Here is a 55912-nt window from a genome sequence, read left to right on the forward strand (position 1 = left end):
GGGTCTGGGCAACTCGGGTGCCGACATCGCCTGTGACGCGGCGGCGTCCGCGTCGGAGACGTTCGTCAGTGTCCGCCGCGGGTATCACGTGATCCCGAAACACATCTTCGGAACCCCGACCGACGTGTTCGCCGAGAAGGGGCCGCGGCTGCCGATCGCACTCGAGCGCCCGCTGCTCACCGGGGTGCTGCGCCTGATCCAGGGTGATCTGACCCGGTTGGGACTGCCGCGGCCCGACCACAAGCTCCTCGAATCGCACCCGCTGCTCAACAGCCAACTGGTGCACCACCTTCAGCACGGTGACGTCGCGATCGTCCCCGACGTCGCGCGGTTCGCCGGGCCCCGGGTGGAGTTCACCGACGGATCCAGTCGGGAGGTCGACCTGGTGCTGTACGCCACCGGCTACGACTGGACGATCCCGCACGTCCGGGAATCGTGCTTCGACTGGCATGCGGGGCGACCACGGCTCTATCTCACGGCGTTCAATCCGAAGCACCGGAATCTGTTCGGCGCCGGCTACCTGGAGACCAACTCGAGCGCATACACCCTGTTCGACCAGGTGACGAACATCCTGGCCCAGTACCTGCACGACCAGGAGCACAATCCGTCGCGTGCGGCCGTGTTCGATCGCAGGATGGCGACGGACCGGCCCGACCTGAGCGGCGGAATCTCGTTCATCGGCACCGACCGCCACAGCGCGTACGTCGATTCGCACGCCTTCCGGGACTACCTGGCCCGCGTGCGCGGCGAGTTCGGCTGGACCGATCTGACGCCCGGCATGTTCGACCGTGTCCGGGTGGCGGCATGACCCGCGCCGTGGTCACCGGGGCGGCCGGTGCGATCGGGGCGTCGATCTGCCGCGGACTGGCGGCTCGGGGATACGACGTCGTCGCGGTGGACGTCGACGCTCGAGGATTGACGGCGATATCCGACGGCGTAGCCGGGCAGATCACGCCACACCCCTGCGATCTGACCGTCTCGTCGGACGTGCAGGCGCTGGTGGAGTCCGCGGCGGGGGAGTGCGATCTGCTCGTCCACGTGGCGGGCGTCGTCGTCACCACGCCGTTCGAGCACGTCACTGCCGAGGAAGTGGACCGCGAGCTCGGCGTCAACCTGCTGGCACCGGTGCAGCTGACACGCGCGCTGTACCCGACATTGCAGGCATCACGCGGGCACGTCGTGGCGATCGTGTCCATCGGCGGGATGCTGCCGCTCGCCGAGAGCCCGGGGTACAGCGCATCGAAGTTCGGGCTGCGCGGCTTCCTGTTGGCGCTGGCCGCGCGGACGCGTGAGACCGGTGTCCGCGTCAGCATCGTCAACCCCGGCTCGGTCGACACCCCGATGCTGCGTCACGAGGCGGCCACCGGCGGGTCGGCACTCAACTTTCTGGGGACACCACTGCCGCCGCAACGCATCGCCGATCGCGTGCTCGCATTGGTGGACCGTCCGCGCGTCGAGACCAATCTGCCGCGATCCGACGGTTGGATGGTGAAGACCGGCATGCTGGCCCCGGGTCCGATGCTGCGCGTGCTGCCCTGGATCGCCCGGCTCGCGAGCGGCAACCTGCGGCGCTACCGGGAGCGCCACGGAATCGGGGCGATTGTCGACTGAGCCGATGTCCGGGCCGGATCGGGTCCATACTGGTCCCGTGGATGCCGTGCAGCGGTTCCGGTGGTCGCAGCTTCCGGCTGCGGCGTGGGCGTACGTGCGCCGCGCGCCCGGTACGTTCATATGGCTCGCGATTCTGTTGGTGACCACGATCGTGATGCATCAGCTTTCGCCCGAGGCATTGCATCATGTTCTCGGCAGCCGCTCGACCAATCTGCATCATCTTCGTGAGGACCCGTTCCACGTTCTCATCTCCAGTGCATTCTGGCTCGCCGGCGGTGGATGGTTCGGGTATTTCGTGCTCTTCAATCTCTTTCACGTTCCCGTCGAACGGTGGCTGGGAACGTGGCGGTGGCTGACGGTCGCGGTGGTCGCTCATGTCGGCGCGACGTATCTCAGCGAGGGCGTCCTCTATCTGGCGATTCGGCACGGCGAGGCGCCGGAGTCGGCGGTGAACACCCTCGATGTGGGCGTCAGCTATGCGTTGGCCGGCGTCACGGCGGTGCTCGCCTACCGGATCGCGCCGCCGTGGCGGTATCTCTATGTGGTCGGTGTGCTGCTGGTCTACGGGCTGCCGTTGCTCGGCACACTGACGTTCACCGACATCGGACACTTCACCGCGGTCCTCATCGGTTTCGCGTGCTACCCGCTCACCCGGGCTCGGCCGGAAACCTGGGATCCGGAGGAGTGGGCGAGTTCGATCCGTGCACGTGTCGTAGCTCACCGGTAGCGTGCCGCCCATGACCGAACCGGTGAAGGGTCCCGCGTCCTACTTTCCGTCGATCGAGAAGAAGTACGGGAAGCCGATCAGCGAGTGGAAGGACCTCATTCGCGGCTCCGACCTGACCAAGCACATGGAACTGGTCAACTGGCTCAAGTCCGAACACGGGCTGGGCCACGGTCACGCCAATGCGCTTGTCGCACACACGCTGCAGGAGGGCGCCGGCAGCTGATGACTAGGCGCGCTGCGCGACGCAGTTGCCCGCGTAGTGAGCGGCCGGCTCGCCGTCGAGATCGCCCGCACCACCGAGGCCGTCTGACCAGGGAAGACGACACGTCCCCTTGCTCACCGATGCGGAAGCAGAACGGGCGAAACGGCGTCAGGCCGAGTCAGGCGAGCAGTGGAGCCATACGGGGGTCGGTGACCCAGCGATCGCCGAGGATGCCGTGGCCGCACCAGAGCGCGAGAGCGGGCGCGGCAGGCCCGACCAGCCTCAGCGGTGCAGCGTTCTCGAAGGCGAGAGTCAGTGACCAACCGTGCAGGTCGGGGTGGAACTCGCTGACCGAGTTGAAGTAGAAGCTGAGCCAGCCCTTCGCCGCGGTGTGGCACCACACGCGGTGGTTGGTGATGAGGAACCGACTCTGCTGGTGCTCCCGCCACATGAGCGTGCTGTTGCGTTGGGCGGCATGCTTGGCCCGGCTATTGGCGATCATGCTGCCCGCGATACTGCCGACGACGAAAGCCGGGCTACCGATCGCGAACGACGAGGTCCGGCGGTAGGTGCCGTCACCGGCCCAAAACCGCGAATACTCGGCAGTCCCTTCGACAATGGCCTGTTCTCCGCGGCCCATCACGAGGCCGTGAACAGCCAACGCCGGTGGCGGTGATCCGGCCCGGACCTGTCGCCCGCACTCGACGGCGTATGTCCACCACTGATTGCCCTGCTCTGCGTGTGCGGCCTTCTGCTGCGCGAGCCCCCGCGCCTTACTCCCCATGCGGCCGAAGCTAGCAAAGACGACCGACCCGCGAACGGCCAGATCGCTCACGACCCCACCGCGCCGTAGCGTTTGGCGTTGCCCCGAGCTTGCCGCCCGATCACCTCAGATGGTCGATCCCAACTGGCGGCCACTACCGAACCTACCCACGATCACCGAGCCTGCAACCCGCGCAAACTGGGCTCTGAACTGCACGTGTTCTGGTTTCTGGCGGGATTGCCCAGGTCCCTGGGGAGTGATGGGACCTGCCGCCGCGGCCCTACTGCACGATGAACCGGTGCCCGCCGAGCCGGCGCCAGATCGACCGTACGGTGGTCGGCCAGAGCACTCCCACGACGGCATAGACGAGAACCACTAGCCCGCCCGCGAGAAGGCCCATCGAGATCGTCGCCGCGATCGCAATGGCACAGAACGTGATCAGGATCGTCTCGCTCCTCGCACGGGTGCGGAACCAGTCTTTCACTGCCGACTCGCTGGTGAAGTTCGATAGGCCGGCGATGCGATGCGATGCGATGAGGATGGTGGTCGAAACGAACATGGTGTCCTCCTGTGGTTGTAGTCGCGACGATGATCGGACACGGGCTCTCCACCCTCCGGATCTCGCGGGCCTCGGACACGCGAGGGGCGTGTTATCAATGCTGGTCAACACGTGTTTCTCGCGGCACGAGGATGGGGAAACGTGCCGGGTGGGCGTGTGACGTCGGCCGGCACGGTAGGAAGAAGGCATGGCGACGAGATACGAGTGCGACGGGTGCGGGGTGGCGGCGTGCGACCTACCGGACGGCGTGGACCCGGACGAGGTGTTCCTGGAGGTGCCGGAGGGCCGGGTGCTGTGTCAGGGCTGCGTGATGGCCGTCGAGCAGGGCTCGGGGACCGGGAGCGCGCCGGTGCGGGGCGATCTGCCGCCGTATCACGATTGGGAGGGTGACCCGCTCGTTGTCGGGGAGCGCCCGAAGACGGCCGCGGACTATTGGCGCGACGCGCAGGCCGGAGCGCCGGCCGAGCGGGACTCGGCGCCGGCGGGGGGGAATCCTCGGGTTCTCGTCCGAGCCTTTCGTCCAAGAGTATCGACCCGAGCAGTGGAAGCTCAGGGGACATGTCATCACCGCAGGTAAACGCCGAAATTAGGCGCTAGAGGGGAGGTCTCGATGGGTGGCGATCAGCCAGTGAGCCCGCAGGAGTCCTGGTACTGGCACCACATCCGCATGTCGATCGCCGACCTGATGGTCGACCGCGACCAGACCGTCGACCCATCTGATGCCTACACCTGGATCGAGGACAAGTCGATTCGCCAAGCACTCGATACGCTCCGCCGAGGCAACAGCGGAGAGTGGCCGGCCCCAGTAGACGTCGCCAAAGCGGCGATTGCCGTCGAGTACCCACCCCCGACGCCGTACGAGTGGGTCATCGCGGCCAACGCATAGCGGTGAGTGGGCTACGCGCTGATGGCCGCATCGAGTGAGTGATGATCGGTCATCCCACCGCGATAGCCTGTGCGGCGGGAAATCACGACAACTTCGAGATAGGGGCTTCGATGGCTGGTCCGTTCGGGCACAGGGTGAGCAGTGATGGACAGTTCCTCGACCTCGAGGAGTTCGTCAAGACGATCGACAATCCCGGCGATGTCTACGGGATGGTGGAAGAGATGTCGGGGATGATCTGGCATCTGGCCAACCGGGTCGCTCAGGTGACCGGTGAAGATTTCGCCGCGATCGTCGAGGGCGCGCGGAAGCAGTTCGAGGACGGCTTCGAGTGAGCCCCGGTCGTTGGGGTCGCTTCGACACGGAGGTCGACGACTGACGTCACTACGCGCGCCTGGCGCCGCAAGTGATGGCCAGGGCACTGCACCGGTACTGGGTGCGGGGCCTTTTGCAAAACACCGCTTGACACTGACCGAGGGCCGGGGCGCGGTCTTCTGTTGTGAGTAGCCGCGCGCCGTGACCCCTCTGTCTCCACAGCCCCTGCATCCTTTCCGGTGTGGGGGCTATCTTGTGCCGTGACCTGGACGGATGGCCCGTCCCGTGCGGGTTCAGGGGCCGCCGGGGGTGGGCGGGGAATCCCGGCTACGATATGAAAATCGATAGGAAACTTACCGGCCGGTAATGTGGCTGGTGTATCTGGAGGGGAATTCTTGATGTCTCGTATTCGCATGATCGCTGCTGCTCTGATTCCTGCTGCTGCGGCGGCAGGGCTGATGGTCGGTGCGGCCGGCACCGCGTCGGCCGCTTACCTGCGCTCGGGGGAGGGCTATCAGGGGATCTCGTTCGACCCGAACGAGACTCGGATTCTGCGTGATTTGGGCGCGGGCAACGCGATCGACGCTGTCGTGCCCCGGGGCCAGGTCGCCATCTACCTCGGTGACGGGTCGATCTACGACACGCATCCGACGTTGGTGTTCGCCAGTACTCAGCAGTTGATCGACGAGGCTGTCGCTCGTGGGGGATACATCCAGTTCGACGTGAACGATCCCGCGATCTGGGGCGACCGCTTCGACTTCTACCAGGAGTGGTGATCTGCTGATCTGAGCTGTTCGCTGCCCCTGCACCCAGTCTGGGTGTGGGGGCAGTTTTGGTGGGAAAGGCGGGTGAGTTGTGGGGGTAGTGATGGCCGTCGCAGTGATTGCTGCGTTCGTCGTGGACAGAATCATCCGGGACTGCTGCACGATCAGGTGACAGATTGACCTGCCCTACTACTTGGTTTCCAGTCTCGGTGATGAGTCTCAGGCGGGGATGGGGTTCTTCTCGGAGAGTAGTTCGTGTTCGATCGGGGTGCGGTAATCGAGTGGGGAATGCCGTCGTTGACGGGTGTAGAGGATCTCGATGTAGTCGAAGATCGCGTTCGCGAGCTCGAGGCGGGTCTTCCACTTCTTGCGGTTGAGCAACTCGATCTGCATCGACGACCAGAACGATTCCATCATCGCGTTGTCCAGGCCGTCGCCGACATTTCCGAAGGACGGCATGAGGCCGGCAGAGCGGATGTTGTCGCCGAAAGCCCATGAGGTGAACTGGACTGAAGTGATCGGCATGCACGATGCCGCCAGGCTCCGGACGTCTGTTCCGGATGGCCATGTCGAGCGCGTTGATGACGAGTGTGGAGTCCTGCCGCGAATCGATTGACCAACCGATGATCCGCCTGCTGAAGGCATCCATCACCGCGGCGCAGAACACCTTCCCCTCCCGTGTTGGGTGCTCGGTGGGGGTACCTCCCTGCACGAAGTGCTTGGGGGAATATCGGTGACCCACAACTCATTTGGATGCAGACGGTGAAACTTGCGGTTGACCAGGTCGCCGGCAGTGACGACCCGCGTAGTCGTTTGACGCGCACCGGCCCTGGAAGTCCGTAGATTCCGGCGTGGGTCATCAGCACCGAGATCAGCCGTGAGCTGCACGCGATGCCCATCGCCATGGTCAGCTCGGCGTGAATGCGCCGGTAGCCGTAAGTGCCGCGGGAGGCGACGTGGATCTCCCGGATCAACCCGGTCAGCCACTGGCGACGCAGCTGCGTCGCCGACGTCGGTCGTCGCTTGTATCGGTAGTAGCCCTGCCGGGACACCCCGAGCACTCTGCAATACACGTCGATGGGGGTCCCGGCGTCGGCCAATCGGTCGATCACCGGGTGGATCCTTTTGGGTGAGGTTTGTCCTCGCCCAGGAACTTCGACGCCTGCCGGATGATCGTTAACTCGGTTTCGAGCTCCCGGATTCGCTTGCGCGCAGCCCGCAACTCTGCAGATTCCGCAGTGGTGTTGCCAGGGATCTCACCGCGATCGATGCGGTCCTGCTTGAGCCACGTGTGCAGACATCCGGCGCTGATGCCCAGTTCGTAGGCGGTTTGCTTGACCTGTTTGCCGGATCGGACCAACGCGATGGCACGGGCACGAAACTCGGGAGGATAGGGGCGAGGCACGGTCGGAGCCTTTCAGCAAGGCCCTCGACTAATCACCGGATTTGGAAACCTACCCGTAGGGCAGGTCAAGATGTCACCTATCCGTGCAGCAGTCCCAACTGACTCCATGTCGCCGGGGCTGGATCTTGCGCGTGTGGATCTGGGGGACGCGCTCGCAGCCCTGTCCGACGCGGGGTTCACCGGTGTCGAGCGGGAAGGGATCACGGTCCGCCCCGTCGAGCATGCTGCGGCGGCGCTGTTGTTCCACCCGATCTGACGCAGGAGGGACCGGCCCGTCGATAGCGGGCCGGTCCCGTTTGTCAGTGTCGTTGATCGTGTTCGTGCGGTGCATATCGGCCCCTGCGCCTGTTTCGGGCATGGGGGCCTTTCAACGTCCTGACCAGGTAATATGACACGTCCCACCGAGTGTCTGTAGGGGGCAGTCGTGATTGGACTACTACCGGATCTGTACTACGTGAATCCGCTGGAATCGGGTGTGTGGCCGGGGATTCTCGAGTGGAATCTCTTCGTCAACTGGTGGAACCCGCTCTGAGGAGTGATGGTGCGGGTCGGCGGCTGCTTCGTATTGGAGGTGTCGGTGCGATGGACTTTCCGCCGATCTGGTGGCTCTTGCCCTACGGGTTCATCCCTGACGACGTGTGGGTCGGGATCCTGTACAACGCCCCGTGCTGGTTGGGTGGGTACTGCCCGTAAATGAGCTAGCGTCGCTCGTTTCTTCGGTGGCACCTGAGGCGACAGCGAGGGGCCGGGGTTGCTGCAGACGCGGGAGGTGTTGCCTTGTGTATCCACGTGACTGGCTAGGTCAGGGTTGGATGTGGACCTTTCCTGGAGGTCGTCGTGATCGACTTCGTTCGCCGATCGGTTGTGTGTGCTGCGATTGTGGCGGGTTCGGTCCTGGTGCCGGCGGCTGTCGCTTCCGCTGCGGTCACTGTTCCGTTCCAGATCAACCCGGCGCCGTTCGGGAACCCGAACGGCAGCTTCGACGCTCCCCGGGTCCGCTGTGAGGCCGTGGTCGGGGAGCAGCCTGGGACGGTGACGATCACCGGCCCGACGGAAGGCGGTCGCGAGGTGACCGGCGAGCCTGGAGCTGGTCACTGCCAAATCCTGGGCGACGTGCACTGGCTGAACCTGTCGAGCGGAGCTGCCGGCTCCGCCCGGATGTCGGTCGCCCAGTACGGCTACCCGGCGGCAATCCTGCCGACCGGAACCGGGCAGGTCGTCGTCACCGTCATACCCGAACCTGGCACGACCACACCGGGATTCGCAACAGTCTACGTTCCGTAGGCGACGGCCCCGCGGTTCGGGAGGGCGCGCGGGTCTCTCGCTCACCAGGCCCCGAGTGAGCTCAGTTCTCGATCCCGACAGGCAATGGTCGAGGCCTTCTGAAATGGATCAGTGGGTGCCGGCGTCGGCGGTGCGGCCGTGCCGGTGAGGCCCCGCTCAACGCCTCGAGCAGCTCCAGCCGGTCCGAGGGGCGGCAGGCGAGTCGGTCAGGGGACCGTCCAGACACCGGCGCCGGGCGTGATGACGAATATCCGAGAGTTGATCCCGTCGACCCCACCGGGCGCCGTGGCCACGGCGACGACCGTCCCGGAACCTGTCTCGACCGATGTGCCGCCGGGGTGGTCGAGGTATGCGACACCCGCTGCACCGGTGGAGATGTTCCGCCAGTGGACGTGGACACCGGCGTACGGCAGCCCCAGGCGGGTCACTCCTGGAGTGTCTGGGTCGGTGGTGGCGGTCGGGTAGGAGTAGCCCGAGCTCGGGAGTCCGGTCGTGCTGACGCTGATCCCGGCGATGGGAATGGGGAAGACGGTGTCGGTCGGTGCGGCGTCGGCCGGCTGTGCCCCGAGGACCAGTGCTAGGCCGGTGCCGACGACGATGGATGCTCGGCGCAGACGGTGGCGTTGTCTCATCGACGGACCTCCCTACCTGGTGGCCCGCTCCTGGTCACGAACACCGGCGCTGGCCGAAGGATGCTGTCAGCCTACGTCCACGACTGGTGACCCCGACCGTGAATCACCTGTTCGGGGCCATCCGGGATCGACGAGTGTAGCTGCAATAGCTCCGCCACTTTCGTCCGTCAGAACCGCGCCACTTATCGCTGAAAGTCACAACCGGTTTCAGTCGTCCGTGGGTCGGCGAAACGCGACCAACGCTGGCGAATGACCGAGTCGTCCCCTCCGGCATGTTGGTCCGGCATAGGTCGTTGCATAGGAAGGGCGGGTCGACTTGGCCTGTCAGCGGCTCGCGCTACGGTCGGTTCGGCGGCGAGGAGTGGGCCGCTACTCAACACGACATGGCTCGGGGCTCGACCGAACCCCGGCCCGAATCCGGAGGCACGGTCTTCGGATTTGGAGTAGCGCCCGCTCATCGGCCGCGGACCTCACACCCGCGATCACGCGACTGACACCGACGCATGTCGGCCCTGTGTCACCGAGCGAAGAAGCGTTGCAGCAGTTGACCGAGAGAACCTTCATTGAGGCGGGGGAGGATGTCCATCCACACGCGCACTGGTGACCGCCCAATCATGGGTACGTCGACGAACACGAGGTCGCGCTGCGGCGAGGACCAGTGCTTATCGAGTGTGGCGCACCCGGGCGGCGTTTCGTAGCCGCTCACGCAGTACACCGTTTCCCCGGGGCGGATCGGAGTCAGTACACGGGTTCCGCGGACTTCGGGGTTCCAGAAGCCGGGGTCCTGCGGGACGAGCACGTCGTTGACGGCCGCGAGGCCGCCGCGAGGAATCGACGGGCTGGCGGGCTCGGCGCCGGCGGGTGACGAGCCGAGCACAATCGCGGCGCAGGCCATCGCGAGAACGACACCGGTACGCCGTCCGGAGAGAGTCGGCAGGGCCATGTCGGGACTCCTTGATCAGGTGAATGTGTTCTTGCGTAACCGTTATGTCCATATCGAGAGTTCTCATCGAGTGTTACTGCACACCGAAAAGGCCGGGCTTGCTGATGGAAGCCCGGCCTCGGTGTTTATGCGGCCGTGGAGTTGTCTCTTCACAGCCGTGCGCGTTCGGTCGGTGTCGTTCCGCCCCAGATGCCGAACCGCTCGGGCCCGTGGAGTGCGTGTGATCGGCACGGTGTGAGTACCGGGCAGGTCATGCAGATGCTGACCCCTGCACCGACTTCTTCCTCTCCGTGGCCTCTGGGAAGAACAGGTCCGGATTCGTCCTGCACAGTCCGCGATCGCGCCAGTTCGGTCCTGCGTTGGCCCCCACTGTCACTACTGCCCTTTCGTTCATGCGCTCCCCCTCCGAAGCTGCTCGTCAGTACGTCAACAGCGCCACGAGCTGCCAGATCGTTCGTGCCGTGCCGACTGCGTCCTGATGGTCGCGCCGGGCCGATCGGCGACGATGGTCCAGCCCGCGCCGGACTGCCTCATCACCCGGATGTATTCGCCCAGTTGGGTGTTGACGACCGTAGACAGTAGGTCCTGGCCACCGCCGAAGCACCACCGCAGATCCCCGTCGTCGATCGCCTCGGTCGCATCGAGGCTATCGACGTCCGCGTCGTATGCGGGCCGCCGGGACGGCGCGATCGATGGCCACAGCGCCGAGGGTACGGGGGACCACCGTCAGTGCTGGCCCGGAAGGTCGACCTCGTCGGGGATTTTGTCGCCGCACAGGCCCTTCCAGCTGGGGTGCCTCAGGCTGCCCCCGGTGTAAACCGGTGGACGGTTGATATTCGATTCTCGCGCTGTTCCTTGGATACTGGTGAATATTTGGCTGGGCCGCTGTCCAAACCTGGACGATGCGCAGGTATTTGAGCATCCCGCGACGTAGTCCGCTTCGGGCACTCAATCCGTCCCATGCCGGCCTCGCGCTCGGTAGAGGTGGGTGCTGCTGGCGCTTTGAGTAGTTCGGCCCGTCGGTGACAGTGAAGTCGGCGCCCGGAGAGGACGCAGCGACAAGTTCGATACGGGCCCACTTCGATTGCTCACGGCGTTGACCACGTCGGTGCCCACAACGCCGAAATGCGGCAGCGGTGCAGTGCGCTGCACTTGAACCCAATCGCCAGGGATTGATTCTGCATACCGCCTGACCGGTTAGTTTCTCGATTCGTGATACAGGGCGTCCGGCTTGTCGGTAGCGTCCGCGTTCAGGCGCTTGCTCGGTCGTGTGGCGGCGCGTCGTGGAGCTTTCCTGGCGCGATCGGATCCACCGGAACGGGCGCAGGGGACTGTCCAGTCGAGATCGATCAGGGGTCGAGAAATGAACGTCAGCAAAGTCCGGGCGAGGGTGATTCCGACGGGGGCCTTGGCCGCGGCAATCTCGGTGATCGGCGGCGGTATCGCCTTCGCGCAGGACGGAGGCTCATCGGGAAGCGATGGGTCGTCACGCTCACTCGGCAGCCTCGGCACCGGATCCCTCGGTAGCACCGATACTGGGTCACTGGGCTCCTCCGGCGCCCAGGAAGGCACTCCCCTCACCTTCGACGGCTGGGGCACCTGCCCCGTTGAGGACCCAGCAGTTAGTACCTGCGCCACGGTGGTGGTCCGGGGCGGCGACATGAGGATCGGCGGGTTGAAGGTACCTATCCCTGACGGAGGCCTGAAGATCGCTGGCGGCGTCAAGTACGGAACGCCTGACCCCGACGGTAACTTTGAGGAGATCTTCGTTCCTCAGATGGGTACCAGTGGGGTCTTCTCCAACCCGATCTCCATTCCCGGGGGCGCGCTCGGCATCGACACCCCGCTCAATCTCACCCAGATCGCGGCCACGGTCGAGCCGGTTGGTATCCCGTCTGTCGACGTGCTCGACCTCAAGGTGTCGATGCCCGTCCGCCTGAAGCTCGAGAACCCGCTTCTCGGTGGCAGTTGCTACCTCGGCTCGGAATCTAATCCCGTAATACTGAATCTGGCTACGACCGGCAACCCTCCATCGCGGCCGATCGGTGGCGCATACCAGGGGGCTGTGTTCCCGAACGTGTCGCACACCGACGACACCTTTGCCGTTCCCGCCGCCAGCGGGTGCGGACCGCTCGGGGCGCTGAACTGGGCGGTGAACCTGCGCGCCGGCACTCCCTCTGTAGCCGGCAGCAACGAACTCGCCACGACCAGCGACGTTTACACCGTCCCCGCCCGGAGAGTCCGTCCCCCGGCCTGAGTAACGCTCGTGCAGGCGAAGCTGCCCGCGTCCTGGTTTCCGAATCATCTGATACCAGGACGTTTCTCGCGGCAAGGGGTTCAGCATCTCACCGCTATCTGATCTCGTCCCCCGATGGGCGAGGCTCCCGGGAGGTAAGACGTGGCGAATGGCACTAAGCAAGGAGCCGTCGACGGCGTCTTCGGGTGGTGGGGACAGACCGTTACTCGACTGCGCTGGTGGGTGATTGTTGTCTGGGTAATCGTCGCAGCGTGTGGCGGCATCGCTTACGTCGGCATGTCGGGTGACCTGAGCGGACCCGACTACGGGGTTCCAGGGTCGGATTCCGCTACTGTCCGGCAGAGCCTTATCGAGAGCTTTCCTGCGCTGGGTACAGAGCAGGATGTCATCGTCTTTCATTCCGAGTCCTCGATCACCGACGACGGCGTCTTCCGAGATGCCGTGGGCGCGACCCTCGCAGAAGTTCTTGGCCACCAAGGTGTCTCGGGAGTCCTCGGGCCGTTCGATCTCGGTGCACAGAAGCAGGTCTCGGCAGATAAGCGGTCGGCGTTCGCTGCGTTGAGCTTGGACGGGTCGCCCAGGGAGAACGCGGCCACCGCCCGCGACATCCAAGCAATCGTGGACCGCTCGGCGCCGCCAGAGGTGTCGGTCGCTGTCACCGGATCATCCCCGTTGACAAATGATCTCGTCAAAGTTGAGAAGGCCGACGCTTTGCGGGCTGAATCGCTCGGTGTTCCTGTTGCGCTGGTAGTGCTGGTACTGGCATTAGGCGCCCTGTGCGCCGGCCTTGTCCCGCTGGCTGTCGCGGGGGTCGGCTTGCTGGCCGCATTCGGCCTCATCGCGGCCACCAGCGGCGGATCATCGGTCGACGCCCTCCTTCTCGCAGTCGTGACGATGATCGGGACCGGCATCGGTATCGACTACTCGCTGTTCATCGTCAGCAGGTTCCGCGAAGAACTCGCCGGAAACGACGTGAGCGACCGGAAGGACCTCGAAGGGATCGCAGCGTCGATGTCCACGACTCTGCGGACGACCGGACGCACGATCGCGGCGTCCGGTCTGATCGTCGTCATCGCGATGAGTTCATTGTTGCTGGTCAATTCGCCAGTGTTCCGCCAGATGGCGTTGGGAGTGAGCGCGGCCGTGATCGCGGTGCTGATCACGGCGTTGACTCTGCTGCCGGCGCTGCTGGCGGCACTGGGACCGGCACTGGATCGGGGGCACCTTCCTCGGCTGCTTCGGGGATTCGAGATGTCCTCGGAGAGCGCGGGTTCGACGTGGTGGTCTCGGTGGGTGCGGGTCGTGATGCGCAGGCCAGTCCTGTTCGGTACTGGTGGTGTGCTCGTTCTGGTGCTGCTTGCGTGGCCTGTCACATCGATGCAGTACGGCATCAACATGGGGACCGGTGCGCTCGGGGCGGCCCCCTCCGGGCAGGCCGCCGAAATCTTGCAGCGGGACTTTTCCCCGGGACTCGTCGCGCCGATTCTGGTTGTCGACACCGATGCCGGTCAATCGGCCTCGTCGGAAGTTGCCCAGCTGATGAAGGACGATCCACGGATCCTCGAGGTACTTCCTTCCCAGCGGTCGGGTGGACGTGAGCTGACCATTACGATCCCCGCGGTGCCTGTTGACTCGACCGACGCGTTCGATCTCGTCCGTGATCTCCGGGATGCGACTGGGCAGTTCGTCACGCCTGCGGGTGACCCTCGGGTGGTCATCGGAGGCACCACCGCCGAGTTCGTCGACCTCTCAGACGAAGCAACCGGAAAGTTCCCGATGGTGGTGGGGCTGGTGCTTCTACTCTCGGTTGTCTTTCTCGGTGTGGTGCTGCGAAGCATCGTGATCCCGCTGAAAGCGGTTGCGATGAACCTGCTGGCCACCGGAGCAGCAATCGGCGTCACCGTCGCCGTCTTCCAATGGGGCTGGGGATCAGATGTACTCGGCTTCGCCGAGGTCGGATTCCTCCAGGTGTACCTACCGATCACCGTGTTCGTCATCCTGTTCGGCCTGTCGATGGACTACGAGGTGTTCCTGATCGGCCGGATGAAGGAGGCCTGGGACTCGAGTGGCGAAATCGAGCCACCCTCGCTCCGGAACACAGAGGCCGTCGCCGACGGAGTGCAGCACACCGCACGCCCTATCACTGCTGCGGCCGCAATCATGGTCGTTGTCTTCGGCAGCTTCGTCACAGCACACGTTCTGGAACTCCAGCAGTTCGGTGTTGCACTAGCCGTCGCTATCGCACTCGACGCGATCGTGGTCAGGATGATCCTCGTACCGGCTTTCATGAAACTCCTCGGACGCTGGAACTGGTGGCCAGACGGAACGAAAGCCGAATCAGCACACGACGTTGAAGGAGCACCGGTCTGACACAGCACGGGGTCAGCCGGAAGGCTGAGCCAATCCGCTAGGGGCCCCACTTCACGGTCCGGAGCTGCCGCTCGGCTTCCGACTCCGGCTCGTAACGGGGGCGGAGTAGCGAGCGGGCTCGTTGCCCTCTCGAGGGACGCGAGCTGGTCGCGCAACGATCGCCGGAGCGTAGTACTGAAACCGGTACCCACGCGACCGATGCAGACCAGCCGGCCCGGCCTCTGTCACATCCGTGATGTCGATAGGTCGAGGTATGAGCCGACTGCACTGGCCAGCATGGCACCGGCCTTTCCGGCGCTCGCGATCAGGGCTGTCGCTACTGCGGTTCTTCGGCCCAGAGCGGATGCCTCCCGCTGGTGTCGCACACCCAGGTACGGGAATCGCCGTTGATGTCGAGGGTGTCGGTGAGCCAGTACGTTTCGTCGGGCGCCCATCCCGCGATGACACTCGCTGTGTCGTCATTGACATCGATCGCGGTCCCAGTTGCGGCCAGGTACCCCGTCACGGTGAGATGCACGCCCTCGTACTCGTCGGCGACCCGTGTCCAGTCAGGGATGACCCATCGCCCCGATCGTCCGGTGGTCAGGTACCAGTCGTTTCGCTTCTGCGCGGTGACCTCGATGGGGAACCGTCTGCACAGCTCTGCCCATGCCTGCGCGCGGTCTATCTCGTACACACGAGAGTTGACTGGGGCGCTGACTCGTCGCGTGACTGCCCGCTTCCATCCCATGCTGTCCTCGACGAACCACAAGCCGGCAGGCGTCCCATCGAAGAGCAGTCGTGTCGAGGACCGGGTCGGAGGTGTCGACCACCACCCATCGGACAAGCTCGTGCTCGGATCACGTGCGGCCCGCTCTTCGTTCTCGCGGGTGCGCTCACGCCAAATGCGAAGACGTTCAGCCTCGGTCGACTCGGGACGGGCGAGATAGTCCGGACGGCCGTCGTCCCAGGACCACACCGACCACTGATCAGTCGCGACGAGCGCGGTGGTCCACCAATCTGAGTGGGGTGATCGTGCCATGTACTCGGCGACCCGTCCGAGCTCGCGACGCACGGGCTCGGTAGCGGCGAGGGCGTCCTCGCCCTCCGGTTCCTGCCAGTACCATGCCGCGTCGACAGCCTCGGCGAGAGCCGAACGAAGCATGGACGGTGTCACGTCGGGAAGCGGCACCTCGGACAGGCGGCAGGCCACCTCATCAGGCGTGAATACGGTTCGCCACACGTCCTCTGCGCCAGGCCCGTACACCGCATCTTCTCGGCCGGACTCGAGATGATGTGACGCCAGCACGACCGCGTAACGCAGGGAGTCGCTGTCCTGCTCGAGACCACGGACTCGTTCGGCCTCCAACGCGAACTTGAGCAGCATTCGACGCCCACGCGGGCCCGCCAACAAGACCTCCGCTGTACTCAACTTCTCCGCCACCCCGTACTCCTCGACCAGCCGACTTCACCATGATTACAGGGCGGCCCCGGGGCCGTTGGATGGCGGGGCAGCGGCCACAACGGTTCCCGCGGAGTCGCGACACGGGTCTCGCACTTGGCCGGGACGTTGACTTGCCCGACACGACGACGAACGGCTGTCGGCCAGTCGGCCCGAACAATTGACCTGTTCGACGCCTTGGGAAGTATCGGCCAAACGAGAGTAGACGCCGAATTCCGCACGTTTGTACATCCCGTATTACCAATGTCGTCGTACGCGCCGAGCAGCAGCGACCCGACCCCGTCTCGGGCGGCCCCGGTGCCGTCGACCCAGCCGCAAATGACTCCTTCGGTGTTGCGCCGCAGCGGAGTCTTCACCCAGGTCGGAGCCCGCCTACCGGGCCGGTACGTCGAGTCGGCCCGTTTCGCGACCACACCCTCGAGGTGGTGCTCGCGGGCCAGCGCGAGCATCCGGTCGCCGTCGACACCGGTCCAGAACGGCGGCACCTGCACCCTCCGCCCCGTCAGCGCGAGGCCGTCGAGTAGCGCACGGCGCTCGGGATACGGCAGGCCCGTCGTCGATTCCCCGTCGAGCGCCAGGACGTCGAAAACGTAGTAGGTGACGGGAAAGGCGTTGCGCAGCTGCATCGTCGGCCGCAACACGTGCATCCGGCGCTGCAGCCGGCTGAACGATGGCCGGCCCTTCTCATCCAGGGCGACGACTTCACCGTCCTGGATCACGTCGTGGCCGTCGACGGCGTCGGCGATTGGGCCGGTCAGTTCCGGGAACGCTGTGGTGATGTCGTTGCCGTTGCGGCTGAACAACCGGACCGCACCGTCGCGATCCTCGGTGACGGCGCGCTGGCCGTCCCACTTCATCTCGAACGCCCACCCCTCACCGACCGGCGGCCGACCGAGAGTGGCCAGCATCGGTGTCGGTGGTGTCGCGGAGACAGCCATAGCCAGATAGTGCGCGCCCAACCGGTCGCGCGACGCCGAACGGTGACGACACTCTGGAGCGCCTGTGACCTGGCTCATCCGATAACGTTCTCAGTTGGTTCTTGTTAGTGGCACAGCATGCCGGAGTTGGTGCGGGTTCGTTCCTGAGTGTGAGGCTCTCTTCAGTCCGTTTCAGCCGGTCGCGGTGAATCTCAGTCTGCTTGTGGGGCTACGTGGGATTCCTTCAAATTCTGGTCGTTTTGACGTGTAGCTTGCGAAATCCGCGTCTTCATGACGGAATCCGCTACTCGATTGCAGGCGACACAAGTTCTCCGCGCCTCGGGGATCGTGGGGTACCCCCGCATCATCGCTGCGGGGGTGATGCCGCCACGACGTACGGCGGGATCTTCTCCAGGCGCGTGGTGATTGAGTTACAGGCTCGGAGTCCGAAGGTGCTTATCGGGACTCAGGCGGGTGGACGTTCCAGCAAGTCCTGGATGAAGGCGGCCACTTCTTCCGGCTTCTCCTCTGCCATGAAGTGTCCAGCGTCGATCGGTTGGTACGTGGCGGCCGGTGCCCACTGCTGCCACAGGGCCAGGGCGTCGAACCCCAGCTGTGATCCCCAGTCCTGGGAGATCACGCCCACAGGCATCGCCAACTGGGCGCCGGCTTTTCGGTCGGTTCGGTCCATCTCGAGGTCGATACTGGCCGTGGCCCGGTAGTCGGCGACGATCGACGGCACGGCCCGCGAGGAGCTGGCGACGTAGTGGCTGCGCACGTCCGGCGGGAAGGTCGTCCCGTCGGTGTCCCACGCGTCGAGGAAAGTCCCGAAGAAGTCGTCGGCGACGGCCTCGATCATCCTCTCCGGCAGGCCTTTCGGCTGCGCCATCAGGTAGAGGTGCCATGCGACCGCGGCATCGACGCCGTGCAGCACGTCCCAAGTGTCCATCGTCGGCAGCACGTCCAGGATGCCCAAATGGGAGACAGTCTCCGGGTGGTCCAGAGCGGCCCGGACACCGACGAGAGCACCGCGGTCGTGACCGATCAGGCTGAACCGGTCGTGACCAATGCCGCGCACGACGCTGACGATGTCGTGCGCCATCGTTCGCTTCGAATAGGTCTCAGGGCTTGCTTCCTCGGGTTTGTCGCTCGCGCCGTAGCCCCGCAGGTCGGGCACGATCACCAGATGCCGCTCGGACAGCCGCCGGGCGACGTGACGCCACATGAGGTGTGTCTGCGGGAAGCCGTGAAGCAGGACGACGGGATCGCCGCTGCCGCCGACGGCGACGTTCAGCTCGATGCCTCCCTCACCGGAAATCCGGTGGTAGTCGAAGCCGTCGATGGTCAGGTCCGTCATGGGCACACCTTTCGGGTATGTGAATGGATGAGGGGCTCGCCTGCCTCGGTCACGAGAAGATGGCGCGGGCGGGTGGCTCTGAGTTCGTCGCGCTCGCCCGGAGGGCGGGGACGAGGATGTGGTCAACCAGGTGGGCCAGATAATCGGGGCCGGTAGGAAGCCCGTTCAGCCTGCGCAGGAGCAGCACCGATCCGGTGATCTCCTCATACGGGAACGGCTGGGCGCTCTCCGCGAGTTCGCCCCGTCCGATGGCCGCGGCGAGCACCGACGTCGGGAGCTTCGCGCCGGTCGGCCCGGTCGCCTCCTCGATGTGGCTGCACAGATCCGGATCCTCGAGGCCGGCCTGGAGCAGCATCAGACTCATCGATCCGTCCGCCGCGCGCATCGTGGCGTCGAGCCGCTCGCAAAGCGCGAGCAGGTCTCCGCGGAGGGATCCCGTGTCGATCGCGGAGCCGGATCCGCCGGACGCAGGGCCGGCCTTCACCGCCGCGACGACCATCTCGCGTTTCGTCTCCCAACGCCGGTACAACGTCGCCTTCGACGCCTGGGCGCGGCGTGCGACCGCCTCAAATGTCAACGCGTCGTAGCCGACCTCGCCAAGGAGCTCCAGCACGCACGCGAGGATCTCGCCCTCACGTGCGTGGTCACGCGGTCGTCCGGGGCGAACCTCCGCCTCGGTGTTCCTGCTACTCCTATTTCGATACGGCACGTTTCGTACCGTATCAGTTTGCCCCCGCTACTGCAGATAGACCTCAAACCCGTCCGGAACCTGGCAGGAATCGGTCATTTCCCGTCGAACCCGTACGAGTTCAACGGGATGGAGGTCTAGGAATCGTCGAACCCGCACGATTTTGAAGATCGGCGACCGAGTTCGCATTTACCCAGGTGGCGCGTCAGTTCGCAGCATCATCGGCGACGACGGAGACGGACGCCTTCTGATCGAATCCGTCGAAGATGCGCCAGGGAAGTACCCCTTCCCGATGAAGCCTGAGGAACTGATCCCAGCCGAGTAGTCAATCACGCCCGGCCCGCGAAGCCGAGGAACAGCGCAGCGCCCACCACCGGACCGTCGTGGCCACGAGCGCGACCACGCCAAGCCCGGCCACGACCAGGCCGACACGGTTCGCATCGTCGCATCCCGACACGTAGACGAAGTCAACGACACCACCGTCGGGTAGTGACGCGTCAGGAGAATCCGAATAGCTACCGAAAGTGGTCATGGCCCCGTCCATGCACTCCGAATAGGCCCGCGTCTCCTGACGATCGAATACGAGTGCGCCGACAACCACGACGACAGCCACCGCCGCGAGGCCTGCGAGCAGGTTGCGCGTCTTCGGAGTCACTGGGCGATTCTCACACGAGGTCAGTTCGCTGCTCGGCGCGGCTTCGTGGCGATGCCGGCGGCGCTAGTCTTCTCACCGTGATGGGGGAGAGGTCGACAGGAAATTGGTCATCGATGCTGGTCGGTATCACGACCGGGTCACTGACGGCGCTGCTGCTCAACCTGCTCGCCATCAGGGCGCTACGCGACGTGTGGGAGGTCGACCCGCACCCGTCGGCGGGCGCGATGTACTGGGTGTGCTTGTTCCTCCCACTCGTCTCGGGCATCGCGGTTGCCGCAGCGATCGGGCTTCTTCATCGGCCCGCTCGCCCCGCGGCCATGGCCTTCCTCACCACCTACGTGGTGGTCGGGGCAGGAATGGTCGCACTGCAGAACTTCCTGGACACCTTCGCTGACCACATGTGAGCCGGCCCCGCTGTCACGCCGTCGATCACCACCCGCATGTCCGCACGTGCGAGCTGGCGAACCGTAGCCCCGCATCCCACCCCCGACTGCGAAGAGTGCACGTCACGGGTGGGATGCAGGCAAGTCCACTTCGGATTCTTTGGCGCGGTAGCCGAGCCAGATCCACAGCGATGATGCGGCGACGATCAGGCCGGCAATGGCCAGTGCTGATGGGCCCCATTCGATGATGAGGTCGGAGGTGTGGGTGCCTGTGGCTGGGTAGGTCTGTTCACAGCGGGAAGCGACGAGGACGACCCAGGCTTTGCTGGAGATCGCGGGAGTTGCCACCACGCTGTCAGCGCCGGGCGGGATTGCTGACGGGGGGATCGGCTGCGAGATGCACACTTCGATCGGGGCGTTGATGAAGAACGCAGCAATATAGACGACGAGGCCGGCGGCGATGCCGAGCAGTGCGAGCGCCTTACGCATGTGATGACTCCCCCTTGGTGGTTCGTGCCGCGGTCCGACACGCTGCTGCTGACCGACGTGGTAGGTCGCTCCGTCACCCCGAGTTGTAGACACGACGTGTCCGGGCGCAGGGTGTGTCTAGTTGATGCGCAGGTTGATGTAGAACATCACGGCCACGAAGGTAAGGATGGGAACGCTCCAGGCCAGGCGCGCTCGCTGATAGCGGATCCAGGTTCGGATGGTCTCCGTGAAAGTCATTCCCCGCCAAGTCGGTTGCTGCATGTTTCCCCCTCGAGTGCGCCCGCTCGTCACCGTATCAAGCGCCGGGCGAACGATGTTCTGCCGTCAACCTCTGTGCCAGCTCCCGGATCGATCGACGTCGTCGTCGACATGTCGATTGTCTTCTCGGGCGGCGCGGGACTTGCCCGCGCGGACCACCCTTCGCCAAGTATCCGGACCTGTGGTCTTTGACCAATCGCCGAGTGTTGGTGAGCGCAGCCGGCAGCCGATGTCGGCGGCGGCCGTAAGAATCGGCACGCGGCCGGACACTACTTGGTATGGGAGAGGAACAGCCGGGTTCACCGGCACCGGGGGATGTCGTGCGGTTCACCGCACTGTGGGGCGACTATGTCGGGCGGGTGTCCGCGTATGCCTGCCGACACGTGGACCACCACACCGCACAGGAGGTGGTGTCCGAGACGTTCATGGTCGCGTGGCGACGGCTACCGGAGGTCCCTGAAAAGGCGCTGCCCTGGCTGCTAGGGGTCGCACGCAACATAGTGTCCAATCACCGCCGCGGTGACCGCCGACGCGACGCGTTGACCGAGAAGGTGGCCCGCATGGAACACGTCGCGATGTCGACGCCGGGCGCCGACATCGCCGTCACCGACCGAGCCGAAGTACTCGAGGCCCTGGCAACCCTGACCTCGACGGAGCGTGAGGCCCTGCTCCTGACCGCGTGGGACGGATTGAGCGCCACCGAGGCCGCCCACGTCATGGGCTGTTCCGTCCCGGCCATGCACGTGCGGCTGTTTCGCGCCCGACGACGTTTGCAGACCGGACCCGGCACCGAATCCACCGCCCCAATCCCTCTGCGGGCCACCACCGAACCGAGGAGCATCCGATGACGAAGGACCTGTTGAAGACCCTCGAAGCCATGCGACCCGACACCGGAGCCGACCGACTGTGGCCGCAGCATGTGCAGGCCGCCGAACAGGCCCGCATCATGGCGACCACCTCCGCGCCGACGGCTCCCGCGGTGCGGTCCAGGCGGGTCGGTGCGGTGGCTCTGACGGCGGCGCTGTTCGCGGTGGGCGCCCTCGGCGCGTGCGCGGCCGCCGCCACCGGGCTGATGCCGAAGGCGTTCACCGACCACTACTACTTCTGGAAAGAAGCGGCACCGGAGCCGGGGGCGACCGCGGTGGACCCGGCCACCGCCGAGCGGATCGCCTCCATCCCCGGACCGGACGGCACCGTATTCAGCGTTTTCGAGGCCCGCGGTGCCGGCAGCCAGCGGTGCGTGACCTCGGTGTTCGAGAGCGCCGCCGGGGCCGCGGACCCCGGCCCGTCGGAGTTCACTGACCTGGGTAGCCGGTGCAGGCATGACGGTGAAGGCGGATTCGGCGACGGCGCCGGCACGATGGTCGCGACCTTCGGCGACGGTGGCAGCGAGGTGCTTCCGAAGGAACTCGTCTACGACGCAGTAGCAGGAACTGCGGTGCGCGCCGAACTGTGCACGAGCACAGGGCAGGTGCTGCCCACGATCCTCGCGGACGGCAGCTTCTTCGGCTGGTTCCCGAAACCAGAGCCTGGCAGCCCCCGCCCCGTCCTGACCGGATACGCGGCGGACGGGACCGTCGTCGGCAGCATCGAGATCGGACCGAACTTCTAGACCCGTACCGACTTGCGCCGCCATTAGCGATCGAGGACGATCTTCCGTCGGAAAGACGGTCACGGACTACTGGTGTGACGCGCAGGCTGGCGCCCCCGCCTAGCGGACCGAAGCGTCCTCGACCGGCAAACGGGCTGGCCGGTAGGTACGGTGCGTGGGATTCACCAATCCATTGCAGCAGAGGGGAAGTTCTGTGATGTCAATGAAGAAGTCTCTCGGGGTGGTGGCTGCGGCCGCGATGCTGGCCATCGGGTTCGCTCCGGCGAACGCCGCATCGAGCGAGTCGGCGCCGGCCGCACCGGACACGAGTGCGGCCGCCATCGAGAAGGCGATGGCGAAGGCCAACGACCCGAACTCGGTTCTGCTGGAAAGGCTTTCGAATGAAGACCGCGAACTCTTGAAGTCGTCGAAAGTGAAGTCGGTGCTTATCGATGCGAACACTGGTGCGGTGCTCAGTGTTGGTGAGGGCGACTTCGTGCCTGAGGGAGCGGCGCCTGGATCGCTTGAAGCGAGGTCTGTGGTCCCGGGAGCGTGATGGGGACTGCCGCCGCGGCCAACTGAATGGCACAGATAGGTGAACCAGCCACGGCCAGACACGGTTGTTCGCAGCCGCGGCCGGCACACCACAGCTTTGACCCAGGAAACGACTTGACCACCCGCGCCCGCCACGGAGACCGCGTCGTGCAGTCTGGCACGAGGGGCGAACGCTGCCAGATCAGGGTTGTTTTGATGAGTTTCGCCATGCTCGGTAATTTCCGCCGTTCCCGCGCCGTTACCTGGTGACGAGTGTCGGTGGAGGGGAATGGATGGGCACAGATGAGGCGCGATTCACTGAGTTATACAGGCAGTTGTATCGCCGGGTGTGGGCGTACGCCGCCAGGCGTGCACCGGACCAGATTGCGCAGGAAGCGACCGACGAAGCATTCCTGATCGCGTGGAAGAAGCTGGACCAGCTTCCAACCGACCCACTACCTTGGCTGTTGGTAGCCACCGGGCATGCGCTCTCCGAACATCGGCGGCGAGAATACAAACAGCTCACGCTGATCGAATGGGCGACTTCAGGGTCACTGTTGTCGCCACCGACCGCGCCCGGCGCCGATGATGCGGCGTTGGAACGTCTGAGTGTGCTCGCAGCACTTCAGGCTCTGCCCGAGCAAGACCGCGAAACGTTGATGTTGACGGTATGGGACGGCCTGAGTTACCGGCAGTCCGCCGAAGCGGTTGGGTGCAGCACAACAGCGTTCGCCGTCCGTCACCACCGCGCACGCCGCCGCCTCTCTGCGGCGCTGGCAATTCAGGATTCTTCCGGCACACCTTCGATCCAGATGGAAAGGGATGCGACATGAGCGACAAACGATCAGCGATCGACAGAATGGAACGCCAGAATCCCGTTCCCTCGAGCTCGAATCTCGAGCCTCCGGTGGGTGGCGTGGAGCAGATACTCGCCCACAGCCGGGACCGATCGAAGTCGAATCATGATGCCCGACGGCCGTACCGCCCGCTCCTGACCGCGGCCAGCGTTGTCCTGGTTGTCGGGGCGATAGTAGGCACAGTCCTGGTTGTCGGGGATCGATCAGGAACAACCGCTCCGGGATCGCCGCCGGCTGCATCGTTCGCGCTTCCCCCCACCGACTCCGACCTGGCCGTGTTGCCCCCTCCGACCGCTCCGGAGGGGGCAACACCCACGGCGCCGTTGCTGCACTTCGTTGCCTACACCCAGCCGGTCTCAGCCAAGGACCTTCTACTTCATCTGGCCGACCAAGCACGTCAACAGCCACCTGCCAGAGGCACCGGACCCTACGAGTTCATACAGACTCGAAGGTGGTTTCTGTCGAGCGATCAGACAACGGACGGAACCGTCCTCGGTTGGGGCACCGCGGTCGTCGACCGCGAACAATGGGGTGCCGAAGACGGGTTGGGGCAGATCGTCGACACCGAGAATGGTGTAGCTCGATCCGCCAACATCGGTCCCGCCCGTTTGCCCGGTGATCAGATCGGCTCCGACGAATCCTCGGCCCAGGTGCTTCGAGAGCGACTTCTCCACGAGGGGGACGGCCGAAGCGCGCCGCAGTGGTTCAACGCGTTCACCGACACCTGGACAACGCGCATCGTTCCTCCGAACCTGCAAGCGGCCTTCCTCAGCATCCTTGCCGAGCAGCAGGACATCGCGGTACTCGGTGCGGTCACTGATCGCGTCGGCCGCCATGGCGTAGCCGTCAGCACCGAAACCCACGAACGTCGACTGGTCCTCGTCTTCGATGAGACGACCGGAGCATTGCTGGACTACGAGCAGATCGCACTGACTCCCACCGCAGCGTCAGTCCCAGTCGCACTGCCCTCCACAGTGGGCTACACCGTCTGGCTCGACCACGGGTATGTCGACTCTGTGGGAAATCGTCCCTGACAATCCGCCCGGCGAACAGTTGCTCGACTCGACAACAAGATCATGTTTCCGCAGCAAATCTATTCTCATTCGTCACCCTGCGCCAACCACGAGTGAGGAGGGCGCCCGCTCGCGCGTGCGATTACCGACGCCGCCGATTGACTTCCATGGTTTGTGATGCAAACCTAAACCGGGGTTTGCATCACAAACCGAAAGGAACCGGGGGATCGCCATGGACCGCTCAGCTGAGACGTCGCGTGAGGTATTAGCCGAGGTCAAGGCGGTTGGGCGTCGAACCAGAGCAGCTCGCCCGCACAACTGGGTGGCGCTGGCGGTCTTGGCGGTGGTCGTGGTCGCGGCGATGCCGCTCTACATACAGCGCCCCTTCGGCGCGCAGTGGTCGGGCTCCTCGCAGCTCAGCAGGCTCTCCGGGTTCGGGCAGCTGGAGCACCCCACCGCCGCTGCGGCCTATTGGCTGGTCGTACTACCGGTGGCGTATGCGGTGATCGCCGTCTACCTGGTCCGGCGCGGATCGTCTTCCGGAGTTCGGGTGCGGGCGTCATACGTCACCGTCTGCGGACTGGTCCTGTTCTTGGTGTTGGTGGCGGTAGTAGTGGTGGTGCCGCAGTTGCAGCTCCCATTGGGGAATCTGACGATCCGCGGGCTCACCCCGCTACTGGCGATCGCGGTGGGAGTCATGGTGTGGGGTGTACTCGGCCGGGATCTCACGATTCTCGGAATCGGCGCCCTCGCACTCGTCGTCAGCCTGGTGGCAAACCTGTACAACGTCGAGAACATGATCTTGGCACAGGGTGTCGACTTCGACTACCGGTACAACCTCCTGCTCAACCTGGCCTTGCCTGCCCTGGTTCTGTCGATCGGCGCAGTCGTTGTGGCCGTGCGGGATCGGGGCCCGCGATGACCCACCCCACCAACGACCTCGACGATGTTGTCCACCAACGAACCCGACTGGGTATTCTCGCCGTTCTCTCAGAAGCGGACTCGGTCGATTTCGTGTTCATTCGCCAGACCCTTGGACTGACTGCCGGCAATCTCTCTCGCCACCTCGCAGTCCTGTGCGATGCGCAGCTGATCGCGATCGACAAGAAGGAATCGTCAGGTAGGGCGCGGACGTGGGTGTCGATCACCAAACGTGGTCGGTCCGCATTCAAAGCTGAACTGGCGATCCTCAGGGGCCTTGTCGAGGCAGCGCAGCGGGGCACTACCGGAACTGCCTGACCCGACGTCGGCAGACCGATCGTGCGGAGGCCCTGGGGGGTTACGCCTCACCACCGGTTCGCGTCGCCACGACACATCTACTGTGACAGGCGCAGCCGTACCCGCCCTGAATCCGTCAACATGCCTTGGCGAGGCGCCTGTCGTCCTGCCCGACTCGACTGTGCACATGCCGTGCGCCCGATTGGATCGTCGCCGGTGTTGAGATGCAACTAGAGCGATTCAGGACCAGTGTCATTCATCGCTCGTACAGCTAGGTACCGGGCGAGCCCGACGGTGAGCACAAGTCCGACGATGACCAGTCCGGTAACCGCGACGAATACCGGGGTAGAGGTATTGAAGTCCCTCCACCAAGCGACAGCAACGCCTGCACCCGTACTGAGCGCGGCGCCGATTGGCAGGAGAGCAGCGAGCCAGCGCACGGTCGATGCAGCGCACGGGTCGCCGAAGTATCGAAGAGCGCCCCACACGCACAACAGCGCGCACAGAAATGCCAGGGCAGCACCGGAGGCGTAGAAGGACAAGACGAAGCGCAAACGCCCCGGATCGAACGAGCCCGACCAGCCGCGGAAACTAGCAACGAGGACGAGTAGAACGGCGGCGAGGCCGACGACGATTCCTGCAAGGGCGGAGGGGACAACAAGCCCCAAACGCAGAGCGCGGCCGCACATTCCGCGCTCGTGCGCCCACGATCGGAGCATCTGGTCACTGTCTTCACCCAGGATCGAGGTCGGGCTGTGGCCATCTTGGTACGCGCCTCTGAGTTCGGTCTCGAGTTCGGTGAGCAGTAGCTGTCGATCGGTCCGGTGGACGCCGGCGCGTCGCCAGAGGCGGTTGGCCTGCCGGATGACGTCCGATCGTTCGGTGCTGTCGGCGCGCGCGGCGGTTGCGGAGGTCATGCGATTTCCGTTCTGTTGTCGGCCTGGGTCTCGGACTGTAAAAGGGAAGTGACACTGGAGGAGACGGCGAGCCACTCTGTGGTACCGCTGGCGAGCACATCGACACCGTCGTCACTGAGCGCGTAGTACTTTCGTGGCGGTCCGGACGCCGAGGGGCGCATCTTCGAGACGACGAGGCCGGCCTTCTCGAGTCGCGCCAGCAACGGATACGTGGAGCCGCCCGAGACAAGAAGATCCTGCTCGGCCAACCGCTCGGTGAGTTCGTATCCGTACACCGGCCGCTCTCGCAGCAATGCCAGCAGGCAGAGGTCCAAGACTCCTCGAAGTACCAGGCTTCGTCGTTCCACACTCATGTTGAGCACGGTAGCGGTAAGTATCTTGCTTAGCAAGGCTGCTGGGGTAGAGCTTGGCGATGGCGGTGTCGTGATCCGAGTCGATACCGAAGTGGTTGGCTTTCCGTTGCTTCGGGCGCTCTAGAAAGGTGTTACTCGACGGCGTGGCAACCGGCGTCAGGTGGGTCGTCCGGCTGCGGGGTCCCAGCCGCGGGCGCGGCGTCGGCGATCAGGGTGCATTCGGTGTCAGAGCTGATCCGGATGGAGGCCCGGCCCGAAGTCGCCGTGCCGGGCTAGTGCTCCTCGGGTGTTGTCGGTGTGAGGTCGGATTCGGTGGCGGGGGCTGCCGTGATGTCGAGGATGGGGCCGCGTAGCTCCGGGGGATTGCTCTTGGTGATCAGGTCTTCCCCGAGCATCCTGGCCCAGCGCTCCGTTTTGCTCGGGACGAAGAGGCGGACCCGGGTCCGGCCTTCCGACTCCTCGGTGACGGAGGGCCGGAATCCGTCGTGCACGCCCTCCATGTAGTCGAGGTGGCCGGCGGTGACGCCGGTGTACGGGTAGGAGAGGTCAGCAGTGACCTTGTAGACGGGCGGCATGGTCCCTCCGGGGATTCGTCGTGTTCGGGGTGATGAGCGTGTGCCCACTGAACTGGGGTGTTGGCATGTCCCGTGGGGGAAACGTCCAAGTTCCTGGCATTCGCAACTGCTACTGCGGGTCGACCGCGTGGACCACACCCCACCGGGACGGCGGCAGAACGATGAGGCGGACTTTGCCGATGATGTCGGAAAGCGGAATCGTTCCTTGCAGTTCGTCGTCCAGATGGAATCGTGAGTCCTTGGAGTTCGCACGGTTGTCGCCCATCACCCACACGTTTCCTTCCGGAACAGTGATGGGGCCGAAGAACTTTCCCTGGCATGCGCTGTTGTTGCCGGGCATTGCGCGGTCGATGTAGGGCTCGGTCAACGGTTTTCCGTCGACCATCACGGCCGAATCGTCGGGTAGGCACTGCACTGTCTGCCCGCCCACTGCGATCACGCGCTTGACCAGATCGTTCTCGTCGGGAGGGACCAGTCCGACTAAGGAGCCCAGGTTCTCCGCGCCGCGAAGAAGGACGTTGCTCGAGCGTGTCGATTGGTAGTCCTCGCTCCATGACGGCGGGCCTTTGAACACCACGACGTCACCGGACTCGGGATCACCGAACCGATAGGACACCTTGTCCACCACGATTCGGTCGCCCGCGCACCCGGTGCAGCCGTGCAGCGCTGGTTCCATCGACTCCGACGGAATCAGATACACCCTGGCGAGGAAAGTCTGGAGCAGAAAGCTCAGTACCAGTGCGACAACCAGGAGAATCGGTAGCTCCCGCAGGAACGACCGCTGCTTCTTCGGTGGGCGGTCCGGACCGGTCGAGGAGTTCGGGTCGGCCTGTGTGTCATCGGAATCCGAGATTCCCCCTCCGAGCGCCCCGTGTTCACGGTTCGACTCGGAATCATCGTTTCCTGTCATGGTCGGCCAGGCTATAGGAGATGTACTCGTCAGCCGTCCTGATCGGTCGCTTGCTCCCACTCGAAGTGGACGGTGTCACCTGCTGTCAGGGACAGGAATCCCGTGCCGGCGATGGCGTTGAAGAACACCCAGCACCCGCTCGATGAGTCGATGACTCCTCAGCCTTCCAGGTCGTTCCATCCTGCACCGTTCCTGTCGTGTTGCTCATGGATCCGAAGTTGTCATCTCGGCTCGCAGTCTGGCCATGAGGATCGAAGTCCGGGCGGTCGCGGATGGTGCGTCGGCTCTGAGGTTCGATCCGGTCTGATGTGGGGGAGGCCCGGCCCGATGGACCCGGGCCGGGCCTCCGATCGCGTTCGCGCGGTACCGCTCGGCCCTGCGCACCCCTCTGACCGAGGAGCGGCGGGTCTACTTCAGCTCGTGCGGCAGGGTGTGAGCAACGCGGAGGCCTGCCGGATCGTCGGCATCAATCGCCGGACAGGTAAAAGGTGGCGTAATGGGCGTGCCCCGTCCGGTGTGACGGGCGGGGCTTCACCGGTCACTGCGGTGGCGCCTCCACCTGGTCCTTCCCGCTACCTGCGTGAAGCCGACCGCATCCATATCGCGGAGCGGTTGCGGGAGAAGGCCACGATCCGAGACATCGCGGCCGAGCTGGGGCGCAGCCCGTCGACGATCAGTCGGGAGATCCGCCGCAACAGGCATCCGATCAGCGGCCAGTACCGGCCGCACGCAGCCCAGGCCCGCGCTGATGCCCGCCGGCCCCGTCCCAAGATCGGCCGAACCCCCGAGCTACGGGAGTTCATCCAAACCCACCTCGATAAGCGGTGGAGTCCGGAGCAGATCTGCCAAGCCCTGCAGGCGGCCTTCCCCAGGCAACCGGAGATGCATGTTGCGCACGAGACGATCTACCAGGCCTTGCATGTCCAGGGGCGCGGAGGGTTGCGCCGAGAACCGGTCAAGGCTCTGAGTACCGGACGAGCCGGAAACCTCGCCGCCAGGCACAGAAGCGCCAATCCAGGTTCACCAGCCCGATGGTCATGATCAGCGACCGCCCCCGCCGAGGCCGAGGACCGGGCCGTGCCCGGCCATTGGGAAGGCGAATTGATCATCGGCAAGGACGGTGTGTCGGCCATCGGCGCCCTGGTCGAACGGGCCACGCGCTACGTGATGCTGGTGCATCTTCCCCGCGGACGCAGCGCCGACCTTATTCGGGATGCCTTGGTGGAAACCGTCACAACTCTGCCCCGCATCTGACTCGGTCGCTGACCTGGAATCAGGGCAGCGAGATGGGCGCCCACCACTCGTTCACGATCGCCACCGACATCCCTGCCTACTTCTGTGATCCCGCCAGCCCCTGGCGGCGAGGATCGAACGAGAACACAAACGGCCTACTGCAGCAGTAGTTCCCGAAAGGGCACTGACCTGTCCGTCCGCGGTCGAGAACACCTCGATACCGTCGCCGCCGAACTCAACGACCGCCCCCGCAAAACGCTCGGCTGGGACACACCGGCTGAGCGCCTGCGCAGACTGCTCGTCGTGTGATTCAAACCGACCCGGGTTGCGCCGACCGCTGGAATCCACCAGCCGGTTCGTGGGCGGCATGGCGGCGGGTTCCTTTCGGTCGAGGGGCCTCTCTCGACGAGTGGTCGATTTCCGAGACCCCCAGCGTCCGTCGAGTGCCCGGCATGCGAATAGTCCTCCGAGGGGTGGTGATAGCCACCCTTCTTTGCCAGTTGGAGCCGTGCGACGCCGCCAGCGAGCTGCCACGCCAGCTACAGGGGGGGGGGGAAGTAAGCCACCTGATAGTATGGCGGCTAATGAATACTTGGGTGGGCGTGAAGGAAGAGCTGTTGCTGTCTCGGATCGGCGCGGACGAGTTGGCGCGGCTGGTGATGACGCTGCTGACGACGGCGCGTCGGATCGATGCGGCGTGCGCCGAGCTCCTCGCTGGCCATGATCTGTCGGAGGGGCGACTGGCCGCGCTGCTGGCGGTCGGCGCGGAGCCGGGGATCACCCCTGGCTTGCTCGCTGATCGTCTTGATGTCACACGGGCAACGGTCACCGGACTGCTCGACGGCCTTGAACGCCGAGGGCTGGTCGCGAGGGACGGAAAGGCGGGTGATCGGCGCTCGCTCGCGCTCCATGTCACCGCACCGGGCGAACAGCTCGTCGCCACTCTCACCCCGATCTATGCGGACTGGTTACGTCAGCTCGGCGGAGGGATCAGCGCCGAGAATCGTGAGGTTGCGGCCCGCACGATGATCGCGATCCAGCGCAACCTCCGCAGCGGTGACGAAGGATGAACGGGCGCGGGGCGCGCCGGCGCGCCGGTATCGACGCTGACCACCTGACTGCGCTGAGCCAGGGGCGGGTGGCATCGCGCACGCTCGCCGAGGCCTTGGCCGTCGATCATGTAACCCTGCTCCACAGCGTCATCCCCGACGCGGACGTTGAGCTGCGTGCCGCCGTCGCAGAGGCGCAGTCGTTGGGCATCCTCAAACGGATGCAGCGCATCGGTGCCGCGCTCGGCCACTACTTGGACGTCGAAGGCTGGGTAGTGCTCGCCACACACCAGTCGGACACGGTCCGCGGCTGGGTGTGCTTCATGATCGCCGGCACAACCGGTCCCGACGTCGAGGGTCTTGGCGGCGATACGTCCGTTGGCCGACGACCCTCATTTCGCGGTACGCGAGTGGGCGTGGATGGCCGTGCGCCCGGCACTGGCCGCCGAATTGAACACGAGCATTCAGCTCCTCTCCGGATGGGCCGGCGACGGGTCCGAGCGCATACGGCGGTTCACGAGCGAAGCGCTACGGCCTCGCGGGGTTTGGGCTACGCACATCCCCGAGCTGAAAGAAGATCCCGGCCGGGGCCTGCCCATCCCCGAGCGGCTCCGCACCGACCCCTCCCGGTACGTGCAGGACTCGGTAGCGAACTGGATCAACGACGCCGCGAAGACCCAACCCGGACTGGGCCGGGCTCTCTGCGAGCAATGGCTCCACGCCGGAACGGGGGCCGCCACTGAACGCATCGCCACTCGAGCACTCCGATCCATCTAGATCCATACAAACGATTCAGAAAGGACGCTCATGTCCGTTATCGAGATCATCGAGTTCACCACCCACCCGAACGTCGAACGCCGGGACCTCGAGCACGCGCTGGAGGCGCTCGATCACGAGCTGCGCGCTATCGGCGGATTCCAGTCGCGCGACCTATACCGCGCGGCAGATGTCGATGACGGATGGATTCTCGACTACCGGTGGGACACGCTCACCACCGCGCAGACCTCGATGGGCATGGTCGCCGGCACAGATGCGCTCACCCATCTGATGACCCTCATCAACAAGCCCGAGACGATGAGAATGACCTACGGCACTCCCGAATAGATCACCGCCACAGCTTTCGCAGATCAGATCAACTGAACCCGGGGCAGTCCCAGCAGTCGGTCCATCCGGTCCGCGTCGGCTGTTGTGTCACGTCGAGGCGGACCGCCGATCAGGTACGACGCGGCCAATCGGCGGCGATGAGCTCGAACTGGGTCGCCAGGTGCGGCACACCGTTGACCTGCATCTGAAGGTAGTGCGTTCCTGGGTAGTAGCGCCTCGTCGTGATCGGCGCGAAGTTGTGGCGCCGGACGATCGACCACTCGGCTCCGGCCTCGAGGGTGCGCGACGAGAGTTTGAACACTTTCGCCACATGGGATCCGTTGGCCCGAAGGAGATGTACGGAATAGTCCACGAGGTACGCCGCCGGTCCGGGCCCTGTGTTCGTGATGGTGCAGCCGAACTCGAGGCTGTCGCCGATGGCCACGAACTCTGTGCGCACCACGGGTCCTGCGACGTGTACCGGTGTGTCGGCGGAGTACCCCAACAGCCCCAGAGCTCCTGGGTGCCCCTTCTTGACGAGCGTGCGCAGTCCGTGGCGGAGGACCCACGCGGTGGACGCGTCGGGAACGTGTGCCCATCGAGTGGCGACAGCGACGGCCAGGTCCGGGTGATCGTGGCTGATGTCGTTGAGGTGGTTGGCCACCGATCGCCGCACGTACTCGGAGTCGTCGCGATACAGGGCGTCGAGGATCGGCAGCGTCGGCCGGGGATCGGCGGTCAGGCCGGGAACCCGAACAGCCCACGGCAACCGGGGTCGAGTGGACTCGCTCGCGAGACGTCGCACATGGGCATCTGGATGGCGGGTCCAGGATTCGACCACGGAGAGTGTGCGATCCTGGGCGACCCGCAGGAAGGGGCGAACGGCCGTCTCCGCGGTCAGTCGCGGCGTCAGGTCAGCCAGGAGCCCGAGTGCGGGTTCGACGAACTCGATACCTCGCACAGCGACCGCCTCGGTAACCGGGAAGATCATCCAACCGGCGAATTCCTCGCCGTCGAGCGCCGTACGCAGTAGCGCAGCGAAAGAGCCGAAGTCCGCAGGGAGGTCGGCAAGCAGAGCGTCACGGATTGACTCGACACGCTCCGAGAATCGTCGACCGGACAGTTCGGTGCCGCACCCGCGCAGCCGCGGAACAGGACCCGCGTGCGCTCGTGTCAGACAGTCGGCCAGCTGCTTGACCGTCCGCGCGTTCAACAATTCGTCCGCTGTAGGCACGGCACCGAACTCCCCTCTTTCGTCTCCTGGACCTATGCGGTGTGCAGAACGGTCGCGTGCCGCATCTCGTGGACGTCACCGATCTCGCGGAAGAACTCCTGTGCGCGACCCTCCTCGGGCATCTCCCGCGCCGCGCGCTCGGCAGCTTCCGGCGAGGCCCAGATCAGAAAGTCCATCAGCGATCCGTCGTCGAATCGGGCGAGGTGGGCACCCAGGAAGTCGCTGCCGTAGCGCTCCTCGAGAACTGTCACCATCCGTCCGCGAGCCGCTACCAGGGCATCCGGGTCGGCGGCCTCGAATCGCACGTACTCGATTGTGTTGCTCACGCTCATCCTCCAAGCAGATTGTCACGGTTTTAGTGTCTCAAGACCGTGACAACGTATCACGGTTTTGTAGAGCTGAATCCGTTAGGATTGGACGGGTGATTCGTGACGTGGATGAGATGCCGTGGATCGGGGAAGGTCGCGCGCTCGACCTGGCGAACACCGTGATCGTGGGGGGGAGCCGCGGCGAGGACCTCGACTTCTTCACCGATCCCGCGCTGACTGCCCGGTGGCGGCAGCAGGTGTCGGACGATCGACTGGCCCGAATGCCACTGGAGCGACTGGTCGAGCTCCGCGCTGTCGTGCGAGAGGCTCTCGATGCTGCGCACAAATCGGAGCCGTTGCCGCCCCACCTGCGCGCACGGATCAACGGGCTAGCCGCCGATGCGCCGTTGGTGCTCGAGCTCGACGAGGCCGGCCTCCTCCGGCAAGTCGGACGCGGGGGCCCGGTCGACGCGGAACTCGCGAGAGAGACGTTGCAGCTCATAGCCGCGCCCGATACGTTCACCGTCCGCCGTTGCCCCGCACCCAGTTGCGGCATGTTCTTCGTTCCGCGCAGAAGGAACCAGGGCTGGTGCACCGAGCGATGCGGGTCCCGTGCCCGATCAACCCGTCGACATCGCAGAGGCGGGCGTGCGTCCGATGTGACCTAGGTGTAGTTCCCAGGGACGTTGTGCGATGGGCGACTTGCCGCCGATCCCGGTGTGGGGTCGGCGGTGATTATAGTGATGCACCCACTGTTGATAGGTCGCTGCGCGAGCCGCTTCGGAGGTGTAGGCGTTGCCGTAGGCCCATTCCGCGGCGAGGGTGCGGTTGAACCGTTCAACCTTGCCGTTGGTCTGCGGCCGGTACCGGCTGGTGCGCTTGTGGACGACCGGACCGAGAGCGACGGCGAAATCCTTTGACCGGTAGCAGGATCCGTTATCGGTGAGGACCCGTTTGGCGGTGATCTGGTGGGCAGCGGGAAGAAAGTGCTGGCGCGGTTCCCACCCGTTCGGATGTGGGGGCTTTATGCGGGTTGAACTGGGGTGATGGCATGTCCCGGGGTGGGGGCCGGCGTGTGGGGTGGGCGTGGTGCTCGAGCTCGGTGGGGTGTGTGGTCCTGGGGTGGTTCGGGGGCCGCCTGAGGTCGTTTTGAATTATGTTGTGGCACAACAATGGCCGGCCGCGGGATTGACGCGGCCGGCCGGGAGGTCAAGCTGCGGGCGCAGACTGGGCTGCTTCGACCTTGCCTCGGACGAGGAACACTGCGACGAAACCGAACACGACGAGCACGATCGTGATCAGTGCCGCGATCGCACTGCCGCTGTTGGAGGTGCCGACGGTGGTGTCCACGCCACCCGAGGACAGGAACGTCGTCGGATCGGTGAGGGCGTGAAGAACGATCGCAGCCCAGATGGTGCCGGTCACGCGCATCGTGAGGTACATGCACATGCCGAAGGCGAAGGTGTAGATCACGGTGGCACCGACGGTGGTCAGTTCCATCCCGGAGATGAGGTTCACCGTGTGCATCAGCGCGAACATCAACGACGAGATCGCCGCGACGAACTTCTCGCTGTGGCGGGCGTCCCGCAGGATCTGGACCACCAGTCCTCGGGTGGCCAGTTCCTCGGCAATGCCGACGCAGGCCCCCAACACGAACATTGCCGCGATCTGGCCGCCGGTCCACGAACGCCAGTCCGTCCCCGTCAGGTGCGCGATGATCGCGGCCACAACCAGCACGGGGCCGATCCACATCCAGCCGCGTCCGCGAATGGGTTGGGGCCCGAAGATCTTCCCGAGCAGGCCGAGCCGGACGGTGACGATCAACAGCGCGATGGCGCCGACCGCGATCGGCAAGGCCATAGCGAACAGGATGCTGGGCGCCGAACTCAGGACGTTGTCCGTGTCGATCTCGCCGGCGAAGATCGGCGTGATCAGCCACCCAACCAACAGGTAGAACACGAGGTAGGCCACGATCAGCCCGATTGCCATCCACGCACTGGGGCGTCGCCAGCCGACTGCTTCAACACGTTGTTGCGTCACCGGCTGATCGTAGACACCGCGGCCGCGGCGCGCTGACCGCGCCGCACCTCACACTTGGCTAGGAGCGCGCGCTGAATTCGATACCGTGCAGGTGCTTCGCGGTGGGCGATTTGGCGACGGAGTCGGGATCGGGTTCGGTGCCGAGCAGGCGGTCGGCGGTACCCGAGGTGGTGACCGTGAACCAGTAGTGCTCGTTGCGGTAGTGGTGGTTGCGGTGGTGGCGCCATGTCGATTTGTACAGCGCTGTTTTCGGCCGGTAGTCGGTGTGGATGAGGAAGTGCGTCCACTCGTAGATCATTCCGAGTGCCGTGATGACGGTGAGGAACGTCAGCCCGAGCTCGATCCGGGGCGCGACGAACACCGTGACCGCGAGCAGCAGCGGCACCAGCCACACGAACACCGGCGTGGGAATGAAGTCCAGCGGGATGTCGCGCGGATCGGTGTGGTGCGCCCGATGCTTGCGGGCGAGCAGCGGATCGACCGTGAGTCCGACGACACGACGTGGACGCCAGTGCAGTACGAAGACGTGGATGATCCACTCCAGCAACGGGAACAGCGCGAGCATCACCGCGGGTACGAGGGCGTCCGCCCAACTCCAGGCACCGACGATCAGGCGGGCCGTCAGCGCACCGACGAACAGGACGCCGATGATCCACGGGCTCGGGTGGCGGACGAACTCACGGACAGCGCCCCCGAGGGCGACGTTTCGCCCGAAGGCCGGCGAGTTCGTGCGGGTTGTGGTCACGAGTTCTCCTCGAAGTTGTCGCCGGCAAAGCCGAGAGCGTCAGCGATCAGCGCGGTGGCGGGTTCGAGCAGAGCGTGCGCGGCCTCGGAGGCCACGTCCGGTTCACGGCGACGGATCGCGTCGACGATGGCCCGGTAACGGTCGACCTCGTTCACCTCGGCCGCCATCACCACCGCGAGGGCGTCGAGCATCGGTTCGTACGACATGCGCAGTGTGTTGAACATCAGCCGGAAGGTGATCGAATCCGCGCCGTCGACCACCAGATCCCAGAAGTCCAGCGCCAGCCGCTGACGTCGCACCGGATCGGCGTCGGCCTCGAGCTCGTCGAGGACGGCGCCGAGCGAGGTCGCGAGATTGTCGCCGGCGCGTGTGGCCGCCAGCTCCGCGACCTTGGGGCCGTTCCACAACCTGGCCTCGAGGATGCTGCGCGCGACGGCGAGGTCGATCTCGCCGCCGCGGACCAGGAGCCGGGGGAGCAGATCCAGCCCGGCCCGTCGGCGCAGATCGGTGACGACGGTGGCCCCGCCCTGCCGGACGTCGACCAGTCCCATCGCGGCGATCCGGCTCACCGCCTCGCGGACCGCGGGACGCGAGACACCGAGGGCCTCCGCCATCCGCCGCTCGCTGAGCAGTTCCTCCCCGGGCGCCAACCGGCCGCCGACGACACCGTCCAGCAACTGCTCGAAGACGTCGTCGGGGATCGACCGACGACGCACCGGGGTGAGATCCATATCACAGACGCTAGGCGTCGGACATCAGGTGGTCAAGTGGTCAGACCAGCTCTTCGAGGTCGATCGGGTTGGTGGACAAGCGCTCGGAGAGCTTGACGGTGGACCGGTGTGGAGCTCAGCGGGAGTATCTGCCGGAATCGACCTCGCGCTGGCCCTCGTGGCGGCCGATCACGGCGACGATCTCGCCCGGCGCGTCGCCCAGTGGATGGTCGTCTATCTGCGCCGCCCCGGCGGCCAGCAGCAGTTCAGTGCCTACCTGGGCCCGCCGCGTCAACGTCTCCCCACGTCACCTCGCCCGGCTGTTCCGCGACGAGGCGGGAAGCACACCGGGGGCCGTGGTCGAACGTATGCGCATCCAGGCCGCGGTCGAACAGCTGGTTCACACCGACGCTCCGCTGCCGACGGTGGCGGCGAGGGCGGGTTTCGGATCCGTGGCGGGGCTCCACCGCAGCTTCGTCCGCCATCACGGTCTGAGTCCGGGCGAGTACCGCCGTCGGTTCACGGTCCGCCCGCTCGGTGCCGGGCAGCACAACGGATCGCGGCGCGTGATCGGGACGGGTACCCACCACGGTGGGTACCCGTCCCGACGTGGGCTCAGCCCGGGTAGTGCCGCGGCGTGAACACCGTTGTGCCGTGGGGGTTCTCCACGACCGTCGTCTGGGACGACCCGACGATCAACAGGCACCGCATGTCGACGGCCGCGGGATCGAGATCGGCGAGTCGCACGATCTTGATCGACTCCTGCGGCCCGGCGATGTCCCGCCCGATGATCACCGGGGTGTCGGGGGAGCGGTGCTCGAGCACCAGATCGCGCATCGCCGCGACCTGCCACGTGCGACTCTTCGACGCCGGGTTGTAGACCGCGAACGCCATGTCGGCACCCGCGACGGCGGAGATCCGCTCGGCGACCACGTCCCACGGCTTGAGTCGATCCGACAGCGAGATCATCGCGTAGTCGTGGCCCAGCGGGGCGCCGACCCGGCTCGCGACTGCGTTGGCGGCGGTCATGCCGGGCAGGATCCGGACGGGCACGTCGCGCCACTGCTCCTCGGCGGCCACCTCGAGCACCGCCGCGGCCATCGCGAACACGCCGGGATCGCCGGACGACACGACGACGACGCGTCCGCCCCGCTTGGCCATGTCCAGGGCCATCGCCGCGCGCTCGGCCTCGACGCGGTTGTCGCTCGCGTGCCGGCGCTGACCCGGGCGGACCGGGACCCGGTTGATGTAGGTGGTGTAGCCGACCAGGTCGGTGGCGCGGGCGAGTTCGCGGCGGACCTCCGGCGTCGTCCACTCCTGGTCGCCCGGGCCGAGTCCGACGACGACCACCTCGCCGGGCACCGGTGCGGTCTCTGCGCGGTTGTTCGACGGGCTCGGGACGATCGCGATCGAGAAGTAGGGGACGTCCGCGTCGGCGACCTCGTCGGCGGCGGCGACGCGCTGACGGTCGGTGCTCGCCCGCTCGACGTAGCGGGCCTCGTCGATCCGGCCGGAGTCCTTCAGTGCTTGGCGCACAGCGGGATACGTGCGGCCGAGCTTCATGATCGCGGCGGCGTCGGTGTCGCGGAGGCGTCGGGTCAGCTCCTCCTGCGGCAGCGTGCCGGGCAGGACGGTGAACACCTCCTCGCCCTCGACGAGCGGCTCGGCCAGGGCGGCGGACGCGGCGCTGAACGCGGTGACGCCCGGGATCACCTCGGCCTCGAACCGGTCGGCCAGACGCTTGTGCATGTGCATGTACGAGCTGTAGAACAGCGGGTCGCCGGCCGCGAGCAACGCAACGGTGCGTCCCGCCTCGAGGTGCCCGGCCAGGCGTGCGGCGGCCTGTTCGTAGAACTCGTCCATCGCACCCTGGTATCCGCCCGGGTGGTCGATCGTCTCGGTGGTGACCGGGTAGACGAGGTGCTCCTCGATCTGGCCGTCCCGCATGTACGGCGCCGCCACGCCGCGGGAGATGCTGCGGCCGTGCCGGGCGCTGTGGAACGCGATGACGTCGGCCTCACCGATCACCCGGGCGGCCTTGACCGTCACCAGTTCGGGGTCGCCGGGCCCGATGCCGACGCCCCACAGCTTGCCTGCCGCGCTCATGCTGTCCGTCACTCGATTTCGCTCGCAATCGCATTCAGCGCCGCGGCGGTGATCGCGCTGCCGCCGCGACGCCCGCGTACCACCAGGTACTCGAGGCCGGCGGGGTGCTCGATCAGCGCCTCCTTGGACTCGGCGGCCCCGATGAAGCCGACCGGTCCACCGACGATCGCGGCGGGACGCGGGGCGCCGGCCTCGATCATGTTCAGCAGGTGGAACAGCGCGGTCGGGGCGTTGCCGATCGCGACGACCGCACCTTCGAGCTTGGGTCCCCACAGTTCGAGCGCGGCGGCCGAGCGGGTGTTGTCGATTGCCTTGGCCAGCACCGGGACCCGCGGATCGTCGAGCATGCACAGCACGTCGTTGTCACGCGGCAGGCGCTTGCGGGTGACTCCGGCCGCGACCATCTTCGCGTCGCACAGGATCGGGGCGCCGCGGCGCAGGGCCTCGCGGGCGTCGGCGACCACGTTCGGGGTGAAGGCGACGTCGTCGACCAGATCGACCTGACCGCTCGCGTGGATCATCCGGACGACGGCCTGCGAGACGTCGGCGGGGAATCTGCCGAGGTCGGCTTCGGCCCGGATGGTGGCGAAGGACTGGCGGTAGATCTCCGCGCCGTCGCGAATGTAGTCGATCATGCGCCACACGATAGAGGCATCAGGAACACTCGTTTTCCACCCGGTAACCGTCGGGGCCGGAGACCACGTCTGTTACCTCGCCGCGCGGCCGCCCGCACTTGCGATCGCACCCGGACCAGTGCTGACGCCCGTCGGCGGGCAGGTCGTCGTTCTCGATCGCGGTGCGCGCGTCGGCCCGCACATCGGTGTGCGACTTGGCGCAGCCCGGCTGTCCCGCGCAGGCGCTGACCTGCAGATACGGCGAGTGCTCGTCGAAGATCAGGCCCATCGGCGCGAGCACCCGGACGACCTGTTCGGCGGCCCACTCGTCGAGGTCGGGCACGAGCAGCGAGCGCCACGGGGTGACGATGATCGGGCGCTCGACGGCCGCGAGGAACTCGGCGAGACGCGCGGGCAGCGTGCCGAACGCGAGACCGCCGCCGAGGGTGACGCGTCCGTCGGGCTGGTCGAGCCAGCCGATCGGCCCGCGCTCGACGGCTGCGGGCAGTTCGACCGGGTCGCCGTAACCCAGTCCGAGACGCTCCAGGATGCGCTCGGTGCCGCCGGGCACCTCGTTCAGCCGCCACGCGGAGTCGCGGATGTCGGCGAAGGTTCGTGCCGCCGCCAGCAGCACGCCGACCGCGTCGTCGCCCACCCGGGCGCCGGTGTCCTCGCCGGCGAGGATCAGCGCGAACCGTCCGTCGGGCCGCGCATGGAGACCGAAGTCGCCGCGCAGGCTCGACACGTCGCCGCGGCCGTCGTCGATCGTGAACAGCGTCCGACCCGGCAGGTCGGCCAGTGCCTGGTCGTCGCACAACCGGGTGTCGAGGTCGGTGACGAGATCGCGGACGTCGGCGTGGCCGCCGATCCGGCCGGACAGCGGGGACGCGAGGATGTTGCGGACCCGCTCGTGGGTGGTGGACGGCAGCAGGCCCGCGTCCGCGATCCGCCGGGCGAACTCGTTCGGGTCGGACACCGCGCGCAGCTGGACGTTGCCGCGGGAGGTCAGCTCGATCTCACCGTTGCCGATCTGGGTTGCCGCCTCGGCGAGCGTCTGGAGCTGGGCCGATGTGATGGTGCCGCCGGGTAGCCGGACGCGGGCGAGGGGACCGTCGGCGGCTTCGTGGACCTGGAGGGCACCCGGGCATCTGTCCGGGCCGGAGCGAGGGGATGGCACGCATCCAGGCTAGTCACGTGCGGGGGGCCGCCGGCAAACACTCGACCGGTAGCATCATGCGCGACCGCGGCACGAGAGGAAACCGGTGAGATTCCGGTGCGGTCGCGCCACTGTGAAAGCCAGACCCTCTCCCGCCGCCCGAACCGCTTCCCGAGACCTCGTCTCGCCGGAACCCTGCCGTGGGGCGCGAAACCCCAGAAAGGCTGCACAGTGATCCTGCTGCTGTCGACCTCCGATACCGACCTGCTCAGCGCCCGCGCGAGCGGCGCCGACTACCGCTGGGCCAATCCGGCGCGTCTGCTCGTCTCGGAGGACCTGCCCGCGCTGCTGGACGGCGTGGACCTCGTGGTGGTGCGCATCCTCGGTGGCCGGCGCGCGTGGGAGGACGGCATCGACGCGGTCCTCGCGTCCGGTCTGCCGACCGTCGTCCTCGGCGGCGAGCAGGCCCCCGACGCGGAGCTCATGGAGTGCTCGACGGTGCCCGCCGGCATCGCGGCCGAGGCGCACACGTATCTCGCGGAGGGCGGCGCCGACAACCTGCGTCAGCTGCACAACTTCCTGTCCGACACGGTGCTGCTCACCGGTTACGGTTTCGAGCCGGCGGTGCATCTGCCGAACTGGGGCGTACTCGAGCGCGAGGCCCGCTCGGTAGACGGTCCCACCGTCGCGGTGCTCTACTACCGCGCCCAGCACCTCGCCGGGAACACCGCGTACGTCGAGGCACTGTGCCGCGCGATCGAGGACGCCGGGGCGAACCCGCTGCCGATCTTCTGTGCGTCGCTACGCACCGCACCCGCCGATCTGCTCGACACCCTGCGCCGCGCCGACGCGATGGTGGTCACCGTCCTCGCGGCCGGCGGCACCAAGCCCGCGAATGCGCAGGCCGGCGGCGACGACGAGGCGTGGGACGTCGCCGAACTCGCCGCGCTGGATGTGCCGATCCTGCAGGGCCTGTGCCTGACCAGCAGCCGCGAGGCGTGGGAGGCCAACGACGACGGGATGTCCCCGCTCGACGTCGCGACCCAGGTCGCGGTTCCGGAGTTCGACGGCCGACTGATCACGGTGCCGTTCTCGTTCAAGGAGATCGACGCCGACGGCCTCACCGCGTACGTGCCCGATGCCGAGCGCGCCGCGCGGGTCGCCTGTATCGCAGTCCGGCACACCCGGCTGCGCCGGATTCCGAACGCGGACAAGAAGATCGCGCTGATGCTCTCGGCGTACCCGACCAAGCACGCGCGCATCGGCAACGCCGTCGGACTCGACACCCCGGCCAGCACGATCGACCTGCTCACCGAGATGCGTGCTGCCGGATACGACGTGGGGCCTGCCGACGGCGACGACGCCCTGCCCGGTCTCGCCGCGCAGGACGGCGATGCGCTCATCCACGCGCTCATCGCGGCCGGCGGTCAGGACCCGGACTGGCTCACCGCCGAGCAGCTCGAGGGCAACCCGATCCGCATCTCCGCCGCCCGCTACCGCGAATGGTTCGCGACGCTGCCGCAGGACTTCCGCGACGGCGTCGAGGAGCACTGGGGTGCCGCGCCCGGCGAGCTGTACGTGGACCGCTCGTCCGATCCGGAGGGCGAGATCGTCATCGCCGCGATCCGCGCCGGCAACGTCGTGCTGATGGTGCAGCCACCCCGCGGTTTCGGGGAGAACCCGGTCGCGATCTACCACGACCCGGACCTGCCGCCGAGCCACCACTACCTGGCGGCCTACCGCTGGATTTCAGCGGAGGTGGCTGCTGGAGGGTTTGGAGCGGACGCCGTCGTGCACCTCGGCAAGCACGGCAACCTGGAGTGGCTGCCCGGCAAGACGCTCGGTATGTCGGCGTCGTGCGGCACTGACGCCGCGCTCGGCGACCTGCCGCTGATCTACCCGTTCCTGGTGAACGATCCGGGCGAGGGCACGCAGGCCAAGCGCCGCGCGCACGCCACCCTGGTCGATCACCTGATCCCGCCGATGGCGCGCGCCGAGTCCTACGGCGACATCTCCCGCCTCGAGCAGCTCCTCGACGAACACTCCAACATCTCGGCGCTGGACCCGGCGAAGCTGCCCGCGATCCGCCAGCAGATTTGGACGCTGATGCGCGCGGCGAAGATGGACCACGACCTGGGCCTGACCGAGCGTCCCGACGAGGACGTGTTCGACGACATGCTCATGCACGTCGACGGCTGGCTGTGCGAGATCAAGGACGTCCAGATCCGCGACGGCCTGCACATTCTCGGCCGCGCGCCGGAGGGCGACGCCGAGGTGGAGCTGGTGCTCGCGATGCTGCGGGCCCGGCAGATGTGGGGCGGCGAGCAGACCGTCCCGGGTCTGCGGGAGGCGTTGGGCCTGAGCGAAGCCGGCGACGAGGACCGCGGCCGCGTCGACGAGGTCGAGGCGCGGGCACACGCCCTGGTCGCCGCGATGGCGGAGGCGAACTGGGATCCCGCCGCCGCCGACACCCTGACCGACGACGACACGGTCCGGCAGATCCTGCGCTTCGCCGCGACCGAGGTGGTGCCGCGGCTGCGGCAGACGAACAACGAGATCGCGCAGGTGCTGCACGCCCTGGACGGCGGCTTCATCGCCGCCGGCCCGTCCGGGTCGCCGCTCCGCGGGCTGATCAACGTGCTGCCCACCGGCCGCAACTTCTACTCGGTCGACCCCAAGGCGGTGCCGTCGCGGCTGGCGTGGGAGACCGGTCAGGCGATGGCCGAGTCGCTGGCGCAGCGCTACCGCGCCGACCACGGCGAGTGGCCGACGTCGGTGGGCCTGTCGGTGTGGGGCACGTCTGCGATGCGCACCTCCGGCGACGACATCGCCGAGGTGTTCGCACTGCTCGGTGTGCGCCCGGTGTGGGACGAGGCGTCCCGCCGTGTCACCAACCTCGAGGTGATCGACCTGGCCGAGCTCGGTCGCCCCCGGATCGACGTAACCGTCCGGATCAGCGGCTTCTTCCGCGACGCGTTCCCGCACGTACTGGCGCTGCTCGACGACGCCGTCCGCCTGGTCGCCGGCCTGGACGAGTCCGACGAGGACAACTACGTGCGTGCCCACGCCCGAGCGGATCTGGCCGAGCACGGCGACGACCGCCGCGCCACCACCCGCATCTTCGGCTCCAAGCCCGGCACGTACGGCGCGGGCCTGCTGCAGCTCATCGACTCGAAGAACTGGCGGAACGACGCCGACCTGGCGCAGGTGTACACCACGTGGGGCGGCTACGCGTACGGCCGCGGACTCGACGGCATTCCGGCGTCGGACGACATGCGCAGCGCCTACAAGCGGATCGCGGTGGCGGCCAAGAACACCGACACCCGCGAGCACGACATCGCCGACTCCGACGACTACTTCCAGTACCACGGCGGCATGGTCGCCACGGTCCGCGCGCTCACCGGTAAGTCCCCGGAGGCGTACATCGGCGACAGCACCCGCCCCGACGCCGTGCGTACCCGGACGCTGTCGGAGGAGACTGCCCGCGTCTTCCGTGCCCGCGTGGTGAACCCGCGCTGGCTCGAGGCGATGCGCCGCCACGGCTACAAGGGCGCCTTCGAGATGGCCGCGACCGTCGACTACCTGTTCGGCTACGACGCGACCACGAACGTCGTCGCGGACTGGATGTACGAGAAGCTCGCCGAGACGTACGTGCTCGACGAGCAGAACCGCAAGTTCATGTCCGAGTCGAACCCGTGGGCGCTGCACGGCATCTCCGAGCGGCTGCTCGAGGCCGTCGAACGGAAGATGTGGGAGGAGCCGTCCCCCGAGGTGCTCGACGGGCTGCGCCAGGTGTATCTCGAGACCGAGGGCGAACTGGAGGGGTAGTCGTTCGACCGGGCAGGATGAGCGTGTGAACGTCACCGATCTGGTTGCACTCCTGGGGCACACCTCCGGCAGCACCGAATTCCGGGCCTTCCTGCGTGAACACGGCATGAACAGGCTGCCCCGAGTCGATCCCACGACCCGGGTGCGAAGCTCGGACAAGCTGGTTTCGCTGGAGTTCGACCTGACCGAGTCCTATCGGGAGGACCATGTTTCCGGACCGGTCGGGGACGGCTGGCTCACGTTTCGGTCCGTCGACGTCCACCAAGGTTTCGGCGGCATCCTCCCGCTCGGTCTCTCCCATGCCATGAGCAAGGAAGAGGTCGACGCCCTGTTGGGGAATTCTCGTGACGAGGATCAGGGCGACCCCGTCCAGATCTACTACGCGGAACCGCTTCTGGTGATCGTCTTCTACCGGGACGAACGAACGAAGATCGAAACCCTGAGATTCGCGCGCCCGAACCGATACGACGTCGAGAACTACGGGCTGTAACAGGTCATCCCTGGACCGTGGGCCTGCTCCGGTATCGGAGCAGGCCCGTCGGGCTACTTTCGCCAGAACAGGTGGTGTGTCACGCCGCTCGGGCTGGGCACCGTTTCCAGGTGGAATCGGTCGAGCAGTTCGTCCGGGGTTTCCCACAGCCGCAGTCCGGTCCCGAACGTGATCGGGGAGACGGCCACGTGCATGGTGTCGACCAGGTCGGCGTCGAGGAACTCCCGGATGGTGGTGATGCCACCGCCGAGTCGGACGTCCTTGCCCTGCGCCGCCTCCTTGGCCTGCTCGAGGATCGTGGCGGGGTCGCCGTCGACGAAGTGGAACGTGGTCTCGCCGCGCGCGATCGACGGCCGCGGGTGGTGGGTCGCGACGAACACCGGCGTGTGGAACGGCGGTTCCTCACCCCACCAGCCGTCCCAGTCCAGGTTCTCCCACGGGCCGCGCTGCGGACCGAACTTGTTGCGACCCATGATCTCGGCGCCGATGTTGTGGGAGAAGTCGCGGATGAAGTAGTCGTCGAGGCCGCGGCTGCCGCCCGAATCGGTGCGCATGGCCCAGCTCGCCGTCGCGCCCGCCCACGAGAGCATCTCGCCGGGGTCGAGGCCGAACGGACTCTCGAAGGTCTGGTTCTCGCCGCAGGCGACGCCGTCGCTCGAGATGGTGAAGTTCTGGACCCGTAGCAATTGACTCACGTGATGCTCCGCTCTCGAGGGTGGTGTTACGAAAAGACAGACTCGCCGCGTCGACGAAACTCATCATGACGTCCTGGCCGCGAGGATACGAGACTGACCGTTCTGTCGTCGGATCCCGGGTGCGTGCCACCATGGAGAAGTCGACGCTCTACGCCTGATGCTGACCGGAGGCCGTGGCGATGGACGACTGGACGGGAAGCGAGTACCCGCGCGTCGTGGTCGAGACCGAACACGGCCGCACAACATACGGCGCGGGCAAAGCGGTACGCATCGGCCGGGACCCGCATTTGGAGATCACGATCGTCGATCCTGTGGTGTCGCGCGAGCATGCGCGGCTCAGGTGGGACGGGGGATGGCAGCTCGTCGACTCCGGCAGCAAGAACGGGATCTACGTCGACGGCAAGCGCCGAGAAGAGGTCCCAGTCACGGACACCGTCCTCGTCCGCCTGGGTGACGCGGTCGAGGGACCCACCGTGCGGATCTCGATCGAAGATCCCGACGCGACGCGACGGGACGTGGGCAGTCGATGGGACGAGTCGACGATCGACGTAGGGGCCTCGATCACCCCGCCTCCGGCACCGCGCGAGACAGTCCCCGCGGGAGCCCTCACGATCGGACGGGCCCCCGACAACGACATCGTCGTCCGGGATGTGCTGGCCTCACGCCGTCACGCGATAGTCCACAATGGGCCGTCCGGCCTCGAAATCGAAGATTCGGGGAGCGTCAACGGAACGTTCGTCGGCGGTGCCCGGGTGTCGCGCGCACGGCTGACCGACGGCAACGTCGTCACCATCGGCAACACCGACTTCAGCGTGCAGGAAGGCCGTCTCGCTCCACGGCAGGCGGCAGCCTCGACCGCCGGCGGTCTACGTGTGGACGGCGTCGGACTAACCATCGAAGGTGGGCGGCGACTGCTGGAGGACGTCACCTTCACGGCGGGACCCGGCAGTCTCACCGCGGTGATCGGGCCCTCCGGCGCGGGAAAGACCACGGTCGCCAAGATCATCTCCGGCTCGGCAGGCCCCACGGAAGGCGTCGTCGAATTCGAAGGACGCAGCGTGCACACCGACTATTCGGTACTGCGCTCCCGCATCGGGATGGTCCCTCAGGACGACGTCGTTCATCGGCAGCTGACCATCCGGAGGGCCCTCGGGTACGCCGCCGAGCTGAGACTGCCGCCGGACACCACCCGGGCCGACCGTGAAGCGGTGATCGCTGGGGTACTCGACGAACTGCAACTGACCGAGCACGCCGACACCCGCGTCGATCGCCTCTCCGGCGGGCAACGCAAACGCGCATCGGTCGCGCTGGAGTTGCTCACGGGCCCTTCGCTGCTCATCCTCGACGAACCGACCTCGGGTCTCGACCCTGCGCTCGACCGACAGATCATGGCGACGCTGCGCGGCCTCGCCGATTCGGGCCGCGTCGTCGTCATCGTCACGCATTCGCTGTCCTACCTCGAAATGTGCGACCAGGTCCTCCTCCTCGCTCCCGGTGGCAAGACCGCATATGTGGGACCGCCCGATCGAGTCGGGAGCGCGCTCGGCAGTACCGACTGGGCCGACATCTTCGCCCGCGTCGCATCCGACCCGGACGGGGTGTTTGCCGAGTACCGCGCCACCTGCCCGGTGGTGGAGGCGCCACCACCAACCCCACCCGGGCCGCTCGGCTCTCCCGCGCACACCTCGAGGCGCAAACAGTTGAGCACCGTCGCCCGCCGCCAGGTTCGGCTGATCCGCGCCGACCGGGGCTACCTGATCTTCCTGTCGCTGCTGCCATTCGTGCTCGGCGGCTTGGCCCTGCTCGTGCCAGGCGACACCGGGTTCGGGCCGTCTGGTGCCGACGTATCCGGCGAACTCACCCAGATCCTGGTGGTGCTGATTCTCGGCGCCGCCTTCATGGGCTGTTCACTGACCATCCGCGACTTGGTCGGAGAGCGCATGGTCTATCAGCGCGAACGTGCCGCCGGGCTGCTGCCGTCCGCGTATCTGACGGCGAAGATCGTCGTGTTCTGCGCCGCCGGCATCGTGCAGTCGGTGGTCATGGTGCTGATCGTCTTCGTGGGCAAGGGTTTCCCGGGCCACGGCAGTGTGCTCCCCTCGGGCTCCGTCGAACTGATCGTGGACATCGCCGCCACCACCTGCTCCTGCGTCGTGGTCGGACTGGCGTTGTCGTCGGTGGCGCGCTCGAACGAGCAGGTGCTGCCGATGCTGGTGGTCACGATCATGGCGCAGCTGGTGATGTGCGGAGGATTGATCACGATCACCGGACGCGCCGTGCTCGAACAGGTCGCGTGGCTGTTTCCGTCACGCTGGGGGTTCGCGGCCGCCGCCTCGACGGTGGACCTGGTCACGAATGCCACCGGCACCGAGCCGGACACGCTGTGGCAGCACTCCGGATCGTGGTGGCTGCTCAGCATCGCCATGCTGGTCCTCATCAGTTGTGTGCTCGCAGTCGTCACCTACAGCAGGCTCCGGCTGCGCCGTCAGTAGAGGTCGTCACGCTCTGCGAATAGCCGCTGCGCAACGCCTTCGAACTCCGGGGGGGTAACGCGCCTATAGTCGGCGGTCGAACGCGAGTTTCGGTTCGGCGGTGGGGATGTCGACGGTGTAGGCCCGCAGCCGCACCGACTCCGCGGACAGGTCCATGACCATGAAGCCGACGTCGTCGAAGTTCTGGTACAGGTTCGCCCGGTCCGGACTGGTGGACTTGCCGTGGCTGTTCTTCCCGGCCGCACCGGAGACGATCTGACGAGTGCCCTTGGACTCGGCGGTGGGATCGAGGACCTGCAGCGAGTGATCGTGCCCGGCGAGGATGAACTGGCACCGCCCCACCACGTGGTCCTCGTAGAACCGCTTCGCGTGCGCGCCGTTCATCGGTTCGAGCGGGATCCCGTCGTACTCACCGGCGTCGCCGTGCGATCCGTTGCTCAGATACGGGTGGTGGGTGCAGGCGATCTTCCACTTGGCGGGGGAGGACGCGATCGCCGCGTCCAGCCACGCGCGCTGCTCGTTCATGAACTGCCCGTCCGCCGCCCAGTACGGCACGAACAGCGGGGGCAGGTACGCGGCGACGGGATTGAGGTCGAGGACGAAGAACTCGACGATCGGGTTCTGCTCCGGCACCCGGACGGAGTAGTAGCGGCTGGGCATCCACCACTTGCGGGAGGACCGGTGGTAGGCCACCTCGTCGTCGCCCCGCAGCAGCCAGCCGCCGTCCCCGGGGAACACGGCGCTGTTGTCGTGATTGCCCAGGGCCATCACCCACGGGAAGTCGAGGCCGTGGTTCGGATCCTCGAACTTGGTCGCGAACTGGACGTCGCGGTCGCCGTTGGGTCCGGACTCGTAGATGTTGTCGCCGAGCCCGAGTGCCATCCCGAACGGCTCCGCCGCGTGCACGGTGCGGATCGCATCGGTGACGGCCCACTGTGCCTGGGTACCGGTGCCGGCGTCACCGGTGACGAGCACCCGCACACTGTTTCCGGTGGGAAACGGGAACTTGGCGGTGTCCGTGACGGGGCCGACCGCGGAGGCGGTGGGTGCCATCGCGACCATGGCGGCCGCACCGGCCCCGGTCGCGCCGGCGGCGGCGAGGAAGCGGCGGCGGTTCATCGGATCGAGTTCGGTCACGAGGCACAGCAAACCCGACAATGGACGCCCGTTCAACAGGAACCGCCGATACCGGACACATGTTCACGCGACATTCATCCTGCGGCAGTGCTGCTGCGTACTCTGGGCCCATGACGACCACGCTCGACGAGATCGGCGCCGCGAAATACGTTCTGCTGACCACGTTCCGGAAGGACGGAACTCCGGTTCCGACGCCGCTGTGGGCGGCGATGGACGACGGGCGGCTGCTCATGTGGACGGTCACCGAGTCGTGGAAGGTCAAGCGGATCCGCCGCTCCCCGCGCGTCACGATCGGGGTGTGCGACGCCCGCGGCAACCCCAAGGGTCCGCAGATCGATGCCACCGCGACGATCCTCGACGACGTCGGCACCGACCGGGCCCGCGCCGCGATCGCCCGCAAGTACGGGATCCTCGGCTGGATCGGCGTCAAGGGCAGTCTGATTCGACGCGGACGTAGTGGGACGGTGGGGGTGGCGGTAACGCAGTAGCGCTTCCGGGAGATGAACCAGAAGACAAGTATTCAGCGAAGAGTCCGAGGAAAGGCACACGATGGGTTCGAACGACATTGCAGCTCAGGTCGGTAATTGGCTCCGCGACGGCATGCTCGCCGGGAATCCGCTGGCGCTCGCGGCCGCCGCGATCCTCGTGCCGCTCGGCATGATTTTCGGATCGACAACGCTGTAGTTGCGCCAGGCGGGAGCATCGTCGACGCCGGGTCGGGGACAGCGTCTGCCGTACCGACACATCAGAGCTCGAACCCGGCGACGGCGTTCCCGGTCAGCGGATTATGTTCGCGGGCATAGATTTCCAGGGTGGCGGGGTTCTTGTGTCCGGTCTGCCGCATGACTTCGTGGGCTTGGGCGCCGTTGCGGAACGCCTGGGTGACGAACCCGGCGCGCAGGGAGTGCCCGCCCAGTTTCGCGATCTTGGCGGGAGTCAGACCGGCGTCGGTGGCAGCGCGGCGGATCACCCCGTGAATGCCCTGCCCGGTCAGTGCGGCCTCGCCGATGTTCCCGTTCACGCGCAGCGGCCGGAACACCGGGGAGGTCGCGACGTCGGGATCGAGATCCGGGTAGGGGACATGGCAGATGTGCGTGGCGAATCTGCCGGGGGCGTCGAGTAGCTGGGCGGTAGCGTCGCGGCCGCCCCGATGGTGGGCGAGGAGGACATCGAGCCAGCGCCGGTACACGCACGGTGGGCAGGAGCGGTGCCCGACGGCGAACGGCGTGGCCTTGACCATGCCGTCACCGACCTGGTCGGTCTTCGATCTGCGCACCAGGATGTGCAGGCCGTCCTGCGGGTGCAGGGTGATGTCCCGCAGCTGGAGACCCGACAACTCGGAGCGGCGGAACGCCCCCAGGAATCCGAGCAGAATGACCGCCGAGTCGCGGCGTTCGCGCAGCCGGTCCTGCCACGTGTCGGCGTTCTCACGCAGGGTGGTGAGGATGTAGCTGATCTCGTCTCCGAGGAGGGGCGCGACACGCTTGGTTGGGCGCTCCCCGGCCGCGGCGTAGGTACGGCGGATTCCCGCCAACGTGTCCTTGACGATCTGCGTGCCGCCGGGGGCGGGTCGCGAGCAGGCGCGGTGCCAGTAGTTGATCGACGCCACCCATCGGGTGAGCGTGTTCGTCGCGTAGACGCGGTCCCCGGTCCCGGTGCGCCGCTCGGCGTGCTCGGTGAGATAGTCGGCGACGGTGTGCGGGTGCGCCGGCATCGGCACGTGGCCGCGCTCGGCACACCAGGCGCGGAACTTGTCCCAGTCGCCCCGGTAGTTCCGGACCGTCGACGGCGCGTGCCGCTGCTCGAGTGCCGCGACGATCCGAGCCTCCGCCGAGGCAGACAGTGCCGGGACGGCAGGTTCCATCCCCGGCGCCGACCGGGGCGTCGGACGTTCCGGAACGGCGGGCAGTGCGGGTACGGACGTGGCGATGTCGCCCTGCTCGCTCACATCCGTGCTCCTCTCGTCCCCGACGGGATGAGCGTACCGAGCGGTTCCGACATTTCCGGATGCCCAGCGGCCGGGATCACCCCACCCCGTCACAGTGACGAAATGACGCCATGTCCCGGGAAGAATTCAACGCGGGTGTGCAGGCTCTTCTTGCGGGTCCGGCGCGCCCGGCCGCACGCGATGTCGACAGGCGACGCCCACCCGGAACTGCTCGATACATGATGGCGCTAACTGTCATTAGCGTGGGTAGGACGATTCCGACGGTCCGGCAGTGCTGTTGGGGCCGTCCGGTCGCTGGTCCGTCACCCCGCGTGCCGCAGCGCCACCGGCGGCAGGAACTCGGCCTCGAAGGACCGGGACCACCAGTCGCCGGTGATGCGGCGCTCCTCGCGGGTGGTGAACCGGTAGCGGAACATCCGGGCCCGCACGAACGCGGGCGGGGCATCCGGGAACGGATTGTGGTGCAGCAGTTTCAGGATCGAGCTGTCGCCCGCGAGCAGCCGGCCCACCAACCCGCCGAACCACGGCGTCGCGTAGCCGGGGGAGATCGCGGCGAACCACATGAGCCAGTCCAGCCGCAGGTGATACGGAGCGAATTGGCGCGGCCGCCGCCCCAGGTCGCCCGGTTTGCCCTTGAACTCGTATGCGCGCCACTCGCTGTCGGCGGTCACGTCCTCGTCCGCGGTGCCCTCGATGACGATCTCGTGCCGGGTCTTCGTGACGTGGCCGAACGCGCCGTAGGTGTTCACCAGGTGCCACGGATCGAACGATGCGTTCATCATCTGGTGGCTGGAGAACATGTTCCGCACAGGGCGGTAGCTCAGGGCGACGACGGCCACCGTCACCGCGAGGACCGGTACCGCGAACCACACCGGCACCGCCCCGACGCCGCCCGGCACCGTCACCGGCAGGACGAACTGCCAGAAACCGTCGGGCAGCACCGACAGCCCCAGCACGATCGCGAGCCAGTTGAGCCACGAGAAGTTGCCGCTCGCCACCAACCACAACTGGGTCACGACCATGATCCCGGCGGCGCCACCGGCGACCGGCTGCGGGGCGAACAGGAAGAACGGCACGATCAGCTGCGTGAAGTGGTTGCCGGCGACCTCGACCTTGTGCAGGCGCCGGGGCAGGTGGTGGAAGTACCAGCTCAGCGGGCCGGGCATCGGCTGCGTCTCGTGGTGGTAGTACAGGCACGTCAGATCCCGCCAACACCGGTCGCCACGGATCTTGATCAGGCCGGCGCCGAACTCGAGCCGGAACAGCAGCCAGCGCAGCAGCAGCAACGTCAACACCGGCGGGGCGGTATCCCAGTTCCCGACGAACACCGCGAGCAGTCCCACCTCGAGCAGCAGCGACTCCCACCCGAAGCTGTACCAGAGTTGCCCGACGTTGACGATCGACAGATACAGCCCCCACAGCAGCAGCCACCCCAGCATCGACACCGGCAGCGGGAGCCGGTCGATCAACCCGAGCAGTGCGAGCCCGGACAGCCCCGCGCCCGACCATGCGACGGCCGCGAAGAAGCGGTCCGAGTAGTGCACGTGGAAGATGCTCGGTGACCGTTGCCAGCGCGTCGCGTCGACGAAACGCCTGGCCGGCAGCAAGCCGTGGTCGCCGATGAGCGGTTTGAACTGATTGGCCGCCACCAGGAACGCAGCCAGGTAGATCGCGGCCAGCCCCTCCTTGAAGAACAGCCGCGACAGCCAGTAGCCGTCCGCGTCCAACCAGTCCACAGCAGACCCTTCTGCTGTGGACGTTACTCGCTCACACCAGGTGCGGCAGGACCTCCTGCTCGAGCAACTCGAGACCGGACGTGTCGTATGCCGCCTCGGGCACGTAGAAGATCGCGTACTCCAGGCCCTGCTTCTTCAGCGCGGTCAGGTTCTCCACGATCTGCTCCGGGGTGCCGACGGCGGGCATGCCGCGGAATGCGTTCAGCGACGCGTCCGCCTTCTCGGCGCCGACGATCGGCGCCAGACGGGCCCGGAGCGCCTCGAGCCGATCCTGCACCTCGGCCTCGGTGCGGCCGATCGCGACGTTGTAGTTCGCGGACCGGGTGATGGCGTCGAAATCGGTGCCCACCTCCGCACAATGCCGGCGCAGGACCTCGGACTTGTGCGCGAACACCTCGGGGGTGCCGTCGAAGTTGGTGTACTGCGCGTACTTCGCCGCGATCTTCAATGTCACCTTCTCGCCGCCGCCGGCGATCCACAGCGGGATGCCGCTGTCCTGCAGCGGTAGCGGCCGGACGATCGCGCCGTCGACCTGGTAGTGCTTGCCGTCCAGCGTCGCGGTGCCCGTGGTCCACGCCTGCCGGAAGATCTGCACGCCCTCGTCGAGTCGCCCCAGCCGCTCACCGGCGGACGGGAATCCGTAGCCGTAGGCCCGCCACTCGTCCTCGTACCAGCCGCCGCCGATGCCCATCTCGACGCGTCCGCCGGAGATGAGGTCGGTGGTCGCGGCGACCTTCGCGAGATAGGCGGGGTTGCGGTAGCTCATCGCGGTGCACATCTGCCCCAGGCGTACCCGGTCGGTGACCGCGGCGAACGCCGCCATCAGCGACCACGCCTCGTGCGTCGCCTCCTCGGTGGGTTCGGGGACGGTGTGGAAGTGGTCGTAGACCCAGATCGACTCCCACGGCCCGTCGTCGGCGCGCAGCGCGAGGTCGCGCATCACCCGCCACTGATCGGCCGGGTCGATCCCGACCAGGTCCAGTCGCCAGCCCTGGGGCACGAAGAGTCCGAATCGCATCTGCGGGTCCTTTTCTCGCGAGGGATCTGCGGGGCTGCCAGTTACACGGCGTCCACGTACAGCCATCTTCCGTCCTCGCGGACGAACGTGCTGTGTTCGCGCATCGAGCCGCGTTCGCCGTGGTCGACGTAGTACGCGACGAATTCGACGGTGCCGGTGGTGTCCAGCAGGCCGCCCCCGCCGGTGCTCAGCACGTCCAGTCGGCGCCACACCTGCTCGGGGTCGAGATCCAACCGCTTCGGCCGGGTGCTCGGGTGCCAGGTCCGCAGCAGGTACGCCTCGTCGCCGACGGCGAACGCCGCATAGCGCGACCGCATCAACTGCTCGGCGGTCGGTGCCTCGGCGTCGCCGCGGTGGAAGCGGCCGCAGCACTGTCCGTACTGCTCGCCGGACAGGCACGGGCAGCGGTCGTCGTTCGAGATCGTGGTCATCGGGACCCTCACTGTGCCTGGCTGACGGAGGACATGTGGAAGTCCGGAATGCGCATGGGCGGCATGGCGGTTCGGGTGAACCAGTCCTTCCACTCGCGGGGCAGGGTCGCCTCGGCGGCGCCCACCTCGGTGGTCCGGCGCAGCAGGTCCAGCGGGCTCTCGTTGAAGCGGAAGTTGTTGACCGACGCGGTGACCGCGCCGTCCTCGACCAGGTACACCCCGTCCCGTGTCAGCCCGGTGACCAGCGCCGTGGCCGGATCGACCTCGCGGATGTACCACAGCGTCGTCAGCAACAGCCCGCGTTCGGTGCGCGCGACCATGTCGTCGAGGGACGCGTCCCCGCCGCCGGTGAGCAGTAGATTGTCGCCCGGCACGGCAACGGGCGCGCCGAACTCGGCGGCCGCCGCGCGCGGGTACGCGAGTGCGTTGATCACGCCGTCGCGGATCCAGTCCACGCGCGCGGCGTCCATGCCGTTGTCGAACACCGACAGGGTGTCGCTCGACGAGGTGGCCGCGACGAACGGGGCGTACCCGAGCCGGTCGGCGTGCGGATCGGAGAACAGGGTCAGCGGGATGTCGGTGAGACGCTCGCCGACGCGGGTGCCGCCGCGCCGGGACAGCGCGGTGTGGCCCTCCTGCGCGCCGCGCCCCTCCATCGCCCACATCAGCGGAATCATCAGGTCCGACACCGCCGACGGCGGCAGCACCGTCTCGTACCGTCCCGCCGGCAGGGCGACCGTGCGGGCCGACCAGTCCAGTCGGGTGCCGAGGTCGGCGAGCAGTCGGGGGATCGACACGTCCGTGAAGTCGAGGCTCGAGGTGCCCACCCACGCGCTGGCGTCGCGGCGCTTGCCGTTGATCTCGATCGACCCGGTCGGCTGCATGAAGCGGCGCCGGATCCCGGTCGAGGTTCCCAGCCACGTGGTGTGCACCTGGTGGTGCGCGAACCCGTACAGCCGGTCGGCGCCGTCGAAGCCGTCCGCGAGCC

The 55912-nt window shown here is 66.6% G+C and carries 58 protein-coding genes and 4 pseudogenes (2 of these 62 cut by a window edge); 29 read left to right on the forward strand and 33 right to left on the reverse strand.

What is annotated here, in order from left to right; translation table 11 throughout:
• The 4 genes in view from HUN07_RS13215 to HUN07_RS13230 are tightly spaced (at most 37 nt apart) and all read left to right on the forward strand, a layout consistent with a single transcriptional unit that may run on beyond the window.
• Positions 1-808 carry the 3' portion of a flavin-containing monooxygenase gene (locus HUN07_RS13215; protein ID WP_254622925.1) on the forward strand. 518 nt of this gene lie to the left of the window's left edge, so 808 of the gene's 1326 nt are visible here — the last part of the coding sequence; its start codon lies beyond the left edge, outside the window; its stop codon occupies positions 806-808.
• Positions 805-1611, forward strand: a complete 807-nt coding sequence (locus tag HUN07_RS13220; RefSeq protein WP_174910158.1) for an SDR family NAD(P)-dependent oxidoreductase — start codon at positions 805-807, stop codon at positions 1609-1611. The genes HUN07_RS13215 and HUN07_RS13220 overlap by 4 nt, the downstream gene beginning before the upstream one ends.
• A 37-nt stretch (positions 1612-1648) precedes the next feature.
• Positions 1649-2338, forward strand: coding sequence for a rhomboid-like protein (locus tag HUN07_RS13225; protein WP_174910160.1), 690 nt, complete (start codon positions 1649-1651; stop codon positions 2336-2338).
• 10 nt (positions 2339-2348) lie between these two features.
• Positions 2349-2561 (forward strand): DUF4287 domain-containing protein, encoded by a 213-nt coding sequence (locus HUN07_RS13230; protein ID WP_174910161.1) that lies wholly within the window; start codon positions 2349-2351, stop codon positions 2559-2561.
• Between the two features lie 157 nt (positions 2562-2718).
• Here the strand turns inward: HUN07_RS13230 and HUN07_RS13235 are convergent, their stop codons facing one another.
• Both HUN07_RS13235 and HUN07_RS13240 read right to left on the reverse strand, forming a co-directional pair.
• A complete protein-coding gene (locus HUN07_RS13235) occupies positions 2719-3324 on the reverse strand; it encodes a hypothetical protein (RefSeq protein ID WP_174910163.1) in 606 nt (201 codons plus the stop codon).
• Positions 3325-3583: 259 nt separating this feature from the next.
• Complete coding sequence (locus tag HUN07_RS13240; RefSeq protein WP_174910165.1) at positions 3584-3862, reverse strand: hypothetical protein; 279 nt, start codon at positions 3860-3862, stop codon at positions 3584-3586.
• A 610-nt stretch (positions 3863-4472) separates the two neighbouring features.
• Here HUN07_RS13240 and HUN07_RS13245 point away from each other — a divergent pair.
• The 3 genes from HUN07_RS13245 to HUN07_RS13255 all read left to right on the forward strand — a co-directional run bounded on the left by HUN07_RS13245 (position 4473) and on the right by HUN07_RS13255 (position 5836).
• Complete coding sequence (locus HUN07_RS13245; RefSeq protein ID WP_174910167.1) at positions 4473-4748, forward strand: hypothetical protein; 276 nt, start codon at positions 4473-4475, stop codon at positions 4746-4748.
• Between the two features lie 110 nt (positions 4749-4858).
• The gene (locus HUN07_RS13250; protein WP_174910169.1) at positions 4859-5080 is read left to right on the forward strand and encodes a hypothetical protein; all 222 of its coding nucleotides are present in this window, start codon (positions 4859-4861) and stop codon (positions 5078-5080) included.
• A 378-nt stretch (positions 5081-5458) separates the two neighbouring features.
• The gene (locus HUN07_RS13255) at positions 5459-5836 is read left to right on the forward strand and encodes a hypothetical protein (RefSeq protein ID WP_217487200.1); all 378 of its coding nucleotides are present in this window, start codon (positions 5459-5461) and stop codon (positions 5834-5836) included.
• Between the two features lie 207 nt (positions 5837-6043).
• On the opposite strand, the pseudogene HUN07_RS13260 reads toward HUN07_RS13255, so the two are convergent.
• Positions 6044-7229, reverse strand: a pseudogene (locus HUN07_RS13260) (IS3 family transposase).
• Between the two features lie 106 nt (positions 7230-7335).
• Here HUN07_RS13260 and HUN07_RS13265 point away from each other — a divergent pair.
• On the forward strand, positions 7336-7485 hold the full coding sequence (locus HUN07_RS13265) for a hypothetical protein (RefSeq protein ID WP_174910172.1): 150 nt from the start codon (positions 7336-7338) through the stop codon (positions 7483-7485).
• Positions 7486-8108: 623 nt separating this feature from the next.
• Positions 8109-8513 carry a hypothetical protein gene (locus HUN07_RS13270; RefSeq protein WP_174910174.1) on the forward strand — a complete coding sequence of 135 codons (405 nt, stop codon included), beginning with the start codon at positions 8109-8111 and terminating at the stop codon, positions 8511-8513.
• A gap of 206 nt (positions 8514-8719) precedes the next feature.
• Here the strand turns inward: HUN07_RS13270 and HUN07_RS13275 are convergent, their stop codons facing one another.
• The 3 genes from HUN07_RS13275 to HUN07_RS13285 all read right to left on the reverse strand — a co-directional run bounded on the left by HUN07_RS13275 (position 8720) and on the right by HUN07_RS13285 (position 10342).
• Positions 8720-9145 carry a hypothetical protein gene (locus HUN07_RS13275; RefSeq protein ID WP_174910176.1) on the reverse strand — a complete coding sequence of 142 codons (426 nt, stop codon included), beginning with the start codon at positions 9143-9145 and terminating at the stop codon, positions 8720-8722.
• A gap of 517 nt (positions 9146-9662) precedes the next feature.
• Positions 9663-10088, reverse strand: a complete 426-nt coding sequence (locus tag HUN07_RS13280; protein ID WP_174910178.1) for a hypothetical protein — start codon at positions 10086-10088, stop codon at positions 9663-9665.
• Positions 10089-10237: 149 nt separating this feature from the next.
• Positions 10238-10342, reverse strand: a complete 105-nt coding sequence (locus tag HUN07_RS13285) for a WhiB family transcriptional regulator (RefSeq protein WP_174910180.1) — start codon at positions 10340-10342, stop codon at positions 10238-10240.
• A gap of 1109 nt (positions 10343-11451) precedes the next feature.
• Here HUN07_RS13285 and HUN07_RS13290 point away from each other — a divergent pair.
• Positions 11452-12345, forward strand: a complete 894-nt coding sequence (locus HUN07_RS13290) for a hypothetical protein (protein WP_174910182.1) — start codon at positions 11452-11454, stop codon at positions 12343-12345.
• 141 nt (positions 12346-12486) lie between these two features.
• Positions 12487-14715, forward strand: a complete 2229-nt coding sequence (locus tag HUN07_RS13295) for an MMPL family transporter (protein ID WP_174910184.1) — start codon at positions 12487-12489, stop codon at positions 14713-14715.
• Positions 14716-14816: 101 nt separating this feature from the next.
• On the opposite strand, the pseudogene HUN07_RS27435 reads toward HUN07_RS13295, so the two are convergent.
• From HUN07_RS27435 to HUN07_RS13320, 6 genes and pseudogenes are all read right to left on the reverse strand, one after another.
• A pseudogene (locus tag HUN07_RS27435) lies at positions 14817-14924 on the reverse strand (ATP-dependent DNA ligase); the annotation flags it as partial.
• 107 nt (positions 14925-15031) lie between these two features.
• Entirely contained in the window at positions 15032-16081 is a 1050-nt protein-coding gene (locus HUN07_RS13300; protein WP_174914692.1) for a hypothetical protein, read from the reverse strand.
• A gap of 41 nt (positions 16082-16122) precedes the next feature.
• The gene (locus HUN07_RS13305; RefSeq protein ID WP_254622926.1) at positions 16123-17094 is read right to left on the reverse strand and encodes an ATP-dependent DNA ligase; all 972 of its coding nucleotides are present in this window, start codon (positions 17092-17094) and stop codon (positions 16123-16125) included.
• Between the two features lie 445 nt (positions 17095-17539).
• On the reverse strand, positions 17540-18430 hold the full coding sequence (locus HUN07_RS13310) for an alpha/beta fold hydrolase (RefSeq protein WP_114723121.1): 891 nt from the start codon (positions 18428-18430) through the stop codon (positions 17540-17542).
• Positions 18431-18479: 49 nt separating this feature from the next.
• Positions 18480-19043 carry a TetR/AcrR family transcriptional regulator gene (locus HUN07_RS13315; protein ID WP_254622927.1) on the reverse strand — a complete coding sequence of 188 codons (564 nt, stop codon included), beginning with the start codon at positions 19041-19043 and terminating at the stop codon, positions 18480-18482.
• Between the two features lie 400 nt (positions 19044-19443).
• Positions 19444-19773, reverse strand: coding sequence for a DUF2029 domain-containing protein (locus HUN07_RS13320; protein WP_114723123.1), 330 nt, complete (start codon positions 19771-19773; stop codon positions 19444-19446).
• Positions 19774-19886: 113 nt separating this feature from the next.
• On the opposite strand from HUN07_RS13320, the gene HUN07_RS13325 reads away from it, so the two are divergent.
• Positions 19887-20177 carry a hypothetical protein gene (locus HUN07_RS13325; RefSeq protein ID WP_174910188.1) on the forward strand — a complete coding sequence of 97 codons (291 nt, stop codon included), beginning with the start codon at positions 19887-19889 and terminating at the stop codon, positions 20175-20177.
• A 102-nt stretch (positions 20178-20279) separates the two neighbouring features.
• Here the strand turns inward: HUN07_RS13325 and HUN07_RS13330 are convergent, their stop codons facing one another.
• Complete coding sequence (locus tag HUN07_RS13330) at positions 20280-20645, reverse strand: hypothetical protein (RefSeq protein WP_174910189.1); 366 nt, start codon at positions 20643-20645, stop codon at positions 20280-20282.
• Between the two features lie 536 nt (positions 20646-21181).
• Here HUN07_RS13330 and HUN07_RS13335 point away from each other — a divergent pair.
• The 7 genes from HUN07_RS13335 to HUN07_RS13365 all read left to right on the forward strand — a co-directional run bounded on the left by HUN07_RS13335 (position 21182) and on the right by HUN07_RS13365 (position 26137).
• Positions 21182-21751 carry an RNA polymerase sigma factor gene (locus tag HUN07_RS13335; RefSeq protein WP_174910191.1) on the forward strand — a complete coding sequence of 190 codons (570 nt, stop codon included), beginning with the start codon at positions 21182-21184 and terminating at the stop codon, positions 21749-21751.
• Positions 21748-22515 (forward strand): hypothetical protein, encoded by a 768-nt coding sequence (locus HUN07_RS13340; RefSeq protein ID WP_174910193.1) that lies wholly within the window; start codon positions 21748-21750, stop codon positions 22513-22515. The genes HUN07_RS13335 and HUN07_RS13340 overlap by 4 nt, the downstream gene beginning before the upstream one ends.
• A gap of 202 nt (positions 22516-22717) precedes the next feature.
• Positions 22718-23050, forward strand: coding sequence for a hypothetical protein (locus HUN07_RS13345; RefSeq protein ID WP_174910195.1), 333 nt, complete (start codon positions 22718-22720; stop codon positions 23048-23050).
• A 271-nt stretch (positions 23051-23321) separates the two neighbouring features.
• Entirely contained in the window at positions 23322-23861 is a 540-nt protein-coding gene (locus HUN07_RS13350; protein WP_174910197.1) for an RNA polymerase sigma factor, read from the forward strand.
• A gap of 347 nt (positions 23862-24208) precedes the next feature.
• Entirely contained in the window at positions 24209-24919 is a 711-nt protein-coding gene (locus HUN07_RS13355) for a hypothetical protein (protein ID WP_174910198.1), read from the forward strand.
• Positions 24920-25220: 301 nt separating this feature from the next.
• Positions 25221-25820, forward strand: coding sequence for a hypothetical protein (locus HUN07_RS13360; protein ID WP_114723131.1), 600 nt, complete (start codon positions 25221-25223; stop codon positions 25818-25820).
• Positions 25817-26137: a winged helix-turn-helix domain-containing protein gene (locus HUN07_RS13365; RefSeq protein WP_174910200.1), complete on the forward strand. Its 321-nt coding sequence runs from the start codon at positions 25817-25819 to the stop codon at positions 26135-26137. The genes HUN07_RS13360 and HUN07_RS13365 overlap by 4 nt, the downstream gene beginning before the upstream one ends.
• 209 nt (positions 26138-26346) lie before the next feature.
• Here HUN07_RS13365 and HUN07_RS13370 read toward each other — a convergent pair whose 3' ends face one another.
• The 4 genes from HUN07_RS13370 to lepB all read right to left on the reverse strand — a co-directional run bounded on the left by HUN07_RS13370 (position 26347) and on the right by lepB (position 28871).
• Positions 26347-27033, reverse strand: a complete 687-nt coding sequence (locus tag HUN07_RS13370) for a hypothetical protein (protein ID WP_174910201.1) — start codon at positions 27031-27033, stop codon at positions 26347-26349.
• Positions 27030-27386, reverse strand: a complete 357-nt coding sequence (locus tag HUN07_RS13375) for a PadR family transcriptional regulator (RefSeq protein ID WP_114723148.1) — start codon at positions 27384-27386, stop codon at positions 27030-27032. Before HUN07_RS13375 ends, HUN07_RS13370 begins: the two co-directional genes overlap by 4 nt.
• A gap of 272 nt (positions 27387-27658) precedes the next feature.
• Positions 27659-27961, reverse strand: a complete 303-nt coding sequence (locus HUN07_RS13380) for a hypothetical protein (protein ID WP_174910203.1) — start codon at positions 27959-27961, stop codon at positions 27659-27661.
• 109 nt (positions 27962-28070) lie between these two features.
• Positions 28071-28871 carry a signal peptidase I gene (lepB, locus tag HUN07_RS13385; RefSeq protein WP_174910205.1) on the reverse strand — a complete coding sequence of 267 codons (801 nt, stop codon included), beginning with the start codon at positions 28869-28871 and terminating at the stop codon, positions 28071-28073.
• Positions 28872-29303: 432 nt separating this feature from the next.
• On the opposite strand from lepB, the pseudogene HUN07_RS13390 reads away from it, so the two are divergent.
• From HUN07_RS13390 to HUN07_RS13400, 3 genes and pseudogenes are all read left to right on the forward strand, one after another.
• Positions 29304-30413, forward strand: a pseudogene (locus HUN07_RS13390) (IS30 family transposase).
• A gap of 275 nt (positions 30414-30688) precedes the next feature.
• Positions 30689-31174, forward strand: a complete 486-nt coding sequence (locus HUN07_RS13395; RefSeq protein WP_114722327.1) for a MarR family winged helix-turn-helix transcriptional regulator — start codon at positions 30689-30691, stop codon at positions 31172-31174.
• A 786-nt stretch (positions 31175-31960) separates the two neighbouring features.
• Entirely contained in the window at positions 31961-32257 is a 297-nt protein-coding gene (locus tag HUN07_RS13400; RefSeq protein ID WP_174910207.1) for a hypothetical protein, read from the forward strand.
• A 109-nt stretch (positions 32258-32366) separates the two neighbouring features.
• Here HUN07_RS13400 and HUN07_RS13405 read toward each other — a convergent pair whose 3' ends face one another.
• Positions 32367-33470, reverse strand: coding sequence for a DNA alkylation repair protein (locus HUN07_RS13405; protein WP_174910209.1), 1104 nt, complete (start codon positions 33468-33470; stop codon positions 32367-32369).
• A gap of 32 nt (positions 33471-33502) precedes the next feature.
• On the reverse strand, positions 33503-33796 hold the full coding sequence (locus HUN07_RS13410) for a hypothetical protein (protein WP_114722451.1): 294 nt from the start codon (positions 33794-33796) through the stop codon (positions 33503-33505).
• A gap of 95 nt (positions 33797-33891) precedes the next feature.
• On the opposite strand from HUN07_RS13410, the gene HUN07_RS13415 reads away from it, so the two are divergent.
• A complete protein-coding gene (locus HUN07_RS13415; RefSeq protein WP_217487201.1) occupies positions 33892-34446 on the forward strand; it encodes an ABATE domain-containing protein in 555 nt (184 codons plus the stop codon).
• Here the strand turns inward: HUN07_RS13415 and HUN07_RS13420 are convergent.
• The 4 genes and pseudogenes from HUN07_RS13420 to HUN07_RS13435 form a co-directional block, all read right to left on the reverse strand.
• Positions 34399-34749, reverse strand: a pseudogene (locus tag HUN07_RS13420) (integrase core domain-containing protein); the annotation flags it as partial. The gene HUN07_RS13415 and the pseudogene HUN07_RS13420 sit on opposite strands and share 48 nt — an antisense overlap.
• A gap of 238 nt (positions 34750-34987) precedes the next feature.
• Entirely contained in the window at positions 34988-35818 is an 831-nt protein-coding gene (locus HUN07_RS13425; protein ID WP_254622928.1) for a CPBP family intramembrane glutamic endopeptidase, read from the reverse strand.
• A gap of 58 nt (positions 35819-35876) precedes the next feature.
• Positions 35877-36563: a sterol desaturase family protein gene (locus HUN07_RS13430; RefSeq protein ID WP_174910211.1), complete on the reverse strand. Its 687-nt coding sequence runs from the start codon at positions 36561-36563 to the stop codon at positions 35877-35879.
• Complete coding sequence (locus HUN07_RS13435; protein WP_174910213.1) at positions 36560-37294, reverse strand: FadR/GntR family transcriptional regulator; 735 nt, start codon at positions 37292-37294, stop codon at positions 36560-36562. The genes HUN07_RS13430 and HUN07_RS13435 overlap by 4 nt, the downstream gene beginning before the upstream one ends.
• Before the next feature lie 248 nt (positions 37295-37542).
• On the opposite strand from HUN07_RS13435, the gene HUN07_RS13440 reads away from it, so the two are divergent.
• The gene (locus HUN07_RS13440; protein ID WP_174910215.1) at positions 37543-37914 is read left to right on the forward strand and encodes a helix-turn-helix domain-containing protein; all 372 of its coding nucleotides are present in this window, start codon (positions 37543-37545) and stop codon (positions 37912-37914) included.
• Here HUN07_RS13440 and cobJ read toward each other — a convergent pair.
• The 3 genes from cobJ to cobG are packed head-to-tail and all read right to left on the reverse strand — an operon-like array spanning position 37889 to position 41170.
• On the reverse strand, positions 37889-39379 hold the full coding sequence (gene cobJ / locus HUN07_RS13445; RefSeq protein WP_174914697.1) for a precorrin-3B C(17)-methyltransferase: 1491 nt from the start codon (positions 39377-39379) through the stop codon (positions 37889-37891). The genes HUN07_RS13440 and cobJ overlap by 26 nt on opposite strands.
• 8 nt (positions 39380-39387) lie before the next feature.
• Positions 39388-40014 (reverse strand): precorrin-8X methylmutase, encoded by a 627-nt coding sequence (locus tag HUN07_RS13450; RefSeq protein ID WP_114722337.1) that lies wholly within the window; start codon positions 40012-40014, stop codon positions 39388-39390.
• 19 nt (positions 40015-40033) lie between these two features.
• On the reverse strand, positions 40034-41170 hold the full coding sequence (gene cobG / locus HUN07_RS13455; protein ID WP_174910217.1) for a precorrin-3B synthase: 1137 nt from the start codon (positions 41168-41170) through the stop codon (positions 40034-40036).
• Positions 41171-41380: 210 nt separating this feature from the next.
• Between cobG and cobN the strand changes: the two genes are divergently transcribed.
• Together cobN and HUN07_RS13465 are read left to right on the forward strand one after the other, a co-directional pair.
• Entirely contained in the window at positions 41381-44977 is a 3597-nt protein-coding gene (gene cobN / locus HUN07_RS13460) for a cobaltochelatase subunit CobN (protein WP_174910219.1), read from the forward strand.
• Positions 44978-45002: 25 nt separating this feature from the next.
• Entirely contained in the window at positions 45003-45467 is a 465-nt protein-coding gene (locus tag HUN07_RS13465) for a hypothetical protein (protein WP_174910221.1), read from the forward strand.
• Between the two features lie 53 nt (positions 45468-45520).
• On the opposite strand, the gene HUN07_RS13470 is transcribed toward HUN07_RS13465, so the two are convergent.
• The gene (locus HUN07_RS13470) at positions 45521-46162 is read right to left on the reverse strand and encodes a dihydrofolate reductase family protein (protein ID WP_174910222.1); all 642 of its coding nucleotides are present in this window, start codon (positions 46160-46162) and stop codon (positions 45521-45523) included.
• Positions 46163-46341: 179 nt separating this feature from the next.
• Between HUN07_RS13470 and HUN07_RS13475 the strand changes: the two genes are divergently transcribed.
• Positions 46342-48654 (forward strand): FHA domain-containing protein, encoded by a 2313-nt coding sequence (locus HUN07_RS13475; protein WP_174910224.1) that lies wholly within the window; start codon positions 46342-46344, stop codon positions 48652-48654.
• Between the two features lie 63 nt (positions 48655-48717).
• Here HUN07_RS13475 and HUN07_RS13480 read toward each other — a convergent pair whose 3' ends face one another.
• Positions 48718-49791 carry a metallophosphoesterase gene (locus HUN07_RS13480; RefSeq protein WP_174910226.1) on the reverse strand — a complete coding sequence of 358 codons (1074 nt, stop codon included), beginning with the start codon at positions 49789-49791 and terminating at the stop codon, positions 48718-48720.
• Between the two features lie 110 nt (positions 49792-49901).
• On the opposite strand from HUN07_RS13480, the gene HUN07_RS13485 reads away from it, so the two are divergent.
• A complete protein-coding gene (locus tag HUN07_RS13485) occupies positions 49902-50279 on the forward strand; it encodes a PPOX class F420-dependent oxidoreductase (RefSeq protein ID WP_174910228.1) in 378 nt (125 codons plus the stop codon).
• Positions 50280-50340: 61 nt separating this feature from the next.
• Positions 50341-50475, forward strand: a complete 135-nt coding sequence (locus HUN07_RS27275; RefSeq protein WP_258557936.1) for a hypothetical protein — start codon at positions 50341-50343, stop codon at positions 50473-50475.
• Positions 50476-50536: 61 nt separating this feature from the next.
• On the opposite strand, the gene HUN07_RS13490 is transcribed toward HUN07_RS27275, so the two are convergent.
• The 5 genes from HUN07_RS13490 to HUN07_RS13510 form a co-directional block, all read right to left on the reverse strand.
• The gene (locus HUN07_RS13490) at positions 50537-51655 is read right to left on the reverse strand and encodes a site-specific integrase (protein WP_174914699.1); all 1119 of its coding nucleotides are present in this window, start codon (positions 51653-51655) and stop codon (positions 50537-50539) included.
• Between the two features lie 386 nt (positions 51656-52041).
• Complete coding sequence (locus HUN07_RS13495) at positions 52042-53475, reverse strand: lipase maturation factor family protein (RefSeq protein ID WP_174910230.1); 1434 nt, start codon at positions 53473-53475, stop codon at positions 52042-52044.
• Positions 53476-53506: 31 nt separating this feature from the next.
• A complete protein-coding gene (locus HUN07_RS13500) occupies positions 53507-54493 on the reverse strand; it encodes an LLM class F420-dependent oxidoreductase (RefSeq protein ID WP_174910232.1) in 987 nt (328 codons plus the stop codon).
• A gap of 41 nt (positions 54494-54534) precedes the next feature.
• Positions 54535-54924, reverse strand: a complete 390-nt coding sequence (locus tag HUN07_RS13505; RefSeq protein ID WP_174910234.1) for a YchJ family protein — start codon at positions 54922-54924, stop codon at positions 54535-54537.
• Between the two features lie 8 nt (positions 54925-54932).
• Positions 54933-55912: the 3' portion of a metallopeptidase TldD-related protein gene (locus tag HUN07_RS13510; protein WP_174914701.1), read on the reverse strand. It continues 385 nt past the right edge of the window; the window shows 980 of its 1365 coding nt (coding positions 386-1365); its start codon lies off the right edge, out of view — the gene reads right to left on this strand; it ends in the stop codon at positions 54933-54935.

This window comes from Rhodococcus sp. W8901 (genome assembly GCF_013348805.1).
Taxonomy (GTDB): domain Bacteria; phylum Actinomycetota; class Actinomycetes; order Mycobacteriales; family Mycobacteriaceae; genus Prescottella.

Coding starts and splice junctions, on each gene's coding strand:
- HUN07_RS13435 (WP_174910213.1), bottom strand. CDS start 37,294: ATGGATCTCACCCCGGTGCGTCGTCGGTCGATCCCCGACGACGTCTTC.
- HUN07_RS13300 (WP_174914692.1), bottom strand. CDS start 16,081: ATGCTGCTCAAGTTCGCGTTGGAGGCCGAACGAGTCCGTGGTCTCGAG.
- lepB (WP_174910205.1), bottom strand. CDS start 28,871: ATGACAGGAAACGATGATTCCGAGTCGAACCGTGAACACGGGGCGCTC.
- HUN07_RS13280 (WP_174910178.1), bottom strand. CDS start 10,088: ATGGCCCTGCCGACTCTCTCCGGACGGCGTACCGGTGTCGTTCTCGCG.
- HUN07_RS13350 (WP_174910197.1), top strand. CDS start 23,322: ATGGGCACAGATGAGGCGCGATTCACTGAGTTATACAGGCAGTTGTAT.
- HUN07_RS13265 (WP_174910172.1), top strand. CDS start 7,336: ATGTCGCCGGGGCTGGATCTTGCGCGTGTGGATCTGGGGGACGCGCTC.
- HUN07_RS13500 (WP_174910232.1), bottom strand. CDS start 54,493: ATGCGATTCGGACTCTTCGTGCCCCAGGGCTGGCGACTGGACCTGGTC.
- HUN07_RS13335 (WP_174910191.1), top strand. CDS start 21,182: ATGGGAGAGGAACAGCCGGGTTCACCGGCACCGGGGGATGTCGTGCGG.
- HUN07_RS13250 (WP_174910169.1), top strand. CDS start 4,859: ATGGCTGGTCCGTTCGGGCACAGGGTGAGCAGTGATGGACAGTTCCTC.
- HUN07_RS13375 (WP_114723148.1), bottom strand. CDS start 27,386: ATGAGTGTGGAACGACGAAGCCTGGTACTTCGAGGAGTCTTGGACCTC.
- HUN07_RS13485 (WP_174910228.1), top strand. CDS start 49,902: ATGACGACCACGCTCGACGAGATCGGCGCCGCGAAATACGTTCTGCTG.
- HUN07_RS13395 (WP_114722327.1), top strand. CDS start 30,689: ATGAATACTTGGGTGGGCGTGAAGGAAGAGCTGTTGCTGTCTCGGATC.
- HUN07_RS13285 (WP_174910180.1), bottom strand. CDS start 10,342: ATGACCTGCCCGGTACTCACACCGTGCCGATCACACGCACTCCACGGG.
- HUN07_RS13450 (WP_114722337.1), bottom strand. CDS start 40,014: ATGATCGACTACATTCGCGACGGCGCGGAGATCTACCGCCAGTCCTTC.
- HUN07_RS13475 (WP_174910224.1), top strand. CDS start 46,342: ATGGACGACTGGACGGGAAGCGAGTACCCGCGCGTCGTGGTCGAGACC.
- HUN07_RS13340 (WP_174910193.1), top strand. CDS start 21,748: ATGACGAAGGACCTGTTGAAGACCCTCGAAGCCATGCGACCCGACACC.
- HUN07_RS13310 (WP_114723121.1), bottom strand. CDS start 18,430: ATGACGGACCTGACCATCGACGGCTTCGACTACCACCGGATTTCCGGT.
- HUN07_RS13325 (WP_174910188.1), top strand. CDS start 19,887: ATGCTGGTCGGTATCACGACCGGGTCACTGACGGCGCTGCTGCTCAAC.
- HUN07_RS13380 (WP_174910203.1), bottom strand. CDS start 27,961: ATGCCGCCCGTCTACAAGGTCACTGCTGACCTCTCCTACCCGTACACC.
- HUN07_RS13345 (WP_174910195.1), top strand. CDS start 22,718: ATGAAGAAGTCTCTCGGGGTGGTGGCTGCGGCCGCGATGCTGGCCATC.
- HUN07_RS13230 (WP_174910161.1), top strand. CDS start 2,349: ATGACCGAACCGGTGAAGGGTCCCGCGTCCTACTTTCCGTCGATCGAG.
- HUN07_RS13255 (WP_217487200.1), top strand. CDS start 5,459: ATGTCTCGTATTCGCATGATCGCTGCTGCTCTGATTCCTGCTGCTGCG.
- cobJ (WP_174914697.1), bottom strand. CDS start 39,379: ATGAGCGCGGCAGGCAAGCTGTGGGGCGTCGGCATCGGGCCCGGCGAC.
- HUN07_RS13220 (WP_174910158.1), top strand. CDS start 805: ATGACCCGCGCCGTGGTCACCGGGGCGGCCGGTGCGATCGGGGCGTCG.
- HUN07_RS13365 (WP_174910200.1), top strand. CDS start 25,817: ATGACCCACCCCACCAACGACCTCGACGATGTTGTCCACCAACGAACC.
- HUN07_RS13490 (WP_174914699.1), bottom strand. CDS start 51,655: ATGGAACCTGCCGTCCCGGCACTGTCTGCCTCGGCGGAGGCTCGGATC.
- HUN07_RS13330 (WP_174910189.1), bottom strand. CDS start 20,645: ATGCGTAAGGCGCTCGCACTGCTCGGCATCGCCGCCGGCCTCGTCGTC.
- HUN07_RS13245 (WP_174910167.1), top strand. CDS start 4,473: ATGGGTGGCGATCAGCCAGTGAGCCCGCAGGAGTCCTGGTACTGGCAC.
- HUN07_RS13275 (WP_174910176.1), bottom strand. CDS start 9,145: ATGAGACAACGCCACCGTCTGCGCCGAGCATCCATCGTCGTCGGCACC.
- HUN07_RS13240 (WP_174910165.1), bottom strand. CDS start 3,862: ATGTTCGTTTCGACCACCATCCTCATCGCATCGCATCGCATCGCCGGC.
- HUN07_RS13305 (WP_254622926.1), bottom strand. CDS start 17,094: ATGGCTGTCTCCGCGACACCACCGACACCGATGCTGGCCACTCTCGGT.
- HUN07_RS13400 (WP_174910207.1), top strand. CDS start 31,961: ATGTCCGTTATCGAGATCATCGAGTTCACCACCCACCCGAACGTCGAA.
- HUN07_RS13370 (WP_174910201.1), bottom strand. CDS start 27,033: ATGACCTCCGCAACCGCCGCGCGCGCCGACAGCACCGAACGATCGGAC.
- HUN07_RS13235 (WP_174910163.1), bottom strand. CDS start 3,324: ATGGGGAGTAAGGCGCGGGGGCTCGCGCAGCAGAAGGCCGCACACGCA.
- HUN07_RS13290 (WP_174910182.1), top strand. CDS start 11,452: ATGAACGTCAGCAAAGTCCGGGCGAGGGTGATTCCGACGGGGGCCTTG.
- HUN07_RS27275 (WP_258557936.1), top strand. CDS start 50,341: ATGGGTTCGAACGACATTGCAGCTCAGGTCGGTAATTGGCTCCGCGAC.
- HUN07_RS13505 (WP_174910234.1), bottom strand. CDS start 54,924: ATGACCACGATCTCGAACGACGACCGCTGCCCGTGCCTGTCCGGCGAG.